55 protein-coding genes, 1 pseudogene and 1 riboswitch (1 of these 57 running past the window's edge) are annotated in these 57,671 nt (G+C 47.5%); of the genes and pseudogenes, 24 read left to right on the forward strand and 32 right to left on the reverse strand.

Annotated features, from left to right (window positions below):
• Nucleotides 1-214: IS200/IS605 family transposase (gene tnpA / locus LG368_RS10485; RefSeq protein ID WP_226754673.1), on the forward strand; the 214-nt coding region annotated here is incomplete at its 5' end.
• Between the two features lie 19 nt (nt 215-233).
• Here tnpA and LG368_RS10490 read toward each other — a convergent pair.
• Together LG368_RS10490 and LG368_RS10495 are read right to left on the reverse strand one after the other, a co-directional pair.
• Entirely contained in the window at nt 234-1,862 is a 1,629-nt protein-coding gene (locus LG368_RS10490; protein WP_226754674.1) for a GGDEF domain-containing protein, read from the reverse strand.
• A gap of 250 nt (nt 1,863-2,112) precedes the next feature.
• A complete protein-coding gene (locus LG368_RS10495) occupies nt 2,113-2,898 on the reverse strand; it encodes an AraC family transcriptional regulator (RefSeq protein ID WP_226754675.1) in 786 nt (261 codons plus the stop codon).
• 201 nt (nt 2,899-3,099) lie between these two features.
• Between LG368_RS10495 and lhpI the strand changes: the two genes are divergently transcribed.
• Both lhpI and LG368_RS10505 read left to right on the forward strand, forming a co-directional pair.
• Nucleotides 3,100-4,050: a bifunctional Delta(1)-pyrroline-2-carboxylate/Delta(1)-piperideine-2-carboxylate reductase gene (gene lhpI, locus LG368_RS10500; protein ID WP_226754676.1), complete on the forward strand. Its 951-nt coding sequence runs from the start codon at nt 3,100-3,102 to the stop codon at nt 4,048-4,050.
• A 2-nt stretch (nt 4,051-4,052) separates the two neighbouring features.
• A complete protein-coding gene (locus LG368_RS10505) occupies nt 4,053-5,345 on the forward strand; it encodes an NAD(P)/FAD-dependent oxidoreductase (protein ID WP_226754677.1) in 1,293 nt (430 codons plus the stop codon).
• Here LG368_RS10505 and LG368_RS10510 read toward each other — a convergent pair.
• Genes LG368_RS10510 through LG368_RS10520 form a run of 3 tightly spaced genes read right to left on the reverse strand, consistent with a single transcriptional unit; the run spans nt 5,342 to nt 9,361 of the window.
• The gene (locus LG368_RS10510) at nt 5,342-7,711 is read right to left on the reverse strand and encodes an ATP-binding protein (RefSeq protein ID WP_226754678.1); all 2,370 of its coding nucleotides are present in this window, start codon (nt 7,709-7,711) and stop codon (nt 5,342-5,344) included. The two genes, LG368_RS10505 and LG368_RS10510, sit on opposite strands and share 4 nt — an antisense overlap.
• A 4-nt stretch (nt 7,712-7,715) precedes the next feature.
• The gene (locus tag LG368_RS10515; protein ID WP_226754679.1) at nt 7,716-8,624 is read right to left on the reverse strand and encodes a substrate-binding periplasmic protein; all 909 of its coding nucleotides are present in this window, start codon (nt 8,622-8,624) and stop codon (nt 7,716-7,718) included.
• Nucleotides 8,609-9,361 (reverse strand): response regulator, encoded by a 753-nt coding sequence (locus tag LG368_RS10520; RefSeq protein WP_276573000.1) that lies wholly within the window; start codon nt 9,359-9,361, stop codon nt 8,609-8,611. The genes LG368_RS10515 and LG368_RS10520 overlap by 16 nt, the downstream gene beginning before the upstream one ends.
• Nucleotides 9,362-10,150: 789 nt before the next feature.
• Between LG368_RS10520 and nhaC the strand changes: the two genes are divergently transcribed.
• From nhaC to LG368_RS10540, 4 genes are all read left to right on the forward strand, one after another.
• Complete coding sequence (nhaC, locus tag LG368_RS10525; RefSeq protein ID WP_226754681.1) at nt 10,151-11,635, forward strand: Na+/H+ antiporter NhaC; 1,485 nt, start codon at nt 10,151-10,153, stop codon at nt 11,633-11,635.
• A 166-nt stretch (nt 11,636-11,801) separates the two neighbouring features.
• Nucleotides 11,802-13,043, forward strand: coding sequence for a DEAD/DEAH box helicase (locus LG368_RS10530; RefSeq protein ID WP_226754682.1), 1,242 nt, complete (start codon nt 11,802-11,804; stop codon nt 13,041-13,043).
• A 16-nt stretch (nt 13,044-13,059) separates the two neighbouring features.
• Nucleotides 13,060-13,917, forward strand: coding sequence for a PA4780 family RIO1-like protein kinase (locus LG368_RS10535; protein ID WP_226754683.1), 858 nt, complete (start codon nt 13,060-13,062; stop codon nt 13,915-13,917).
• Between the two features lie 134 nt (nt 13,918-14,051).
• Nucleotides 14,052-14,717: a 7-cyano-7-deazaguanine/7-aminomethyl-7-deazaguanine transporter gene (locus LG368_RS10540; RefSeq protein ID WP_226754684.1), complete on the forward strand. Its 666-nt coding sequence runs from the start codon at nt 14,052-14,054 to the stop codon at nt 14,715-14,717.
• A 90-nt stretch (nt 14,718-14,807) separates the two neighbouring features.
• Here LG368_RS10540 and LG368_RS10545 read toward each other — a convergent pair whose 3' ends face one another.
• The 6 genes from LG368_RS10545 to LG368_RS10570 all read right to left on the reverse strand — a co-directional run bounded on the left by LG368_RS10545 (nt 14,808) and on the right by LG368_RS10570 (nt 21,975).
• Nucleotides 14,808-15,329: a M48 metallopeptidase family protein gene (locus LG368_RS10545; RefSeq protein ID WP_226754685.1), complete on the reverse strand. Its 522-nt coding sequence runs from the start codon at nt 15,327-15,329 to the stop codon at nt 14,808-14,810.
• Nucleotides 15,329-16,723: a diguanylate cyclase gene (locus tag LG368_RS10550; protein WP_226754686.1), complete on the reverse strand. Its 1,395-nt coding sequence runs from the start codon at nt 16,721-16,723 to the stop codon at nt 15,329-15,331. Before LG368_RS10550 ends, LG368_RS10545 begins: the two co-directional genes overlap by 1 nt.
• 169 nt (nt 16,724-16,892) lie before the next feature.
• Nucleotides 16,893-17,618, reverse strand: coding sequence for a sulfite exporter TauE/SafE family protein (locus LG368_RS10555; RefSeq protein ID WP_226754687.1), 726 nt, complete (start codon nt 17,616-17,618; stop codon nt 16,893-16,895).
• 34 nt (nt 17,619-17,652) lie between these two features.
• Nucleotides 17,653-18,456, reverse strand: a complete 804-nt coding sequence (locus tag LG368_RS10560; protein ID WP_226754688.1) for a DUF547 domain-containing protein — start codon at nt 18,454-18,456, stop codon at nt 17,653-17,655.
• 4 nt (nt 18,457-18,460) lie between these two features.
• The gene (locus LG368_RS10565; protein ID WP_226754689.1) at nt 18,461-20,611 is read right to left on the reverse strand and encodes an FAD-dependent oxidoreductase; all 2,151 of its coding nucleotides are present in this window, start codon (nt 20,609-20,611) and stop codon (nt 18,461-18,463) included.
• 155 nt (nt 20,612-20,766) lie between these two features.
• Nucleotides 20,767-21,975, reverse strand: a complete 1,209-nt coding sequence (locus LG368_RS10570; RefSeq protein ID WP_226754690.1) for an MFS transporter — start codon at nt 21,973-21,975, stop codon at nt 20,767-20,769.
• A gap of 229 nt (nt 21,976-22,204) precedes the next feature.
• Between LG368_RS10570 and LG368_RS10575 the strand changes: the two genes are divergently transcribed.
• Nucleotides 22,205-22,525, forward strand: coding sequence for a type II toxin-antitoxin system RelE/ParE family toxin (locus LG368_RS10575; protein ID WP_226754691.1), 321 nt, complete (start codon nt 22,205-22,207; stop codon nt 22,523-22,525).
• Nucleotides 22,522-22,806, forward strand: a complete 285-nt coding sequence (locus LG368_RS10580) for a helix-turn-helix domain-containing protein (protein WP_226754692.1) — start codon at nt 22,522-22,524, stop codon at nt 22,804-22,806. The genes LG368_RS10575 and LG368_RS10580 overlap by 4 nt, the downstream gene beginning before the upstream one ends.
• A 38-nt stretch (nt 22,807-22,844) precedes the next feature.
• Here LG368_RS10580 and LG368_RS10585 read toward each other — a convergent pair whose 3' ends face one another.
• Entirely contained in the window at nt 22,845-23,774 is a 930-nt protein-coding gene (locus LG368_RS10585) for a DMT family transporter (RefSeq protein ID WP_226754693.1), read from the reverse strand.
• Between the two features lie 116 nt (nt 23,775-23,890).
• Nucleotides 23,891-24,070, reverse strand: a riboswitch (FMN riboswitch).
• A 160-nt stretch (nt 24,071-24,230) separates the two neighbouring features.
• Between LG368_RS10585 and rarD the strand changes: the two genes are divergently transcribed.
• Entirely contained in the window at nt 24,231-25,133 is a 903-nt protein-coding gene (gene rarD, locus LG368_RS10590; RefSeq protein WP_264194036.1) for an EamA family transporter RarD, read from the forward strand.
• 75 nt (nt 25,134-25,208) lie between these two features.
• Nucleotides 25,209-26,015 (forward strand): ATP-grasp domain-containing protein, encoded by an 807-nt coding sequence (locus tag LG368_RS10595; RefSeq protein ID WP_226754694.1) that lies wholly within the window; start codon nt 25,209-25,211, stop codon nt 26,013-26,015.
• 9 nt (nt 26,016-26,024) lie between these two features.
• Here the strand turns inward: LG368_RS10595 and LG368_RS10600 are convergent, their stop codons facing one another.
• From LG368_RS10600 to LG368_RS10630, 7 genes are all read right to left on the reverse strand, one after another.
• Nucleotides 26,025-26,495, reverse strand: a complete 471-nt coding sequence (locus tag LG368_RS10600; RefSeq protein WP_226754695.1) for a hypothetical protein — start codon at nt 26,493-26,495, stop codon at nt 26,025-26,027.
• Between the two features lie 172 nt (nt 26,496-26,667).
• On the reverse strand, nt 26,668-26,937 hold the full coding sequence (locus tag LG368_RS10605; RefSeq protein WP_226754696.1) for an amphi-Trp domain-containing protein: 270 nt from the start codon (nt 26,935-26,937) through the stop codon (nt 26,668-26,670).
• Between the two features lie 5 nt (nt 26,938-26,942).
• Nucleotides 26,943-28,268, reverse strand: a complete 1,326-nt coding sequence (locus tag LG368_RS10610) for a metallophosphoesterase family protein (protein ID WP_226754697.1) — start codon at nt 28,266-28,268, stop codon at nt 26,943-26,945.
• A gap of 53 nt (nt 28,269-28,321) precedes the next feature.
• Entirely contained in the window at nt 28,322-29,002 is a 681-nt protein-coding gene (locus LG368_RS10615; RefSeq protein WP_226754698.1) for a histidine phosphatase family protein, read from the reverse strand.
• The gene (locus LG368_RS10620; RefSeq protein ID WP_226754699.1) at nt 28,999-30,126 is read right to left on the reverse strand and encodes an HprK-related kinase B; all 1,128 of its coding nucleotides are present in this window, start codon (nt 30,124-30,126) and stop codon (nt 28,999-29,001) included. Before LG368_RS10620 ends, LG368_RS10615 begins: the two co-directional genes overlap by 4 nt.
• Nucleotides 30,123-31,031: a GAK system ATP-grasp enzyme gene (locus LG368_RS10625; RefSeq protein WP_420827965.1), complete on the reverse strand. Its 909-nt coding sequence runs from the start codon at nt 31,029-31,031 to the stop codon at nt 30,123-30,125. Before LG368_RS10625 ends, LG368_RS10620 begins: the two co-directional genes overlap by 4 nt.
• Nucleotides 31,024-32,667: an ecdysteroid 22-kinase family protein gene (locus LG368_RS10630; RefSeq protein WP_226754701.1), complete on the reverse strand. Its 1,644-nt coding sequence runs from the start codon at nt 32,665-32,667 to the stop codon at nt 31,024-31,026. Before LG368_RS10630 ends, LG368_RS10625 begins: the two co-directional genes overlap by 8 nt.
• Before the next feature lie 226 nt (nt 32,668-32,893).
• Here LG368_RS10630 and LG368_RS15620 point away from each other — a divergent pair.
• Together LG368_RS15620 and LG368_RS15625 are read left to right on the forward strand one after the other, a co-directional pair.
• Nucleotides 32,894-33,658 (forward strand): annotated as a pseudogene (locus tag LG368_RS15620) (PAS domain-containing protein); the annotation flags it as partial.
• Between the two features lie 21 nt (nt 33,659-33,679).
• Nucleotides 33,680-34,192: a methyl-accepting chemotaxis protein gene (locus tag LG368_RS15625; protein WP_420827966.1), complete on the forward strand. Its 513-nt coding sequence runs from the start codon at nt 33,680-33,682 to the stop codon at nt 34,190-34,192.
• Between the two features lie 92 nt (nt 34,193-34,284).
• Here the strand turns inward: LG368_RS15625 and LG368_RS10645 are convergent, their stop codons facing one another.
• Nucleotides 34,285-35,046, reverse strand: coding sequence for a sulfite exporter TauE/SafE family protein (locus LG368_RS10645; RefSeq protein ID WP_226754702.1), 762 nt, complete (start codon nt 35,044-35,046; stop codon nt 34,285-34,287).
• Nucleotides 35,047-35,263: 217 nt separating this feature from the next.
• Between LG368_RS10645 and LG368_RS10650 the strand changes: the two genes are divergently transcribed.
• The 9 genes from LG368_RS10650 (at nt 35,264) to LG368_RS10690 (ending at nt 45,844) form a co-directional block, all read left to right on the forward strand.
• Nucleotides 35,264-35,671: a gamma-glutamylcyclotransferase family protein gene (locus LG368_RS10650; RefSeq protein WP_226754703.1), complete on the forward strand. Its 408-nt coding sequence runs from the start codon at nt 35,264-35,266 to the stop codon at nt 35,669-35,671.
• A gap of 70 nt (nt 35,672-35,741) precedes the next feature.
• Nucleotides 35,742-36,626: an NAD(P)-dependent oxidoreductase gene (locus LG368_RS10655; RefSeq protein ID WP_226754704.1), complete on the forward strand. Its 885-nt coding sequence runs from the start codon at nt 35,742-35,744 to the stop codon at nt 36,624-36,626.
• 519 nt (nt 36,627-37,145) lie between these two features.
• Nucleotides 37,146-38,738, forward strand: coding sequence for an ABC transporter substrate-binding protein (locus tag LG368_RS10660; protein WP_226754705.1), 1,593 nt, complete (start codon nt 37,146-37,148; stop codon nt 38,736-38,738).
• Between the two features lie 122 nt (nt 38,739-38,860).
• Nucleotides 38,861-39,871 (forward strand): ABC transporter permease subunit, encoded by a 1,011-nt coding sequence (locus LG368_RS10665; protein WP_226754706.1) that lies wholly within the window; start codon nt 38,861-38,863, stop codon nt 39,869-39,871.
• 10 nt (nt 39,872-39,881) lie between these two features.
• Nucleotides 39,882-40,805: a dipeptide ABC transporter permease DppC gene (dppC, locus tag LG368_RS10670; RefSeq protein WP_226754707.1), complete on the forward strand. Its 924-nt coding sequence runs from the start codon at nt 39,882-39,884 to the stop codon at nt 40,803-40,805.
• 11 nt (nt 40,806-40,816) lie between these two features.
• Nucleotides 40,817-41,785 (forward strand): dipeptide ABC transporter ATP-binding protein, encoded by a 969-nt coding sequence (gene dppD / locus LG368_RS10675; RefSeq protein ID WP_226754708.1) that lies wholly within the window; start codon nt 40,817-40,819, stop codon nt 41,783-41,785.
• The gene (locus LG368_RS10680; protein WP_226754709.1) at nt 41,782-42,810 is read left to right on the forward strand and encodes a peptide ABC transporter ATP-binding protein; all 1,029 of its coding nucleotides are present in this window, start codon (nt 41,782-41,784) and stop codon (nt 42,808-42,810) included. The genes dppD and LG368_RS10680 overlap by 4 nt, the downstream gene beginning before the upstream one ends.
• A 195-nt stretch (nt 42,811-43,005) precedes the next feature.
• Complete coding sequence (locus LG368_RS10685) at nt 43,006-44,643, forward strand: sensor domain-containing diguanylate cyclase (protein WP_226754710.1); 1,638 nt, start codon at nt 43,006-43,008, stop codon at nt 44,641-44,643.
• A gap of 244 nt (nt 44,644-44,887) precedes the next feature.
• Nucleotides 44,888-45,844: an AraC family transcriptional regulator gene (locus tag LG368_RS10690; RefSeq protein WP_226754711.1), complete on the forward strand. Its 957-nt coding sequence runs from the start codon at nt 44,888-44,890 to the stop codon at nt 45,842-45,844.
• Between the two features lie 79 nt (nt 45,845-45,923).
• Here LG368_RS10690 and LG368_RS10695 read toward each other — a convergent pair whose 3' ends face one another.
• Nucleotides 45,924-46,976: a hypothetical protein gene (locus LG368_RS10695; RefSeq protein WP_226754712.1), complete on the reverse strand. Its 1,053-nt coding sequence runs from the start codon at nt 46,974-46,976 to the stop codon at nt 45,924-45,926.
• 174 nt (nt 46,977-47,150) lie between these two features.
• Nucleotides 47,151-47,615, reverse strand: a complete 465-nt coding sequence (locus LG368_RS10700) for a YehS family protein (protein ID WP_226754713.1) — start codon at nt 47,613-47,615, stop codon at nt 47,151-47,153.
• Nucleotides 47,616-47,910: 295 nt separating this feature from the next.
• Here LG368_RS10700 and LG368_RS10705 point away from each other — a divergent pair, with 295 nt between their 5' ends.
• Complete coding sequence (locus tag LG368_RS10705) at nt 47,911-49,320, forward strand: alanine/glycine:cation symporter family protein (RefSeq protein ID WP_226754714.1); 1,410 nt, start codon at nt 47,911-47,913, stop codon at nt 49,318-49,320.
• A gap of 114 nt (nt 49,321-49,434) precedes the next feature.
• Here the strand turns inward: LG368_RS10705 and LG368_RS10710 are convergent, their stop codons facing one another.
• The 3 genes from LG368_RS10710 to LG368_RS10720 form a co-directional block, all read right to left on the reverse strand.
• Nucleotides 49,435-50,496, reverse strand: coding sequence for a class I SAM-dependent methyltransferase (locus LG368_RS10710; protein ID WP_226754715.1), 1,062 nt, complete (start codon nt 50,494-50,496; stop codon nt 49,435-49,437).
• Nucleotides 50,486-51,094 carry a gamma-glutamylcyclotransferase family protein gene (locus tag LG368_RS10715; protein ID WP_226754716.1) on the reverse strand — a complete coding sequence of 203 codons (609 nt, stop codon included), beginning with the start codon at nt 51,092-51,094 and terminating at the stop codon, nt 50,486-50,488. Before LG368_RS10715 ends, LG368_RS10710 begins: the two co-directional genes overlap by 11 nt.
• A 177-nt stretch (nt 51,095-51,271) precedes the next feature.
• A complete protein-coding gene (locus LG368_RS10720; RefSeq protein WP_226754717.1) occupies nt 51,272-53,005 on the reverse strand; it encodes a tannase/feruloyl esterase family alpha/beta hydrolase in 1,734 nt (577 codons plus the stop codon).
• 143 nt (nt 53,006-53,148) lie between these two features.
• Between LG368_RS10720 and LG368_RS10725 the strand changes: the two genes are divergently transcribed.
• Nucleotides 53,149-53,625 (forward strand): TlpA family protein disulfide reductase, encoded by a 477-nt coding sequence (locus tag LG368_RS10725; RefSeq protein ID WP_226754718.1) that lies wholly within the window; start codon nt 53,149-53,151, stop codon nt 53,623-53,625.
• Between the two features lie 21 nt (nt 53,626-53,646).
• Here LG368_RS10725 and LG368_RS10730 read toward each other — a convergent pair whose 3' ends face one another.
• The 7 genes from LG368_RS10730 to LG368_RS10760 all read right to left on the reverse strand — a co-directional run.
• Entirely contained in the window at nt 53,647-54,075 is a 429-nt protein-coding gene (locus LG368_RS10730) for a copper chaperone PCu(A)C (protein ID WP_226754719.1), read from the reverse strand.
• Nucleotides 54,076-54,086: 11 nt separating this feature from the next.
• A complete protein-coding gene (locus LG368_RS10735; protein ID WP_226754720.1) occupies nt 54,087-54,596 on the reverse strand; it encodes a hypothetical protein in 510 nt (169 codons plus the stop codon).
• A gap of 61 nt (nt 54,597-54,657) precedes the next feature.
• Complete coding sequence (locus LG368_RS10740; RefSeq protein WP_226754721.1) at nt 54,658-55,266, reverse strand: SCO family protein; 609 nt, start codon at nt 55,264-55,266, stop codon at nt 54,658-54,660.
• A gap of 2 nt (nt 55,267-55,268) precedes the next feature.
• A complete protein-coding gene (cyoE, locus tag LG368_RS10745; RefSeq protein ID WP_264194038.1) occupies nt 55,269-56,171 on the reverse strand; it encodes a heme o synthase in 903 nt (300 codons plus the stop codon).
• A 16-nt stretch (nt 56,172-56,187) separates the two neighbouring features.
• Complete coding sequence (gene cyoD, locus LG368_RS10750; protein WP_226754722.1) at nt 56,188-56,523, reverse strand: cytochrome o ubiquinol oxidase subunit IV; 336 nt, start codon at nt 56,521-56,523, stop codon at nt 56,188-56,190.
• A complete protein-coding gene (cyoC, locus tag LG368_RS10755; protein WP_226754723.1) occupies nt 56,523-57,143 on the reverse strand; it encodes a cytochrome o ubiquinol oxidase subunit III in 621 nt (206 codons plus the stop codon). The genes cyoD and cyoC overlap by 1 nt, the downstream gene beginning before the upstream one ends.
• Before the next feature lie 93 nt (nt 57,144-57,236).
• Nucleotides 57,237-57,671, reverse strand: partial view of a cbb3-type cytochrome c oxidase subunit I gene (locus LG368_RS10760; RefSeq protein WP_420827964.1) — the 3' portion only. It continues 1,647 nt past the right edge of the window; 435 of the gene's 2,082 nt are visible here — the last part of the coding sequence; its start codon lies beyond the right edge, outside the window; it ends in the stop codon at nt 57,237-57,239.

The following is a 57,671-nucleotide window of genomic DNA, read 5'->3' on the forward strand; positions in this document are numbered from 1 at the left end:
GATAAATTACCCACCAAAAGTTCAGCTTACGAAGTTAGTGAACAGCTTAAAAGGTGTAAGCAGCAGAAAAATGAAGCAGTATCACCCAGAGCTTGAGCCACCCGCTTATTTGAAAAATGCACTCTGGGCGAGAAGTTACTTTGCTGGCAGTTGCGGAGGGGCAAGTATCGATATTTTAAAAGGTTACATCGCAGACCAAAATAGACCTGATTAGAAGCCTATCGGCTTCGCCCTTATATCCCCTGCCTAGAAGTCAGGGGGCTTACAGGCATAATGCTAAACTTCATGGCATACATGGCGCTGTCTGCTCGATGAAATACATCGTCTATGGTGTCGTTTTCTTGTATTAATGCACTGCCCACGCTGAAAGTTGCTTTGATATCATCGTCGCCTATGGTTAAAACAGGCGCGTCATCATGACAAGACAATTGTTGAGTCAGTTGCGCCACACTGTGATCTGTTGCGTGCTTTAAAAGGATCAGAAACTCGTCGCCACCCCAGCGCGCCACTTCACCTTGATCCCCCACTAAATTCAGCAAATGTGCGGCAACACTCTGTAAAACACGATCACCCGCCGCATGACCATAGTGATCATTAATGGCTTTAAAACGGTTTACATCCACGTTGATCAGACCAAATGATTGGCGTTTCTCGTGCCAGTTTTGCATATATTCCTCCATAAACAACTCAAACCCGCGGCGATTATACAGTTCTGTTAAGGGGTCTAATTTTGCTAAGCGATTGAGCGCCTCGGTACGCTCCTCGACCTTCGCTTCTAAAGAAGATTGATGCTCCAATAAAGACCGTGAAATCGTTTCGTATTGGTGTACCAATCGTTTAATTTCAGGTCCTGCGAAACAACTCAATAGCGGCGCTCGATAGCGCTTTTCTCCTAAAGACTGAATAGACAAACTCAGCTCTTCCAAAGGCTTGGTAACAATCAGCGTTAACAAGCCATAAAACACGATCAAAGCACACACCAAACTGACAAAGAAAATCAGTAATAAGCCAGAAAACTCTGTAAGAGGAAGGAAATTATCAATATCAATGAAATTTGTTTGAAACCAATCAATTTCTGGAATGTAGACCACACTGGCCAGCTGACGCACACCGTTGAGGTACACCGCTGTGGTTTTCACATGATTAGGGTGTGATTTGGCCAGCACAAAGGTGTTTTGCAGTCGCTCACGGGACTCAATATCGTCTAACAAAGAAAAGATGAGCTTTTTGTCTTGAGCTTGCTTGGTAATAGTAGCGTAATCAATCAGCTCTTGTTTTTTGTGCAACTGAATAGAGCCTTCGTAATTGGTAAACACAATGGCTGAGTAAATATCTTGTTTTTCCACCATTTGCGCTAAAAACACCGACAAATCCAAACCGGTTCCTACCACGCCTAATATGGCGTCGCCGTCACGAATCAACACATCGCTCCACAGTTTAATCACCCCAAGCTCAACGTCTGGATTCACATTGAGGTGCATGTCTAACTTGGCAGCCATGATCTGATAAAACCAGTCATCTGACGCTTTTGCACTGTCCAGCGTGTAACGATACAGGTCGCCACTAGGCGGCAAAACGCCGTCGCTGTAGTAATAATGATTGTTGCCTTTTAAGCCAATAAAATAAGAATCATCGGCAAAACGACCACGAAATGCTTCCGTATCAGCCAATGCTTTTTGCTTGAGCTGTACGTCGTCGGGCTGTTTCGCCCAGGCTTTGAGGGAATCTAAATTAGCAAATTCTTCTGAGAGATTGACCTGCTGGATTAAGGGCGACAAGGTGCGTTCTTTGTCGTACAGGACTTGTTTTTCAGCGTAACGCTCAATCCAGCTGACAATAATGTCTTCCGCGAGAACGCGCATAGACAGCCACGAAAAAAAACAAGTAAGAAGCAAAATAAGAGTGGTTGATAGCAGAAAACGAGACTTAATAGACATACTCAACACTCACCCTCCCTTTTGAGCTGAACCAGAATAGCCACACAATTTGACACCCAGAATGAGCAAAAAACACACCATAAGGCAATGCTTAAATAAAGCATATTTGGGTAGCGGGAAACAGCTTATATATGTAACGCATGGTTACAATCCAGTTTCATTTACTTACAGTTTATTACATTTTGACTTGCCTTGGCGAACAGCCCATGTGTTTCTTATAAGCACGGGAAAACGCCGAAGCACTGGAAAAGCCATAATGCTCTGCCACCAGCGCGATAGGTGTTGAGGTGGTTTGCAGGCGCTGTTGTGCCTGTTGGAGTTTGCGCTTTAACAGATAATGCTGTGGACTCATGCCAAATTGTTTCTGACACACCACATAAAAATGGCTTTCGCTCATGTTGAAATAATGCGCCAGCCAAGCGTTGTTAAAAGTACGCTCAGGGTGACCATCGACTAAGCCATGCAGCAGGTTAAGATCCAAACGTTGGTGAGCAACACCTTGCCACGCGGTGTTTTGTTCCGTCACAATATCGGTGATTTGCAGCAGTATCATCGGCAGCATTTGCGTGCTCACTCGTCGACGTACCTGCTCGGTTGCGCCTTGCAATTGTTGTGCGGTGTAGGCCAGACAGCCCATCAACTCCAGTGGAAATTGTGAAAAATGAGGCGACGATAACAAGGCATCTGTAGACACGCCGGCGCTTTCGGTAATGTAGTTCATCAAGGGGTCTTGGTGCTGAATATCCACCACCAGCAATTCACAATCGGTGGAATGACCGGTAAAGAGATGTGGCATGTCATTAGGCGCAAGCGCAAATTGACCGCGCGTTAGAATACGGCCAGACTGCGCTAACTCACAGGACATCCTACCCTGCCAGCCAATCAGTATTTGTGAATACGCATGCAAATGCTCACCCTGTTGGGTGGCAATAACATTTCGACGAATTCCACTTTGCATCATGCCACCGTTAATCAGACTCGATCACCATAAAATCACATACCCTGTTATAGCAGTTCATTCGCTTCCTTCCTATGCTAAAAAGCGAAACACAATGAAATAGCTTTGGCATATTGTGTCGTAGTTTGAGTCAACTCAACACAACACGGTTTTGCTAGGATAAAGACATTCGTTTTTCTCTGGCAAACCACAGGAGCCTTTACCATGCAGATTTCCGCAGATACGTTACGCGCCCGTTTAACTTGGCCAAAGATCGTCGCCGCCCTGCGCGACATTTTTGTCGCCGACGTTCATTCTCCCGTTCGTCATCATCACTTTATCGACGTCCCTAACGAGCCACAAGCCACCCTGCTATTGATGCCAGCATGGATCGAAGGGCAATACCTTGGCGTTAAGCAAGTCAGTGTGTTTCCAGGCAACAGCGCCCGTAACCTGCCCGGTTTGACCAGTCTTTATACGCTAAGCTGTGGCAAAACCGGTCAAACCTTAGCGCAAATGGACGGCAATGTGATCACCGCAATCCGTACCGCCGCCGCGTCGGCATTGGCCTCATCGTATTTGTCGCGTGCCGATTCCAGCAGCCTATTGATGATGGGAGCGGGTCGTATGGGACACCACTTGGTGCCTGCCCACTGCAGTGTTCGTCCTATCAAAACCATCTGGGTATGGGATCGAACCCCAGCCCATGCCGAAGCCTTTGTTGCCGAATTACGCGCGCAAGGACAAGACGCCCAAGTTTGCCGCACCGAGCAGTTGCCGGACATTGCTGGCGCTGTGGACATCATTAGTTGCGCCACTTTAGCCAACGAACCGATTCTACTGGGCGACTGGTTAAAGCCCGGCGTACACGTGGATTTAGTCGGCAGCTTCACCCCAACCATGCGCGAAGTGGATAACAAGGCCATGCAGACCACAGCGATTTTTGTTGATACCCGTGCTGGTGCATTGGCTGAGACGGGGGATTTGATTTTACCGATCAAACAAGGCGCCATCACCGAGCAAGACATTCATGCCGAATTGACCGAGCTGTGTGGCAATACTCATCAAGGTCGAAACGCATTAGCAGAACCAGCAAGCGCTATGACTCTGTTTAAATCCGTCGGCGACTCCCGTGAAGATCTCGCCGCCGCTATGTTGGCCTATCAGGAAGCGTAATCATGACCCAGTGTGCCGAGGTAACCGCTATAGAAACAGGAACGCGCTTTGCCGTAATCGGCGCCGGTGTGGTCGGCTTATGCGCCGCGCTACAGGCGCAACGCACTGGCTTCCACGTCACCCTGATCGATTCCAACGAACCGGGCAAATCCACTTCGTATGGCAATGCTGGCTACTTAGCCACCGAGGTGATCGACCCGCTTGGCACACCCGATGTGTTACGCGCCGCGCCCAAGCTGTGGCTTAACCCCAAAGGGCCAATCTGTACACCGCTCAAATACGCCACCAAAGCCGCACCTTGGTATTGGCGCTTTTTAAAAGCCTCTCAAGCCGAACCCGCACAGCGGGGGACGCAGATGATCCACCAGCTTAACCAAGCGGCTGTGGAAGCCTGGCGACGCACGTTAAGTGACATAGGGGCAGAACACTTACTGATCAAGGGCGGTCACCTCGTGGTCTGGGAAAACACAAAAGGTCTAGAGGAAGCGGATCGACTCATCGAGAAGATGCGAGGCTATAACATTGCTTGTGAACAGGTTACAGGTCACGCCCTTGAGCAATTGGAACCGGAACTGTCTGCGTCCCTTAGCCATGCGGTGTTCTTTCCTGACATTCATCGGTTATCAGACCCTTATCAAGTGTGTCATGCCTTATTCAACGCCTTTATACAGCGAGGCGGCGACTTTATTACCGCCCGGGTCACCGCGCTTAAACCCGAGCAAGATCAAGTGAATGTAGACCTAATGCGCAACGATGGCTTAACCTCGACCCTACGCTTTGATCAGGTCAGTGTGTGTGGTGGTGTGTGGAGCAAAAGTTTATTGCAACAGGTGGGGCTGGATGTGCCACTGGAAGCAGAACGAGGCTACCATGTGACCTTTCCCGACGATCAAACCCGCATTCATCACACGATTTTATCCGCTGATCGCAAGCTGGTGTTATCGCCTCTCGGTGCGGGACTGCGCGCAGTGGGTATGAGTGAAATAGGTGGCGTAGAGCTACCCCCTATTAAAAAACGCTTTCAAGTGTTACGCGAACACACCAAAGGCTTACTGCCTAAATTGTTCGAGAAACCCGATCTAAAATCGAGTGAATGGATGGGACATCGACCCTCATTGCCGGATTCACTTCCCGTGATTGACCAGCACCCAAGCTTTCCACGCTTGTCGTTTGCCTTCGGCCATCAGCATTTAGGCATTACTCAAGCCGCCATTACCGCGGAGCTCTTAATGGATAAGATCCAACAAAAACCCGAAACGATTCCGCTCGATGCCTTACGCGTTGATCGTTTTTAATGACGCTTTATAATGCGATTTAAGTGTGACAAGCTCTCGTCATACAGGGGCTTTAGTGCAGCAATCTCATCGTTGAGACTGCCTTGTTTGGCAATTTGACTGGTCATCTGGCCACTGGTCTGAATCGCAAGGTTACAACGCTTTTCAATGTCTCTAAGCGCCGTTGCCAAGGCTTGAGCGGCCACCGCATCGGCGTCACCCGCCAAACGATGGGTGATATCGGCCAACTCATACACATCCCCCTGCTCATTCATCTCATCCAACTCATCAAGGCCCTGTTCCATCGCCACCACAAATAAAGACACCAGCCTTTGCAGGCGTTGTTTCCCAAGCGCGGTTAAATGCGAGTGCACCAAACTCACATTTAAAATGCCCTGATCGCTTTGTTGATCAATCGCCACCTGAGTCTGTTGATTGAGTTGCTCACCCATCACTTGATACAGCAGTTCACGCTTAAACGGCTTAGGAATCACCGCACGAATCCCCACGTCGTGACACTGTTTCACATTGCCAGGTAAGACATTAGCGGTCAGCGCAACGATCGGTGTTGTGGCATTGATCGAATCACCATGGCGAATTTGATCGGCAACGTCTAAACCACTCAAGGCGGGCAAATGAATGTCCATTAAAATCAAATCAAAGGCGTCTTGCTTGGCTTTTTTGAGCGCCATCAAACCATCTTTTGCCAAGGTAATGGTATGGCCGTCTTGCTCTAGTAGCTCTGTGGTCATGGCCTGATTAATCGGCGTGTCTTCCACCAAGAGTATCGACATAGGCGCCATGCGAGTCTCCGTTACTGTCGGGGAGACAACCGGTAAAGACGCCTCATCCAACGCAATAAGCGGTAGATAAAACCAAAACACACTGCCACGGCCTTCCTCACTTTCTACGCCGATCTCCCCTTCGAGCAAACGCACCAATTGCGCGGTAATCGCCAGCCCTAACCCCGTTCCACCAAAGCGCCGTGTAACGCTGTCATCGGCTTGACTAAAACGTTCAAACATATTGGCCAGATAGCTGTCTGGCATACCAATCCCGGTGTCTTCTACTTCGATTAACACTCCGGAGGCTTGATCTAGGTGGGCATCACTCGTGGAAACAGACACCGTCACGGTGCCATGATGCGTAAATTTAATCGCGTTCGACACCAAGTTCGAGAGAATTTGCCGCAATGCACCGGCGGCTCCCTGATAGGTATCGGGCAATTCTTCGCTAAAATGCACCGTCAGCTGGGTGTCTTGTTGCTGCGCTTGCGCTGTGAATAAGAGGCTCGTCGACCGTACCAGCTCACGCACTGAAAAGGTTCGAATTTCGGGGCTATACATGCCCTCTTCTAGGCGGGCATAGTCCAGCAGCCCATTCAGGATTTCCAATAGCGCCTCACCAGATTGGTAAATCGCTGAGAGCTTTTCAGCATCTTGTGGTGGATGTGGCTGATGCTGCAAAAGCTCTACCATGCCTAAAATACCATTGAGCGGGGTTTTGATTTCATGGCTCATGGTGGCGAGAAACTGACTTTTCGCCAAATTGGCTTGTTCAGCGGCTTCCTTCGCGCCTTGCAAACGTCGAGTACGACGCCGCACTTGTTCTTGCAACTTGTCTCGATGAAAGCGCAGTTCGGTTTCAATGGCGTCTTTTTGCTTGATGTCAGACAAAATCGCTTCGCGCATGTCATTCATTGCATTGACCACCGAATCGATTTCATCTTCATCGCGACCAGTACGTTGCCGTTTATAGGGCAATATCAGCTTAGTGTGTAAGTTACCGGCACTGATGGTGCGTGTGTAGCGGGCCATGTATTCCAAATGCCGTGTCACCATAAAGTGCACGATAAGCAACAAAAACACCCCGTTGATCAATACCAGTAAACTTTGAAATAGCGCAATCTCAATGGCAGACCTCAAAAGCTTATCCTGAATAGCGGCGAGGTCATGGTACACCGTCAGTTCTCCCAGCAAACGCTCAGTTTCATCGCCTGCTCTGTTGGTGTAATAAATCGGTAGGTGCGTGCCTTGATCATTGCTCATCCTAGCGGTTTGTGCGCCCACCACAATATCTTCCTGCCAATCTTGCGAATGCAAGGTCACCATATTAACGTTGGAAAAGTTTAAAATCCCTTTAAGCTGTAACGTCAGTTGCTCACTGTCTAGATCCCACAAGCTCTTACGAATACCGGCCATGTAAGACGAGGTAATGTAGTCGGTTTGCTCTTGTATTGACGCGTGTTCACGGCGATATTCATTGAATACCTGAATACTGGTGGAAATCAGCGCCAATAATAAACTCAAGGACAAAAGGCGAATAAAGATACGATGGGCCAATGGGTGTGCTTGTTTATAGCCCAACAATTTAGACAATAATGGCATGAAGTTACGGTTCTCGTTGATGTCTGTCTTTGAGCCCTACGTCGCGCAAATACAGGGTATGATAACGCGACAACAACTCAGGTATGGTGTCTGGAGACGCTAACAAGGCACTCAAACGTTGATTTAAAAAAGGCACCCAAGGCAATAAGGGCGAACGATTTGAAATCGCCAAATACCAAAAATCCGTCACGTCCGTTTGTACGTGACCCGTTTTGCCTAGCAACCCCAAACGTTGTAGATCGAGTTGTCCTGATAATTTGCCCATGGGCACAGCATCAAGGCGACGGTTCGCCAGTTTGCGCAGGTTTTGCGCCTGTGTGGAAACGTATTCTAAGGTTGGGTAAGTTTCTAATGCGTCATCAATCGCATCGCCGAAGCTGTCTCCCATCAAAACACCGACACGCAACCCCGCAAGCGCGTCCCACCCTTTAAATGTCAGTGGTTGGTCGATGGGGTAGTACAAATAAATGTCTTCACGCACCAAGGGCTCGGTGAGAAACGTCATGGAGGCACGGCGTGACGCCGTATCAAAGCCAGACAACATATCAATATTGCCCAATTCCACTTCTTTTAAGCAGCGCCGCCAGTTGCTGTCTTGATAGGTGTCTACCGTGACCCCAAGCGGTTCTAGAAGCTGTTTAATCACCGCCACATTCACTCCGGTCGCCTGGCGCTCTGCGTTAACCCAAGACACGGGAGGATACGCACTGTTACCGCACACTCGCACCGTCATGGTGGACAAATCACCTAGAGAAAAAGCATCAGGAGAAAGAGCACCGGAAGAAAGAGCACCAGAAGAAGACACCGATGAAGGCGTTGACTCTTGTGCCAGTGCGAGTCCCAGCCCCGGTGCTAAAAAGGAGGTACCAAAAAAGATAACAACAACCGCTGCTCTTTTTAAAGAGACTCGCATACACCCTCTTCTGGGGCGCTGTTCTCCGCAACGGAACTGAGCAAATACCCCACGCCGTGGACGGTGACAATGACCTGAGGGCAGAGAGGGTCTTCGCTTAACTTGCGACGAATCCGGCCAATCAACACATCAATGGTACGATCAGTGGCGTTCCAAGTACGATTTTTAATGCGATCCATTAACTGATCACGGGTCAAAGCCGTGCCTTCGTGCGTTTTTAACGCCAACAATAATTGGCATTCGCCTTCTGTTAGCTGACTCTCACTGCGATCAGATTTGATTAACACACGACGTGCGGTGTCCAGTTGCCAAGTCCCAATGGCACGCAATACCGGCTCGTCTGCAGGTTTTTTCTCTAGTTCACGCTGTTTACGTACTCGACGAATCAAATTCTTGCCCCGCGCCAAGATTTCACGAGCATTAAAGGGTTTGCTGACGTATTCATCAGCCCCGCATTCTAAGCCTATAATACGGTCAATCTCATCCTGTTTGCCGGTGACCAAAATAATGCCAACTTCGGAGCGGGTACGCAGCTCTCGGGTGAGCGTCAGGCCATCTTTACCCGGCAAGCGGATGTCCAACAAAATAAGATCAAAAGTCTCTTCGCTTAAACGCAATTCGGCTTCTTCTGCGGTTTCAGCGCCGGATACCGTGTAACCTTCGGCGGCAAAATAGCTTTCGAGTGTTTCTCGCGTCACGATTGAATCGTCAACAACGAGGATTTTAATGTCTGACATTAACATGGCTAGATACTGCTAAAAGTAAAAAGGGAGTCATCCAGGGGATGAACGCGGTATTCTGATTATGTTCTGTTTAAAACTGAGCAATGTTCATTGCTGTTAGGCGTTGTTTTAACGAATAAAATGACTATAGCAATTCCTTTTCCAAAAGATAACCCAAGGCCTTGCTTGATATAACATCAACAAAATGTAAACAGACGCCCCAAGATATCAACGACGGTTGATGTTTTTTTCATTTCATTCTTGCGCTGTTGCTCTTTTTGACACAGGTAGGTCGGTGTATGCCTCCCCATTTTACCAATACGCCGTTTGAGCCTTTCCGCTGTGGTACATAATAAGTCACCCTTTATGATGACGTTCTGTCTTGGTGCAAGCCACGATCACGCAATGACAGTAACCTGCATAAAAGCCATTGCTTTTAAACCGAACGCTTAACCTCATCGCTGCCAATCTAGGATTCCGTCGCAAGGACGCACAAGAATAAAGCAAGTCGCTTTTCTAAACCGCGTCTTATGTCTGTCGCACCAGGCATCTCATAGGCTTTTTCCTCATAACCTCATACCAATAAGACGTTTGAACCCTTCATTCTAGAGCGGATTTTATGACGTTGGCTGAGCAATATAGGATCGATGGACGTTCACATTGTTGATACAAAGTATTACGACCTGTTTGTGAATTACGTTTTTTTTCTTGCTACAACTTTATGTAAGCAAAGTGTAAGACAAGCAATGTGTTTGCTGTTTACACCTGCGTACTCCCATAAAAAAGAACATTAAGGAACACAATATGACGGTCCATACAGACAAGAAAGAGGAACAAAAGCCCAGCTTAGCGCTGGCTTTAGTGCCTGTCGTACTCACGTTAGTTCTGCTCGGTATTCAAATTTTTTATTTTGGCGATTTTACCCCTCACATTCCATTGGCCATTGGTTTGGCGCTGACCGCACTGGTGGGCATCAAACAGGGTCTCAAATGGAAACAGATTGAAAAAGGGATCTTTCACGTTATTCACGTTTCTATGCCCTCCGTGTCGGTGTTGATTCTGGTGGGTATGTTGGTCGGTGTTTGGATCGCCAGTGGTACGGTACCCACCTTGATCTATTATGGCCTAACCCTGTTGTCACCACAGATTTTCTTGGCCGCCGCCATGTTGTTGTGTGCTGTGGTCTCCGTGTCTTTGGGGACATCTTGGGGCACAGTCGGTACGGTTGGTCTTGCTCTGATGGGGATTGGTGCCGGGTTTGAGATTCCCATGTATTGGACAGCGGGCGCGGTTGTCTCTGGTGCCTTTTTTGGCGACAAAATCTCACCTTTGTCCGACACCACTAACCTTGCGCCTGCCGTTACAGGCACAGATGTGTTTTCTCATATTAAAAACATGATGCCCACCACCATTCCTGCCATGTTGGTTGCCTTGGTAATTTATTTGGTCGCTGGGTTCAGCATGATCGACAGTAATAACAGCTCCTTCGAGCGTATTACCGCCATTACCCAGTCTTTGCAAAATAACTTTGAAATTTCCGCTTGGTTGTTAGCGCCAGCATTGGTGGTAATTGCACTTGCCGTACGCCGTATGCCACCGATCCCATCTTTGTTTGCGGGTGTGGTTGCCGGGGCGATTGTGGCGGTGTTTACCCAAGGTGCGGGCATTCATGACATCATTACATACGCCAACAGCGGTTATTCCATCACCACCAGTTCAGACGCGATTAATAGCTTGCTAAACCGTGGCGGCATTCAATCAATGATGTGGACCATCTCCTTGATTTTGATTGCCCTTGGTTTTGGTGGCGCACTGGAACGTACGGGCTGTCTTGAAGCCATCATCAGTGCCATCATGAGCAAGGTGTCGAGCTTTAAAGGTGTACAAACTTCGGCGACGTTAACCTCTGTCGCGACCAACCTAGTCGCAGGCGACCCCTACTTGTCGATTGCTCTACCGGGTCGTATGTATGCACCTGTGTACCGTGGCTTAAAATACTCCACGCTTAACCTGTCTCGCGCGATTGAAGAAGGCGGTACATTAGTGTCACCGTTGGTGCCTTGGAACGCTGGGGGGGCTTTTGTTATTGGCGCATTGGGGCTGAGTATCGGTGACGGTAACTTTGAAAACCTACTCTACATTCCGTTGGCGTTCGCTTGCTGGATCTCGCCGATACTCGGTTTGATCTACGCACAGCTTGGTTTATTTTCACCCAAAGCCACAGAAGAAGAGCAAACACGTTGGAAAAAACGCGATGAATTGGTCATGAAGTACGAAATGGCGCACTAACTTTTTCTCCAAACGTCCCCCTCTAAGTACTTCTCCATAAGTACGCCTACAAAAGCAGACCTTATCACAAGGTCTGCTTTTTCTTTCTTTCATGGTGTTTTCGGCTACACTAGCCGTTTACCTTGTATTGTGCATTACCGTATTTTACCCATTAAACAGGACCTCCATGAGCTTTGCGTCGTTAGGACTTCATTCACACCTTCTTGATCACCTCACCACCTTGGGCTATGCAACGCCCACGCCCATTCAGCAACAGGCGATCCCTGCGGTGTTAGCGGGCAAAGACCTCATGGCAGGCGCACAAACCGGTACGGGAAAAACCGCTGCCTTCGCCTTGCCCTTACTGCATCGCCTTTTTTTAGATAAGGACACACAGGCCATTCGAGTGTTGGTGCTCACACCCACGCGGGAGTTGGCTCAACAAGTCCACGCCAGTTTCGAAAGATACAGCGCGCCCTTATCCATTCGCTCTGTGGTGGCCTACGGTGGTACCAGTATTAATGTGCAATTGGACGCCCTCAGAAAAGGCTGTGACGTATTAGTCGCGACGCCCGGGCGTTTGCTGGAATTGCTGATGAAAGGCTTAATCGATTTGCGCCAACTGGACACCTTGGTGCTCGATGAAGCCGACCGTATGCTCGATATGGGGTTTATTATCGACATCCAGCGTATTCTTAAGAAGCTACCCGACTCACGCCAAACCCTATTCTTTTCAGCCACCTTCAATGACGATATTTTTGCGCTCAGCAAAACCTTGCTACGCGACCCACAACTCATCGAAGTTGATAACCGTAATACCACCGCCAGACAAGTGGAACAATCGGTGTATGCCGTTGATGCCGACCGCAAAAGCGCGCTTATTTCGTTTTTGATTGGCTCAAAAAACTGGCAGCAGGTACTCATTTTTACCCGTACCAAACAAGGTGCCGACGCGTTAGCCAAGGAGATGCTTAAAGACGGTATCGCCACTCAAGCCATCCATGGCGACAAATCCCAAGGCGCACGAGATCGTGCCCTAACCGATTTCAAAGCGGGTAAGGTTCGTGCGCTGGTGGCCACCGATGTGGCAGCACGAGGCATCGATATTGAGCAGTTACACTATGTTATTAATCACGAATTGCCTTACCATGCCGAAGATTATATTCACCGGATCGGTCGAACTGGCCGCGCCGGTGCAACCGGCCTCGCTGTGAGTTTGATCACCGAAAAAGAGCGCTATCTGCTGACAGACATTGAAAAACTCATTGGCACCCCTTTTGTGGTGCAGTGGTTACCGGGCTTTGAACCGGATTTAGACAAAGTCATTCGTTCGCCCAAACAGCGTGAACCGTCCAAAAAGACACTCCGCGCCCAAGCGCTTGGACAAACGAGCCCAAAAAGCAAAAAATCGCCAAGACGACGCCGATAATAGGATAACGAGCCGTATGAAGATTCCAAAAAGACTACAACCCCTTATCGAAGATGGCCTCATTGACGATGTGTTACGCCAGCTTATGAGTGGCAAAGAAGCCACCGTTTTTGTCGTGCGTTGTGGCGATGACATTCGCTGTGCCAAGGTCTATAAAGACGCCGGAAAACGCAGTTTCAAACAGGCCGTGCAATATCGTGAAGGCCGCAAAGTTCGTAACAGCCGTCGCTCGCGCGCGATGGAAAAAGGCTCTAAATTTGGTCGTGACGAACAAGAAACACTCTGGCAAAGCGCTGAAGTAGACGCGCTGTACAAGCTCGCAGACGCCGGTGTCCGTGTGCCAACGCCCTATGGTTGTATTGATGGCGTGTTATTGATGGAACTAATCACCGACGACAACGGTGAAGTGGCCCCTCGCCTTAACGACGTGGTATTGACAGAAGAACAAGCCAGACGCGATCACGACACCATTATCAAAGACATAGTGCGTATGTTATGCGCCGGGTTAATTCATGGTGATTTGTCTGAATTTAACGTGCTGGTGGATTCCCATGGTCCGGTCATTATCGACCTGCCTCAAGCGGTTGATGCGGCCGCCAACAACAACGCCGAATGGATGCTTGAGCGGGATGTGAACAACATGCGTAACTATTACGGCATGTCTGCACCCGATCTTTTAGACACCCAATACGCCAAAGAAATATGGGCGCTGTTTGAAGCCGGGAAGTTAACCCCCACCACAGAGCTGACCGGGCTTTTTGAAGAGCCCACCGAGGCGGCGGATGTGGATTCTGTGCTGCAGGAAATACAAGAAGCCTTTGAAGAAGAACAAGAGAGACTGGCGCGCATCAACAGCACAGACGACGATGACTAAAGCAGAACGCTTTTCTCATCGTGCATTTACTGTATAATCTTGCACCGCATTTGGCATTTGCGCTCAAGCGGTGCCAATATCATTACAGACACAGTTGGGTTCCCTCACCCCAATCAAACGAAAAAGGTCACATTATGAGTACGTTCACACCGGCACAACAGGGTAAAGCCCTTGGCTACCTTGCGTTTTTTCACTTATTAGTCATTGCATCCAGCAATTATCTGGTACAAATCCCTTTTACGGTTTTCGACCTTCACACCACCTGGGGCGCGTTTACCTTTCCCTTTATATTTTTAGCCACCGATCTCACGGTACGTATTTTCGGTGCCGCGCTGGCGCGTAAAATCATCTTTTTGGTGATGATTCCTTCTTTGTTTGTTTCTTATGTGTTGTCGGTGATTTTTGCCCAAGGGGCGTTTCAAGGCTTCGCGGAACTCACCACCTACAATAGCTTTGTTGGCCGTATCGCCATTGCCAGCTTGTTAGCTTACTTGCTGGGTCAAGTGTTGGACATTCAAGTATTCAACCGTTTGCGCCAGCTCAAAGCTTGGTGGGTTGCCCCTGCGGCGTCGACCTTGTTGGGTAACGGCTTAGACACGTTGGCCTTTTTCGGTATCGCTTTTTATCAGAGCGTCGATCCTTTCATGGCGCAGCATTGGCAGGAAATTGCACTGGCGGATTTTGCTTTTAAATTGATCATCAGTATGGGGCTGTTTATTCCTCTGTACGGTATGCTGTTGGCGTACTTGACCAAGAAAATCACCGCCATTAAACCCGATTTCTCCCTCGCCAACGCCTAGTAAAACGCGTTGTACTCATCCCACAAAAAAGGCCGATTTCGTAGGGAAAATCGGCCTTTTTTGTGTCTTTTTTTCTGTTTTTGTTTCTGTTCACCATAGATCGCCAAATCGATCTCGGTGACTCAAATACAAGCGCAAATCAAATTCTAGCTGATGATAATCCGGCTCCATGTAACAACACAGCTTGTAAAACGCCTTGTTGTGATCCTTTTCTTTGAGATGGGCAAGTTCGTGTACCAAAATCATTTTCAGTAATGGCTCAGGCAATCGTCGAAACAAGGAGGCGACGCGGATCTCATGCTTCGCTTTCAACTTATTGCCCTGCGTGCGCGATACAAAGGTGTGTAAACCAAGCGCATTATGAATGATGTGAATTTTATCGTCGTAGATTACCTTGCTGATCGGTGGGGAGCTGCGCATAAAGTCATTTTTCAACGCCATGGTGTAATCGTATAACGCACGTGGTGCATTCAAGCGGTGGGCACTTGGGTATTTTTTTAGCAACCAGTCACCAGAGGCATGTTTATCAAGTAACTGCTGGGCCTGTTGTTGCACCTGTGGTGAATAAGCCCCTAGGTAATTTTTCGTCTTACTGTGTTCACGCGATGACATTATGACGGATCCAACGAGGCGACCTGATTCTTCCCATCGGCTTTTGCTTGATAAAGGGCTTTGTCGGCTCGACTGAGTAGTTTATCGGTCAAACAGCCGCCACTCGACCGACACGTCACCCCAAGGGAAGCGGTAAAGGGTATTAACTGATGATGGCGGTCAACCACGGTGTCTTTTTCTATCGCCACCCTGACGCGCTCGGCAATGATTAAGGCTTCCTCTTTGTCGGTTTCAGGCAATAAAATAGCAAACTCTTCGCCACCGATGCGTGCCATTAAATCCTTGCGCCGCAATACCGCTAAACAGGCTTTTGCCAAGCTTTGTAATACCAGATCACCAATTTCGTGGCCATGTTGATCATTAATGCGCTTAAAGTTGTCTATATCCATCATAATCACAGACATGGGCGTCTTCTTATCAAGCGCGTCTTTCAGAATGATGTCGCACTTATTGAAAAAAGCGCCGCGATTCGCAAGCCCCGTCAGGTGATCAGAATACGCCATGTGTTCCAGCGCTTCTTGGGTACGAAAATGCTCAATCGCAATACTCGCCAAATTACTGGCAAACTGAATCAGTTCGAAATCTCCCTCCGTTGGCCGAGCTGGTTGCATTTTATAAATCGCAAAGGTTCCTAATAGCTCGCCTTTTGAAGAACGAATCGGGTCCGACCAACAGGCCGCTAACCCAGCTTGTGCGGCCAATGCTTTGTAATCTTGCCAATAGGGGTGAGCCGCAATATCGTCCACCACAACACGTTCATTCAGATATGCGGAGGTGCCACAAGACCCAACATTCATGCCTATCTTGACACCATCAATCGCTTGGTTATAAAAGTCGGGTAAATCCGGTGCCGCCCCTAAGCGTAAGCGGTCTTCTGATTTATCAAACAAGAGCACACTGCACACGGTTTGCGGGCTTTCTTTTTGAATTTGCAACACGATCACGTTCAATATGTCGGACAATGCGGAACTTTTCGCCACCATTTCCAACATCACACCGCGTACTTTTAACCGCTCTTCGACCACCCAATGATCGGTTGTATCGCGCAGATACCAAATCTTAGTGTCACCTAATAGGGTAAAGCGTATGCTCACGCGTTTTTGCCTTCTATGTTTACACAGTAAGGTCGTATCGAGTGTGGCTGAAGAGCGCGTACCAGTGTGTTGTGACATCCACGGTTTTACACGCTGAAAAAATTCATATGGCTCAATCAGAACCTGGCCAAACCACTCCTCCATTGTGGTCATATCATCAAACACAAAGCCAAAATGCTCACAAAAACTCGGGTTCACATGGGTCACTTTTCCCGTTTCGGTATCAGAACATATCGCAGAAATCGGCAAGGTATCCAAGATATCTTCTAAGTTGGCCTTCGGAGTTTGATGACATCTCATAGTTAGTCCATTAATTCTATCGCTCACACGATGCTTTATTTTGATGATACGCAATTTTACAACGTAACCATGGCATCCGAAAAGTACAGGGCACACTATTTGCCTATTATTTGTATAACTTTTGTACGCAACGGTTGTTACCCACCAACAGTGGATGGCACAAACACTTTTAGGCTTCCCAAAATAATTTTAATGCGGCAATGGCGGACATGATTCTCACAAACCATTTGAATTGCACCGGGTTAATCTTTTTTAGAAAGTGATAACCCACAAACGCACCGATAAACAGCCCTGGCAAGGCGTACAGACTGGCTTTGGTGCTTTCCACTGTGAGTAAACCTAGGCTTAAATAAAAAGGCAGTTTGATCATATTGATAATAAAGAAGCCCCACGCTCGAGTGCTCACATAGGTCTCTTTCTTGAGTTTTTGTTCTAATAAAAACAGGCTAAACAGCGGCCCTGCCGCATTGGCCATCATGGTGACAATGCCACCTAGAAACCCCATTGAATACGCGGCAAGCGGCTTACGCATGAAAGGAGTGGGTCGATAGTCTAGGTACAAACCCAGCAATATCATCGCAATAATCATAACACCCAAAAAGCGCACGAACTGGTCTTGATCAATGTTCGCCAAAAAGTGACTCGCTAGATACATGCCCAAAAAAGCCAAGGGTAAAAAACGCGCCAATACCGACCAAGCAATTTTCGCTTTGTAACTGAAGACCGCCATGATATCGGTGACAATATAAAGCGGCAAAATCACTGCCAACGCTGCAGGACCGGGAAACACCACCATCACAATGGGTAAGATCAGCAGCCCCATTCCACCCACGGAGAATTTTGAAAACCCCGTGATCAAACCGGCGAGACTTAACACCACCCATGCACTGTCCAATGCTTTCTCCTTGTTATTTACGATGCATCAGAGGCTATTTTACGCGATTTAACGACCAATCATACTCAAGAAATTCAATGTCGAGGGCGTCTTTTTCGAGTGACTCAACAGTTGCCGTATCCAGTGATAATGCGTTGGCATAGTCGCTCAAAAATGCTTCTAAAGAATCATACCCTTTCCAACCTTTCTCAAAGTCTTCACGGTACCATTTAAAAATAGAGGAAAGCTCTAATGTGTCGCCATTCAAACGGTTACGGCTGCGATCCGCTAAGAAAAGCTCTGTTTGTGTTTCGAGCAAACGGTCTAGGTTATCGCCTTGAAAGGCTTGATTCGCCAAGGCAGGACAACCAATACTGGCGCAATTCACCGCAAAGTGAATACGTGGATCGTTGTAACGGTCGGAGCCACGAATCAGTTCGTGCTCAACCTCATCTAACGAACGCTCTTCACCCAACAAAGAAACAACGTCCTTGCTCCATGGGGAGCGAAACAGGCTGCCCAGGTCTTTGATCGACTCAATATTTGGCCATTCTGTCAGAATAAGCGCAACCGTTGCGGCGTTGTAAGTATTGATTAGAAATGCCAGCTGGTCGTTTTTAGGCCAGCTGTCGAATTCCGTCTGGCTCACTTGAGCCAAACGGTCTAAATAACGTTTCAGCGATGCCTTGTTATCCGCAAAACCTTGATAATCGACTTGGCTGGCTTTGCCGCCATCAATCAAATACACATTCTGCTGCAATAAAGCATTCCAAGCAGAATGATCAAACGCGTTTGCCGCGCTGACCAAGCCACTTTGTAACCCAAGCAACACCACTAAAGTCATCAACCAGTTTTTCATGGCATTAACCTCGACGCCAAGTGTGGTATTTTTCAATCCACGCCAATACACGCTCTGGCGTATGTGCGCGTTTCCACTCGCCTGCTGCGTATTTATTGGATTCCGCCCACGTTGGATAAGTGTGAATCGTACCCAAGATTTTGTTTAAACCTAGGCCGTGTTTCATCGCCAGTACAAATTCCGCCAATAATTCACCAGAATGCTCACCCACAATGGTGACACCTAAGATTTTATCTTTACCCGGCACGGTTAACACTTTCACAAAGCCCTTGTCGGCGCTTTCGGCGATGGCTCGATCAAGGTCATCTAAACCGTAACGCACCATTTCATAGGCAATGCCTTGCTCTTTGGCTTCTTGCTCGCTCAAGCCTACCCGCGCCACTTCTGGATCAACGAACGTCGCCCAAGGAATCACCCGATAATCTGCACGGAATTTTTTCACGGTACCAAACAAGGCGTTGACCGCGGCAAACCAGGCTTGGTGCGCCGCCACGTGAGTAAACTGATAAGGCCCCGCCACATCGCCGACGGCAAAGATATTCGGGAACAAGGTTTCAAGGTAATCATTGGTCACTATGGTGCGTTTGGTTTCCACACCAATGTTTTCCAAGCCATAGCCTTCAAGACGCGCTTGACGGCCCACCGCACACAATAAAGCATCAAACTCAATCACACTTTCCGCGCCATCTTTTTCAACAATCAGACGCTTCACATCACCGTCTTTTTCACAACGAATGGCATTGTGAGAGGTTAAAATCGTCACGCCATCGGCGGTCATACTGTCTTGTACCAGAGCCGAGACTTCTGCGTCCTCTCGCACCATAATGCGCTCAGAACGCTCCACTTGCGTGACGTTCGAACCCAATCGAGCAAAGCTCTGTGCCAATTCAGAACCAATCGGGCCACCGCCCAATACCACAAGACGTTTTGGCGGCGCATCCAACTTGGCAAACTCTTCCCACAGCGTGTCACTGGTGTAATAGCCCACGTCGTTTAAGCCTGGTAAATCCGGCACAAACGGACGTGCACCTGTCGCCAATACGATACTGCGCGCGGTAAGACGCTGAGTGCCGCCGTCGTTTAGCTTAATCTCTACCGTCCAAGGGTCGACGATGGTCGCGTAGCCTTGCACCACATCCACACCCAACTTGGTGTAGCGCTCAACGCTGTCATGAGGCTCAATTTTGCTGATGACCTCATGCACTCGCGCCATGACTTTTTTGAAGGAAAATGTCGGCTCTGCACTGTTTAGGCCGTAGCGCTCAGCATGACGCATTTGCTGCGCCACTTTCGCACTCTTGATTAAGGCTTTGCTGGGAATACAACCATAGTTTAAGCAGTCGCCGCCCATTTTATTGGCTTCCACTAACGTCACCTTGGCTTTGACCGCCGCGGCAATATAAGCGCTCACTAGACCACCGGCACCGCCACCGATCACAATCAGGTTACGGTCAAAAGTTTTTGGCTTGTTGAAGCCTTTGTAAACGCGACGCGCCTTGATGACATTCAGCAGTTTTTTCGCTAATAAAGGGAATACTCCGAGCAACACAAAGGAGAAAAGCAAAGACGGCGACAAAATGCCCGACAGGCTCTCAAGTTGCCCAAGTTGCGTACCGGCGTTAACAAATACCAAGGTGCCCGCCAACATGCCCAGCTGGCTTGCCCAGTAGAAGGTCACCGCACGAATCGTGGTTAACCCCATCAATAGGTTAATCAAGAAGAAAGGAAACAAGGGCACCAATCGCAAGGTAAACAGATAAAAAGCGCCTTCTTTTTCCACACCGTCATTGAGGGCTTTTAAACGATCACCAAACCGCTTTTGTACCGTTTCCTGTAACAAGTAACGCGCCACTAAAAACGCCAAGGTCGCACCGATGGTGCTGGCAAACGACACAATCAACAAGCCCCAACCTAAGCCAAACAAAGCGCCTGCGGCCAGCGTCATAATCGCCGCCCCTGGCAAAGACAACGCTGTGACAATGACGTACAGGAGCAAAAACGCCCCACCCACTAATAAGGGGCTCTCAGCGCGCCAAGCTTCAAACTGCGTCAGGCCCGACTTCAACCCTTCTAACGTTAACAACTGGTGCAGATCAAAGTAGAAAAAACCTACTATGAGCGCCGCAATGACGATTAACAAACCCGACTTTTTCATTACTAACACTCCCGCAGAGCTTTTCAACTCAAGACTAATAAACTCATTTATTCACTGTATAAGGGTTAGACTCAACAGAGGCCAAGATTCTTACACTCATAAAATATTTTTTATTGCTCACCAATAAAGCGCAGATAAAAAGAGAGAGGGCCATATTAAGAAGCGGTCTGAATTCGACCTGACAACACACTAAAAGACACGCCGCATACACACACGCACAAGACAAGCACCACTAAGCCAGATAAACCGTATGTGGCAATGGCCGTCGCAAACGCAGGAGGCCCAATCGTTCCCCCTAGATTGCCAAATTGCGCCAACAAACCATAGCTCTGTGCTTGCTCATTGGGGCTGCGTGCCAAGATTGGAATCATCGCCAGCGACGAGCCAGACACCATGCCTAAGCACAACACCACGACGCCAATCGCCATAAAAAATATCCACGCCGTGCCACTCATCACAAACGCACAACTGATGCCTACCGCCACCCCTGAATACGCCAGCAGGGCAACCCGCTGAGGCTTCATGACATATTGCGCGATGGCGCCTGCCAAGAAGGTTCCACAGGTGCTGACCAGCGGCAGGACAATCAACATCCAAGCGGTCAGCGAGGCATTGCCCACCAGACTCGGGACATAGGTCAACACAGAGACCAATGTGAAGGTGTAAAACAGAAATACGCAGCTTGGTAACAGGGAACGAGGATTGCGATACACTTGCAGCATTTGCGTCAAAAAGCCTGCCTGAGTGCCGGTGACAGGCAATAAATTCAATACAGGGTGTTTTCTTAACATGAAAAACAGCACGATGCCCATGGTGAAAATCAACAGGCTGTGACCTAAAAACACCGCCTGCAACCCCAAGTTATCCAGTAAACCTTTACCAATCCAACCACTCACCGCGAACGCGACACCAAAAAACGTCCCCCATAGACCCATGGTTAAGGATCTGTGCTGGGGAGCACTGAGTTTGGCGATGAGTGTTGGCGCGGTCACCACCACACCCAACTGAGAAAAACCTTCCAACAGACGGGTTATCAATAAAAAATCAAAAGAGGGCAATCTCGACTGGATCAATGACAAGGTGCCCCCGAGTAACAAGGCACCCACCAGCACTTTTAAATAACCGACACGGCTGGCGATCATACCGGCAGATACGCCGAAAATGAGCCCCGCCAACCCAACAGCTGACAATGCCGCACCGGTGGACGTAGCGCCCATGTCGTAATGGGACAACAGAGTATCGAACGAGATCGAAAACTTAGCAAACTGCATCGCCGCAGACACCCCTGCGATCCACAGCAGAATCACTTCTAACCACTGGGTTTTAGGCTCAGCAACCGATGAAAAAGACGAAGAACGAGGCATCAGGCTTCCTTAATACACAAGCCATCAACATTATGAAGAGGCGATTAACATTGACCTTACGGACAAAAAATAACCATTCTAAAGCAAACGCCGCTTAACAAAAGCGGCCATTTGCGGAACAAAAAAAGAAGTTTATGGGAAGACAAAGACGAATGATTTTATCGATTAAATATTAGACAGCCACAACAAGCAAGGTTATCATAGATGATAACTTCACAAAGGGATACCTATGGACTGGGAAATAAACTTTTATGAGGGTGTTGAAGATCAAATCCTTAATATGCCGCCTAAGGTTCAGGCACGGATGATTAAACTACTCGAATTAATGGAAAAGTATGGCGCCAACTTAGGCCCACCACACACGCAAGCCATGGGTGACGGTCTATTTGAGATAAGAGCCAAGGCCAAGGAAGGGATTGGACGAGGTTTATTTTGCTACCTCAAAGGCAACCGTATTCATGTATTGCATGTATTTATTAAAAAGTCTCAAAAAACACCAAAAAACGAGCTCAAACTTGCTCGTGAACGACAAAAAGAGGTTCAACAATGAGTCTTCAAGCCCTGAAACAACGAGCTCTCAAAAATCCTGACGTGAAATCTGAATATGAGAAGCTCGAAAACGAATTTCACTTCATTGATCAACTGATTGGCATGCGTATTAAAGCTGGCTTGACGCAACAACAAGTAGCAGAAAAAATGCATACTCAAAAAAGTAACATCAGTCGATTAGAGAGAGGCAACGCAAACCCTAACTGGTCCACGCTATCAAAATACGCCCAGGCCTGTGGTTTTGAGTTAACGCTTACGGTACAAAGAAGCTCGTCAACCTAGTGCGTTTTTGTGCGCTATAGACCATTTCGATCGCCTTTTTACTGCGTTACTGGGTTTAAGTCTGTTCTTCTCAGTTCTTTCATGCGCAATCCAATGTTACCGAGTATCAGCATCATGCCACCGATAATTTGATAGCTGGTCAGGCTCATGTCTAAGAAAACCCAGTTGATGACGGCGGCGAAGACGGGAAAGGACAGCTCGGCCAACGTGGCCAGTTGCGCAGGAACGGTTTTCAATCCCTGGTAATAAAACCACATGCCGATAAAACCACTGAGTAAGGCCATAACAACAACAAGACTCAGGTCTACTGAAGTCATGATGGACAAACTGTCTGACTGCGCCAACGCCATGGGCAGAAGCACCAATAATCCAGCGACAAATCGACCGGACATAATGGCATTCGCTGGCATATGTTGGTGCGATAAGTATTTACCACACACGGTGGCCGCGCCCCATGCGGTTACGGCAATCAAAGTATAACCATAGCCCTTTAGCAAGCTCACCGTGTCACTCGAATAGTGCCATTGAGCGTCGCCCAATACACGCAAGTCTGGCCACATCATGACAAAACTGCCCAACAAAATCACGGCAGCCCACTGAACAAAGTGCCCTTCAATACGCTCTTTTAACAACCAATACGCCAGCAAAATGGCCACAATGGGTTGGAGTTTTTGCAATAAAATCACCACGGTAGGGTTTAAGTATTGAAAAGCTTCCGTGAAAGCCAAGGTACCCATGGCCGAGCCAATGCCACCGATAAAAAACAAACTTGAAAAGCCGCTAATCGACATATGGCGATACACATGACGGTAACGCCACAGCATAGGACTGACAAACAACACGAGGGTAAGGTGTTCGATAAGAACGATTTGCAAAGTAGAATAGCCAGCGCCCAGTAAGGGGTAGCGTATTAAGGTATCAAGCGCCCACGTAAAGCACGCGATCATGATAAAGAATGTTCCTGCCATCTTGGTTTTCTCCAATGAATAAGATGCACAGGGGTGATGAGAACGAATAGTACCAAGCACTGCGCTTTCAAAAAGCACACATGAACACCCCCATTGCTAGGCGCGTTAAAAGCTTGGTCGATCTTCTATCATCCGGACTGTAACCGTCGGCTCTGGCTTCTCACCAGATCTGCTGACCCTTGTTGTTTCAATATCATAAGAAACATCACAAGGCGCTCGCGGGCTGTTTAACTGGATGAGGTCATCCGAGAAAAAATACCGCCGGTGGGGAATTTCACCCCGCCCCGAAGTTCGATTAATGTAAATTTACGTAACTAACTCTAAACCCATCCCCTTACTGAGGCAATAATAAATCGACTTTTGAACACCCTAAAAAGTACAAAAATCTGACCGTTTACCCAGTATTAAGCTACACTCTGCAATCAATACAAATCTTGACCAGCTAGGATAGATATCATGCAAACCTCTTCTAAGAGTGGTGTTCTTTATGCCCTAACGGCCTTTACTTTATGGGCCATTGCGCCTATTTATTTTAAAGAAATGTCGTTTGTGCCCGCTCAAGAAATTCTGGCTCATCGTGTTATCTGGTCGTTTTTATTGGTATTAGCGCTTATTTTCATTCTGCGCTACAGCAAGGCGCTGGTCACCGTCTTAAAATCCCCTAAAATTTTGGCCGCTATGCTGGTGTCCACTTCCCTGATTGGCTTCAACTGGGGCACCTTTATTTGGGCGGTGCAAAATAACCAAATGCTCAGCGCCAGTTTGGGTTATTACATTAACCCGCTGATCAGTATTTTATTGGGGGTGATTTTCTTTAAGGAAAAGCTCGATACCATTCGTAAAGCCGCGGTATTGCTGTGCTTTTGTGCCGTGGTGTTTGAGATCATACAATTTGGTTCGCTCCCTTGGATCGCCTTGGCACTCTCCATGACCTTCGCCTTTTATGGCCTGATACGTAAGAAAATAGCGGTTGATAGCTTTACCGGCATGGCGATTGAAACGGCCATCATGTTGCCATTTGCCCTGATGTATTTGACTCTCAGCCCGTCTCCAACCTCGAATATTTTTGACAACAGCGCCAGCGTTAACTGGTTATTGTTTGCCGCTGGGCCAGTGACCATGGCGCCACTTATGTGTTTCGCGGCGGCGGCCAACCGGGTCAGCATGGTGACTCTCGGTTTCTTTCAATACATAGGCCCAACGGGGATGTTTTTCTTGGCGGTTTTTCTTTACGACGAGCCTCTCAGTTCAGAAAAGCTTACTACTTTTGTGTTGATTTGGTCGGCCTTAGCCATACTGATTTTCGACTCGATTCGACGCCTGCGCAAAGTGCCAGATGCTTACAAAAATAGTCCGTAAAACCCACAAAAAAGAGTTTCTTTTTTGTGCAACAGGCCGCACAATCGCGGCCTGTTTAGCAACTGATAACACGCCATGAAAATCATCTCTTTTGACGCCCTAAGAACGCTCCACTTACCTCACGTTCGTTACATAAAACCCGAAGCGATGTACGACCATTTAGAGGAAATTAAAGCGGCAGATTGGTTACTGTTCCCACAATATTGGCAACTGACAGCCCTCACCTGTGGCCTCAAAAAACGTATTTTTCCCAGTATGGCGTCTTACCTAATTGGCCATGACAAAATTGAGATGACACGTACTTTTAACACCGTCGCACATCAACAACACCCGTACACCTTGATCGCAGCCAATACGCCCTATGAAGCCGAGCGAATTTGGGACGAAATGCACACGCCCTTTGTGGCCAAAATCCCGCGCAGCAGCATGGGCAATGGGGTATTTTTGATCGACACCATTGGCCAATGGCGTGATTACGTAGAAAAAACCGACGTGCTGTACGCACAAGAATATTTACCAATTGATCGTGATATGCGCGTTATTTGGGTGGGCAATAAAATTGTCAGTGGCTACTGGCGTTTGCAGTCAGATAATGGCTTTCATAACAACATCAGCCAAGGTGGTCAGGTGGAAGTCGCCTTGATCCCCAAAGAAGCCCAGGATCTCGTGACCTTCCTCGCCGAATCGTTGGACATCAACCATGCCGGATTCGACATCGCCATGGTCGGCTCTGTGCCTTACGTGATTGAAATCAATCGAATTTTTGGCAACCAAGGACTGCCCAATATTCAACATGACGTGAATACAGAACTGCTGAATTACTTGAACGAGCAGCACCTGTTATCGACTGCCGATCTCATCGATCAGCCAAGTGGGTTTTAACCGCCCCTATTAGGCTAGAGGACGAGTGCTTATCATGCGCTTAATCGTATCAAGTGCACGACCCAGTGCTTCTGTCGCCTCGGTTCGAACGGGGTTACGAATCTGACACTGATTGATACTATCCGCGTACTCAGTGAACAGTTTTTGTTCGGTATAGCGCTCATTAAGATGGAGCAAAAAGGTTTTGCGTTGTCGATCGAAGAGTTTTTGCATCAGCCTCGCTTGGGTTTTATTGCCGCCATACATGTGCACAAGTTTTGGCGTAATCACCTCATCTTGTAAGAAACGGCTGTACATAAATAGGCCTTTGTGAACGACAGCAATGTCTTGCGGGTCGTAATTCGGGCTAAACTCAGACAACTTGATGTCAACAAAATCGACCAGCGCCAAGCAAGAATTCAATTCATTAATAGACGACCCTGCAGAATAAGACACGGACGAGCATAACAAACCAATGATCAATAATAGTCGTTTGTACATGGTGACCTCCGTGTTTTGCGTTTATGTCGATTCGATACCCTTTTAAAATAGAGCAATGGCGAGAGATTCGTCAATTGCTTGGGGGTCGGTGTTAACATATTAAAACAGGAAAAGTTCAGAACGACACAAAAGTGTATCAGTATTTATCTTCTACTGACTGACCGTATAAATACTATGATCGAATGCTCGGCGCCGTTTTATTCAGGCGTTTAGGGCGTTTTTCCCAACGTACTTTGATGTCAAACTGTTGGCTGTCTTCGTCTTCCGACGCCGTCACTTTTAGTCGCATCAACCCCTTAGGATCTAACTGAAGCGTCCCTTCTTTTTCATCACTGAACGCCAGCTTACCTTTGCCTAGACCTTTCGAAAGGGCTTTTAACACATCTTGAATATCGTTGGTGTCTAGTAACGCTTCGTATTTGAATTCGGTTTTTGATTTCATACCATTTACTCGTAAATGCCTTTTAATTCGTTCGCACTCATCACTTTGGCCGTTGGATAATCACAGCTCAATCCGACAATGCCAGTGGTTTTGTCAATTAAGGTTGCACCAATACCATAGCTGTCTAACCCTTCGACTTTACGAGAATGAGAGTCCAACGTAATGTCGGCTTCCACGTGTACCAAGCCTTTTTTGATCGCCACACGTTGTCCTTGCTGACGGTTAATATGGCCTTGTACCACCACATGAATCCCAGCTTTATGAATCGCATCGACGCCACGCGCTGTCAAAGGCAAGTCTGCGTCGCGGTACTTGGTACGAAAGGTATTGGCAATGGAACTGTAGTAAAAGCTGAACAAATCACGGCGCTTTAAATTACGGTGAAACGCTTTATTGGCGTATTGGGTACCATTTTTGAGCAGCATTTGCGCCATACTGTCGTCAAGCCCAGCGTGCAAGAACAAAAAAGACCCGCGCTTTGCCACCAGCGCCATTTTGCGGAAGAACCAGTTGAACTCGCCTTTTTTGTGTAAAAATAACTGCTGGCATTTCAACGAAGTAGCGTACACCTGACGCAAACTCAACCCCGCTGCCAAGCAGTGTTTTTCAAAGCTGTGATTTTTCGATGCCATTTTGCGCACTTCACGATCGATACCCTCTACGGTTAAAAAGCCCGCCGCATGAAAAGGAAACTCTTTGAACCAATCATCGCCAGGAAACAGCAACGTACGGCAGGTATCTTCGTCGGGAATTTTTTTGTCCCACTTAGTATCTGCTAGATACTCGTCAAACACTTCTCGAAACAAGGGCACGACCTTTTTGCCCATGCGGACAAAAAAGTGCTGGTTGCCTATGTCTTTTTTCCGCGCCAGCGCCAACAAACCCATCAACAAACGCAAGTCATGATTGCCCGCCAGTAAGGTCACGCGAGCTTTGAGTTTGTACAACTGCTTCACGCTGCGCAGTAAGGTGAGATTACTGGGTCCCTTATCGAGGCAATCACCACCAACTATGATGTCGGTGCGACGCCCTTTTTTGGTTAACGTCAGCTGACCTAAAGCGGCTTTTTTCTTACGCTCGGCCACACCCGCTGCAATGAGAGACGCTTCGAATGCCTCAGCATCGGCATGGGGATCAGAAATAAACACGACGGGGCGCTTTGGCCAGCGTAGCTTGTTCTTTTTAAACCGCGATGGCGTTTTACTCGTGGACAACACATGATGATTGACCGAGCTGTCGTCCCGCGGCCACGGTGCCCACTCACTCGGTAATCGAGTCGTAATGTCCGCGTGATTAGGGTGATCGAAAACACAAGGGAGAGGACTTTTCATCGGTTAATTACCTTTGTAATGTGGGCGTGCAAATCACGTGTTGTGTAAAAATATCAGTCAGGGACATCATGAATTTGACGCTGCTTCCAGTCACCAAAACAGTTCACTGTGGGTTTCCCTTCTATAAACTCAAACACAATAGGATGACCATAAAACATGCTAAGCCGTTTAATATCGCAAAATTCTATGACATTTAAATGACAAGCCGCGTGTCGTATTGACGCGCCATGGCCAACAAACAGCTTAATACGGCCGTTATCACCAGCGTGCTGTTGCCAGCCCCGTACGTGGCTGGCCACCCGTTCGCCCGCTTGCCATAAGGACTCCGCGCCATCAAATGGCAGGCAATAATGACTGTCAGACTTCCAATGAGCGGGAGGAGCATCAAATCTTGGATCGAGCGCTAAAATGCGCTCTATTTCATCAATCGACAAGTTGGCCACCGCGCCCACGCTGCGCTCGCACAATGCAGGAAAAGACGCGATCATAGGCGCGTCGTCAAAAAACTCGCTCAACTCTTCCACATAGAGGCTTGCTGTTTGCCATGCACGCAACAAAGTCGAGGCATCCACTTGAGCCTCTAAACGCAAGCCTTGCTCCGCTAGCCACGCCCCAAACGCCCTCGCTTGGCGCCGCACTTCCTGTTCCCCTTCAGGCGTCAACGGAAAGGGTTGTAGGGCGCTCGGTACCTTCTTTAATTGCTCGTATGCTCCGTGGCGGATAAAAGCAATCATGCTGGATCCAAAGCAGCGATCAGTTCATACGCGCGATCAAAGTCGATTTTGCCCGTCAACCGATACACGGTTACGTTCGCCAGTTCATCAGCGTAATGAGCGACTGAATCTATGGCGTTCAAATCTGCAAATACGCCTTCGTTGTCTTGGTAAAAAGGCCCTGGACGCTTGCGTAATCCTTCGATCACATCGGGCTGTGTGGCCAGATCAACTCGTTCCAAACACGTTGGTTCAGGGCTGTTTAACGACCAATCCAACATAACCAAGCGCGATAAATGCCCCGTCAAACACACGCGATCTGCGCCGTATTCGTCTTCAATTTGCACGTCGTATTTTTCTTCTAATGACCAAAGCTCGCTTTGTGGCATCTCGCGTAATGCGGCTTGGCGCGCTTCGGGCAAAATATGACGCAAGCGATCCGCGTGCAACAAGGTACCAGGGTTCACTCTGGGTAACTTAGCCAGCCCCATGGTGGCGGTACCCTGAGCCGTTTTTTTGATTAAAATCCGGTCATTGGTTAAAAAATTTCGCTCTGGGTTTTCCAAACAACGCAGCATCAGCGTCGATTTACCACCACCAGAGCCCGCCGCTATGGCGGTCACTTCGCCTTTTACACTGAAGCCCGATGCATGACCTAAAGAGAATCCTTGGCGCAAATAGTGGTTCAAAAATTGGTTGTTAATAAAATTGATGATTTGTGCCACATTGGCTGAACAAGGTCCCACTGCAACGACCTGATCAGGGCGTTGCAAAAACACCATACCGGTTTTGAATTTCTTAATCCAGCGACCGCCTTCCACATCAAGGTAGCCTTCTTTTCGTCCCTGCTTACCGGCTTCACGCGGCACGTCGAGCCAATTAAGTTCCTCACCCACCGCGTCTTGCTCTATGGCAAACACCTGCAGTGCCGTGGTGGGGGCGGTGGTTTGCTTTAACGTGGCGGGTAGCTTTAACGTGGTGGGTAACTTTAAATAGCTACGGTAATAATCAGCGATCCCTGCAAGCAACATGGTTTCATTAGAATGAACTGTGATACTCAAATCCGCAAACGCCAGCTGAATCGTGTTAGTACAGCGACTCAGAGCGTCGTCCACATGAGGTAAATTTAATAAGGCTTTGATCATGGTTGTGTTCCCTCCGACAAGCCACATGACTGTAAAACATAGGTGGCGTAAGCACTGGCGGCGTCGATGTTGCATCCTTCTAGGGCGCCTTTAAAGCCACCAAACGCAGACACTTCAAACACCACAGGGCCTTGGTTTGTCAGGGCGATGTCGACCGTGGTGAAGCTGAGATCGTAGCAAGATTGAGCGCGTCGCCCCAGTTCGATCAAATCCGCATCGGGCTCGAACAATTCGTATTTGCCGCCACTGTTGATGGTGGTGTTCCAAGCGTCTTTATTGCCAACACGGGCATAAGTACACAGATACTCACCACCAATGAAGACCATGCCGAGATCTCGACCATCGAGCTCCACCGTTTGTTGAATATAGTAAATACTTTGGGTATGGCGGTATTTTTCTAAGGCGTCTCGTACCACCTCGTCACTGTCGGCGGGAGTTAATATGATCATGCCACGCGCTTTTGTTGAATACAGGGGCTTTAAAATCGCCGAACCAAATTCCCGTACCGTTGCAAACGCCTGCTCAGCACTTTCAGTAATGCGTGTTTTCGGCATAGGGATGTTGCCTTGTTGCAAAGCGAGGGTGCCGCTTAGGCGATTGACCAAGTTACCGACACTGTGGGTCGGGCTGAACAGTTTGACGCCGGCACGCTCTGCGTAAGACAGCAAATGAATGCGATCTTCTGTGGCGGGGGAATAGGTCTCACTGATTTTCTTGATGATCAAGCCGTCGAGGGTCATCAGATCCAACCCTTGATACATAAGTTGTTGAGTATCGAGGCGCAGTTCCACTTGGCTCATGTCGATCACCGCACGAAAGCCAGTGCGCTCTTCTAAGCGATCCGCCAAGACTTCTGTCGACCATTTTCCTGGAATACCAATGACCCCAATTCGTGGCTTATTCAACATACAGTTCCTTTAATGGTAGGGTAAATGTCTGGGCCTGTTCGGGCGTTAAGCTGGACAATCTGTGCAGCAAATAACGCGCTCGCAAATGCATACGAGAGGCCAGTTTTTTATCAAATATAAAACGCGTCGAGGTCGCAAACGAGCGCGCCAACCCCGCGGCTAAGCGCAGTTCAAACCGGTCGTCTTGCTGGCGTTTAGCAAAGCGCTGACCAAATCGATACACGGCTTTGGCGCTGTCCATCATTTGCGTTCGCGTGTCGCCGCTCAATACTTGTAAGCGATAAATCGACACCATGAGCACCGACAAATCTTGCACATAATCAAAGTAAGCAGCGCGGTGCAAATCGATAAAATACACGCGCTTTTCCGCGTCGTCGTAAATCACATTATCGACATTAAAATCCCCATGCGTGAGCACGGAAAAGGGCGCGCGCCATAGGGTTTCTTGCTTGGCAACGTCTTGTACTAATTCGTCGAATCCGCGACTCACGTAACCGCAAATACGCTCCTCTTCTTTGAAAAATTCAGGGTGTACTTTGCGACTGTCACCGATGCGCTTTTGCAGTTGCTTCATGAAATTGGCGTTGCACGTTTCTAGGGTAAAACTGGCTTTCCAAGTTTGATTTAACGTCTTAAACAACGCCTTTAATGCGGCCTGAGTGCCGTCTTGGTCGCCATTAAGTAAGAGAGCTTCTAAGGTTTTCCCAGGGATATGCTCGATCAGTAACGACGCCTGTTCATCGGAATCGCCCTGTTGTGACAGCACACTCGGTGCCAGTTTAGGATCGATATTGCGCCAATGGTTGACGCCAGCTACTTCTTCATCGATCTTAGCACGGTCGCCCTCTTTATAGACTGCTAACACATTTTTGCCCGATTGATCCTTGTGAGTAATCGCGGCAATGGCACTGCCTGAACGGGTTAATGCCAAACGCCGGACTTTTAAATCTCGTAAGTGGTAGTTCAAATTGTTCGCGCTGTCTAACAGATGTGGGTAATTATCAAGGTTAGCGACCTGACCCAAATCGGTCTTGATTAAGGCATCGCCCACAACACTCAGTTGCTCAATAAGACGCTTCACACCAAGATTACTGAGTACGGCGGCTTGCAGCTGATCGTCGCTTAAGATTGCTTTCGCCTGTAAGGTTTTGCTTTGTAAATCGTTATAACTGGCGAGCAGTTTGTGAGTGCGACGTCCTAACTTGATCCCTGTACGACGGCGATTGTCGGCCAAACCGGCTTTTACTAAGCGCAATGCTCGACGAACACGTTTGACCAGTTTGCCTGCTTCCTCTTTCGCTGGATGCTCAAAACTTGCACTCAAGGTGCCTTCTCTGACACAGTCGAAACAGTGCTTGGTCATCATTTCCAGCGCTAACGCCAACGCATGCATACCGGTGACTTGAGCATGGTAACGACTGTTGTTTTTGCGTTGTGCTAATAACCGCGTGACTTCCAAGTCGGCTTTTTCACGTAATGTTTGTACATAACCACGTCGACCACGCAAGCTAGGCAGCAAGGTAATCGAGCTGGAGCTGAAAAAGAGCGCCACCAGATGGCAGTGTGTTTCCACTTCGTTCAGAAGAAAAGACACCGGCTCCTGAAGTGTCAACACCACTGGGATTGAGGACATAACATTTCCCTACTATCGTTACCTTAGACTGTACATAAAGTAAAAAGCATAAAGATGACAGTGACATTACAGAGAGGGACAAATCTATTTAGGGCGCTTTTTCACGTCGCTAACCTATGCGTTACACCACACTTTAATCACACCAGGTGGCATCTCTTAGTTCTAATGCTTCGCATAATGAACTACTATCTAGGCACACTACAAACCGTTACAAAAGGCGGCCAACATGTTTTTTAAACGAAAATCCGAAGAAACCAAGAAAGAAAATGCCCAAGAAACGGGACAGAATCAATGCAGTGCAGAACTTGCCGCCATCAAACAAAATACTGCCTGTATCAGCTTTAATACTGACGGTATCATTTTAGACGCCAATACACTTTTTCTAGACATTGTCGGATACCGCGCTGAAGAAGTCATTGGCCAACATCACCGCATGTTCTGTGACCATGAATACGCCAATTCAGCCGAATACAAAGATTTTTGGCGCGCTTTAAAAGCGGGCGAGGCCAAAAACGGTACTTTCCTGCGTTTCACCAAAAGCAAACAACCCATTCACCTAGAAGCCAGTTACTTCCCTGTTGCCGATCATGATGGTCGTATCACCAAGATTTTGAAGATTGCCAACGACATTACAGACATTCAATCTTCGCTAGAAAGTAAAAATGCCGTTCTAAAAGCATTAAATCGCTCTATGGCGATGATTGAGTTTGATCCAACAGGTAAAATTCTTTACGCCAACACCAACTTCCTAACGCTTATGAAGTACGACCTTGAAGAAATTCAAGGGAAGGAACATAAAATCTTCTGTGATGATAAGTTCTATCGTGAAAACCCTCATTTCTGGGCGGATCTGTCCCGTGGCCAGCATTCCTTTGGGCGCTTTCAACGTTTTGACAAAGACGGCAAGGTCGTCTGGTTAGAGGCCACCTACAACCCCATTTTTGATGACAAAGGCCGTGTTACAAAAGTCATTAAATTTGCTGCAGACATTACGACACGCATCAATAATTCCATGCTGGCGATTGAGCTTGCTGCGGCCACATCCGAAGAAACCAGTCAGGTTTCCTCAAACGCGGTGGAAATATTAGACGCTTCAGTTCGCACTTCTGCAGAAATTGCAGAAAAAGTCCGAGTCGCTGCGGAAACGGGTGAACAGCTTCAAGCACAGTCTAAGAATATTGCCGATATTGTTGTGACGATTCGTTCTATTGCGGATCAAACGAACTTACTGGCTCTGAATGCGGCGATTGAGGCGGCACGCGCTGGGGAAGCAGGGCGGGGGTTCTCTGTCGTTGCCGACGAAGTTCGTAAGCTGGCCAGCTCTACCGCTGCCGCCACAGCCGAAATCACTGAAGTCGTCGACAACAACCACCGTTTGATCAATGACATGGACGGCATCTTACGTTCCGTTAATGGCATTGCATTGCATGGTCAGGAGAGTATCAACGAAGTGTCCCATGGCCTCACAGAGATATCCTCTGGGGTAGCAAGGTTCGTCGAAATGGTTGATAAAATGAAAGAATAGCGCAGAAAGTTTAGACTTAAAGCCACGGTATTGGCTCCCAACGCCGTGGTCTACTTTCTGCTTTGATGTCTTATCCTTATGACTATTTTTGCTTAGTCTGTTAGCAAAGCCGCGGCACTGCCGCATACTGTCATAACAAACAAAAACCATTTTAAATGACTAGGGTTGGCTTTAATCGCCATCTTTACGGCTAAATACGAGCCAAATATAGTACCCGACGCCAAGATCAGTCCCGGTACCCAAAGGATCTGGTCATTCCAAATAAACACACCCAGTGCCAATGCCGTAAAGCCTAATGTACAAACCATTTTAAGTGCATTGGTACGCACCAAATCATAACGTAATGTGCCTGCTAGTGCGGCAATAAGAATGAAGCCCACGCCAGCTTGCACAAATCCCCCATACACACCGGCAATGAATAATGCGACCCACGCGCTGGGCTTCTCAGTCACTTTGAAAGGGATAGTGCCTTCTGGTGGCGCAATCAAAGTAGGGCGCACAATCATAATCACCGTCATACCGATCATGGCGCTCAATAGCAGTGGTTTGAGCCAGGTCTCTGGCGCGTAACTTGCCGCAAAAGCACCGACCACACCGCCTAATAGAGAGGGAATCATCACCGGTAAAATGTCCGCATTATCCAGTTTTTTTGCCTTACGAAACCCTACCGTAGCGGATACATTTTGTAAGAAAACCCCGACACGGTTCGTTGCATTGGCAATATCTGCGGGCATGCCCATCACCATCAGAGCTGGCAAAGTAAGATTCGACCCTCCACCGGCTAACGTATTAATAATCCCGGCAATAAATCCCGTACCAATCAGTAAACTCACGGTAAATAGACTGTAGTCCATTCTCTGTCCTTAAAAAATGCGTTGAAAAAGAGCACGCATCTTAGTAAGGCTTAACGACTTTGACAAAGGTTTCTTTTCGTTACTTGGCGAACCGGAGGCTGCAGGTGTGAAGATAGTCTCAAGGTTTTGTCATCAAGGCGTAATGTACGATGGCGTTGCTTGAAATGACGCCGTCATCAAGGCATCGTACAATTTTCAACCTCATTAACAGAGAGTTATGATGGCCAATTACCAAATTGTTGCCGTGTATGGCACCTTACGAGAAGGACTCAACGACCACACCTTGCTGTCGACAGGCAGGCGCATCGGGATGGGGTGGTTAACTGGATTCAGCATGCACGACTTAGGCGGTTCACCGGCCATCGTGCCAGCCCACGAGAACACTGAACGTATTCGAGTAGAGTGGTATAAAATTCCAGACACCACATTGGAAGAACTGGATCGTTTAGAGGGTTATGATCCTAACAATGCGGAAACGTCCGTTTTTCTACGCAAGCGGGTTTTTTCGCCTTATGGCAAAGGGTGGATTTACGTTTATAATCAACCACTAAAGCACGCCCCTTACATGGAAGCGGGTGACTGGGTGCGTTTTTCACAACTCTCTACCTTAATTCCAGCGCATTAATTTCCTTGCTTTTTTGCTGCCTCCCATTAGGGTGTAAGGTCACTTTATTCTCAGCAAAAGGGCACACACAATGAAAGTTAGTTTCATCGGATTAGGCACCATGGGTTACCCAATGGCAGGGCATGTCAGTAAAGCTGGACACTCTGTTGTGGTTTATAATCGTTCAGCAGAAAAAGCTCAAAATTGGTGTAAAGAGTACGCGGGCTCATCGGCTCCGACGCCCGCTCTTGCTGCAAAAGACGGTGATATTGTGCTCACCTGTGTCGGTAACGATGACGACTTACGTGCTGTGTACTTAGGCGAAGAAGGTGCTTTTCAACAGGCTAAAGCGGGCACCTTATTTATTGATCACACCACAGCGTCCGCTGAAGTGGCAAAAGAACTCCATCAAGTCGCACAAGAGCGTGGTTTTCTCTTTATGGACGCACCGGTATCCGGTGGTCAAGCTGGCGCCGTTAACGGCGTGTTAACCGTGATGATTGGCGGTGAACAAAGTGATCTAGACAAAGCGAAACCGATACTTGACTGCTACGCTCAAGCCACTCGCTTAATGGGCCCCGTGGGTAACGGCCAACTGACAAAAATGGTCAACCAAATTCTGATCGGCGGAGTTTTATCAGGCTTATCCGAAGGCATACGTTTCGCACAAACTGCGGGCTTAGACATTGCAAAATTGGTCGATACATTAAAATATGGAGCGGCCGGTTCTTGGCAACTGGAAAATCGTGGCGAAACCATGGCGAAAGACGAATTTGACTTTGGCTTTGCCATTGAGTGGATGCATAAAGACTTAGGAATATGCCTAGCCCAAGCAAAAGAAATGGGGCTAGCATTACCCTTAACCCAATCCGTTGATCAAAGTTACCAAGACCTCATGGCAGAAGGCCATGGCCGCCAAGACACCTCGGTACTGATCAAGGCTTTTGATAAAAAAGACGTTGATCAAACAGCCTAACAACGACTTTTTACACCTCCCTTATTGTTATAAAAAGAGGGAGGTGTACACCATGAAACCGCTCGCCATAAATACTCTAAATATCGTTGTTCACCGATTTAACCACTTCTATTTTTTACTGATATAAAAATTCTACGCACTTTTTCTACACATTCTTTACGCGTCGATTTTCCTGTAAGCCTTTATTAGCAGGCCTTACGCTGGGTTATGCGTATTCTGTATTCATTCCACGTATAGGCTGTGTCGTTATTTCGATTGGTGATTTCAATGGCCTTGAGTACTCTTCAAGAAGGTTGTTTTTTGAGGGTCTGTTGACCAGGTTGTCAAAATACAACTAAGGGGGCTCACGGATGAGACAAGGTCGCCTTGTTCAGATGGCTATCTGGGCAAGGCGGTTTTAAACCGTAGGGCTGAACCGACTTCCCGCCTCCCTCAAAAAAATCACAAAAGAAACGAACACCTTGATTCAACTTCCCACGTGTTTGACACGAAATATAATGACGTTAATGGAGAGTTACAATGAAAAAAGGGCTAGCAAAACTAACGCTTGCACTCATGGCAGCCGGCGCAATCGGCACTTCCGCTCACGCCGCATCCACACTGGTTTATTGTTCTGAAGGGAGCCCTGAAGGCTTCAACCCTTCGTTTTACACTTCTGGCACCACCTTTGATGCCACTTCAAAAAATATGTTCAACCGTTTGGTGGAATTTAAGTTAGGCACCACAGAAACCGAAGCGGGCTTGGCTGAAAGCTACGAAGTATCAAGCGATGGCCTTGAATACACTTTCCATTTACGCAAAGGCGTGAAGTTTCATTCCACCAAAGACTTCAAACCAACACGCGACTTTAATGCCGACGATGTGATTTTCACCTTCGATCGTCAAGGCAACAAAGAACACCCGTATCACACCGTCTCTGGTGGCTCTTATGAGTACTACACCGGCATGGGCATGGACACACTGGTTAAAGATATCGTGCGCATTGATGACTACACGGTGAAGTTCGTGTTGAACCAGCCAGAAGCACCGTTTATTGCCAACTTGGCGATGGATTTCGCGTCCATTTTCTCGAAAGAACAAGCCGACATGCTGATGAAAGCAGGCAAACCAGAACAGCTTGATATCAATCCTGTCGGAACGGGCCCTTTCCAAAAAGTCCAATACCAAAAAGATTCTTTGATTCGCTATGTGGCCTTTGAAGATTACTGGAAAGGCCGTGCAAAAGTGGATCGCTTGGTGTTCTCTATCACACCAGATGCCTCAGTGCGTTACGCCAAGCTAAAAGCGGGCGAATGTGATGTGATGCCGTACCCAAATCCTGCCGATCTTAAGCAGATGGAATCCGATCCAAACATCAATTTGATGAGCCAAGAAGGCTTGAACGTCGGTTACTTGGCATTTAACACGCAAAAAGAACCTTTCACGGATGTGCGTGTTCGCCAAGCCTTGAGCCTAGCAACCGATAAGAGCGCCATTATCGATGCGGTGTTCCAAGGTGCCGGTAAAGCCGCGAAAAACCCGATTCCACCGACTATGTGGTCGTACAACAAAGACATCGTCGATTACCCATACGACCCCGTCAAAGCGAAAAAATTATTGGCCGAAGCCGGTTACCCAGACGGTTTCGATACCAACATTTGGGCGATGCCAGTACAGCGTCCGTACAACCCAAATGCCCGTCGTATGGCGGAAATCATGCAAGAAGATTGGTCTAAAGTGGGCGTGAAAGCTGAGATCGTGTCTTACGAGTGGGGTGAATACCTAAACCGCTCGAAAAAAGGCGAGCACGACACCGTGTTGCTTGGTTGGACCGGCGATAATGGTGACCCAGATAACTTCCTCTATGTTTTGCTAGGTTGTGATGGTGTTGGCGGATCAAACCGTGCCCAGTGGTGTAATGACGAGTTTAACGACCTGTTGTTGGCCGCGAAACAAACCTCTGACAAAGGCGAACGTACTAAACTGTACGAAGAGTCTCAAGCCGTCTTCAAACGAGAAGCGCCTTGGGTCACGTTGGCACACTCAATCGTGTATGAGCCTGTTCGTAAAGAAGTCAAAGGCTACAAAATTGACCCACTTGGCGGTCACTACTTCTACAACGTCAGCAAATAATCGACGTTAGGAAGTCAGCCCTTCGGGCGACACAAAACACCTGCTTGCTGGGACGTGAGCAGGCGTTTTGCTGACCGAGCCGCTGGCTCGTTCACACCACATTTCAAGAGAGCCTGTCCTTTATGTTCCAATTTATTTTTCGTCGCTTAAGTCTGGTGATTCCGACCTTTATTGGCATCACTCTACTGACCTTTACCCTTATCCGTTTGATTCCCGGCGACCCGATCGAAGTCATGGCCGGTGAACGCGGTGTCAGTGCCGAACGTCACGCTGAATTAAGCGCTCAACTCGGCTTTGATCAGCCCCTATACGTACAATATTTCAATTATGTCAGTGGCGTATTACAAGGGGATCTAGGCAATTCCTTGATCACGCGCGAACCTGTGATGAGTGAATTTTTAACCCTATTTCCTGCCACCATTGAACTGGCTACCTGTGCGGCTATTTTTGCTATTTTTATTGGTTTGCCTGCGGGGATTTTTGCCGCCGTCAAACGCGGGACGATTGTCGATCATTCCGTGATGACCTTCTCCCTCACCGGGTATTCCATGCCCATTTTCTGGTGGGCACTGCTGTTGATGCTGGTGTTTTCCGTCAACCTCGGCTGGACACCCGTCTCGGGGCGGATCGACGTAGTGTATTGGATCGACGACGTCACCGGTTTTATGTTAATCGACTCGCTCTTATCGGGTGAAGAAGGCGCTTTTGGCTCCGCGGTTTCCCACCTTATTTTGCCCAGTATCGTCCTCGGTACCATTCCTATGGCGGTGATTGCTCGCATGACACGCTCTTCCATGTTGGAAGTATTAAGCGAAGACTACATTCGTACCGCCCGCGCCAAAGGCATCGCACCATGGCGAGTGATCGTTATTCACGCGCTGCGCAATGCCTTGATTCCGGTGATTACGGTGATCGGCTTGCAAGTCGGTATCTTGCTGTCTGGTGCGATTCTGACCGAAACCGTGTTTGCTTGGCCGGGCATAGGGAAATGGTTGATTGAGTCCATCGGTCGCCGAGATTACCCCGTTGTACAAGGCGGTATTTTGATCGTCGCTTGTATCATTATTGTCGTGAATCTTTTGGTAGACATTACCTACGGCATTGTAAATCCACGTATTCGACACAGCCGATAAGGAGGCGTTTATGACTACTTCAACCAAAACGTCCACGACACAAACCGCTGATGCCATCCACACAGCACCGGTTCCCATGACGCCATTGCAAGAATTCTGGCACTATTTTAGTAGCAATAAAGGCGCGGTGGCTGGCTTGGTCGTCATTGTGATTATTTGCTTTATGGCGATGTTTGCGAACGTTGTTGCGCCTCATTCGCCATCCGACCAATACCGTGATGCCTTGTTACTACCACCAGCTTGGTTGGAAGGTGGCAACTGGTCGTTTGTATTAGGAACCGATGACGTAGGCCGCGATATTTTGTCGCGTCTAATATACGGTTCTCGTTTGTCTATTGCCGTGGGCTTGGTGGCGGTTTCAGCGTCCTTGATTATGGGGATTTTGCTTGGTCTGATCGCCGGTTATTTCAAAGGCATGATCGACACCGCCATTATGCGTATCGTCGACATCATGTTGGCCATGCCGAGCTTGTTGCTGGCGATTGCCATCGTGGCGATTTTAGGGCCGAGCATTGTCAACGCGGCCTTGGCGATTTCCATTGTCTCTTTACCTCATTATGTGCGTTTGACCCGTGCTGCCACCATGGCGGAAATGTCTCGCGATTACGTTACCTCGTCGAAAGTCATTGGCGCCGGTCCACTGCGCTTAATGTTTGTCTGCATTTTACCTAACTGCCTCGCGCCTTTGATCGTACAAGCCACACTAGGCTTTTCCAGCGCGATTTTGGACATGGCTGCATTGGGCTTTTTGGGACTCGGCGCACAGCCACCCACGCCAGAGTGGGGCTCCATGCTGGCCGATGCTTTGCAATTCGTACAACGCGCTTGGTGGGTGGTGACCTTCCCCGGTTTGATGATTTTGATCACCGTATTGGCGTTTAACCTCATGGGCGATGGCTTACGTGATGCCCTTGATCCCAAGTTGAAACAGTAAGAGAGGTTGTTATGTCACTGTTACAGTTGGACAATTTAAGCGTTACCTTCGGCAATTTTCGCGCCGTGGATAACATCAGTTACAAAGTAGAAGAAGGCGAAGTGCTGGGCATTGTCGGTGAATCCGGCTCGGGCAAAAGTGTCAGCTCTTTATCCATCATGGGCTTAATCGACTTTCCCGGTAAGGTCAGTGCCGATCAGTTGACGTTTGAGAATCAAGATTTGCAGGCCATGCCGGAAGCACAGCGTCGTAAGCTCACCGGCTCCGACATCGCAATGATTTTCCAAGACCCGATGACCAGTTTGAACCCGTGTTTTACCGTGGGTTATCAGATTATGGAAGCGTTGAAAACGCATCAGGGCGGCAGCAAAAAAGAGCTCAAAGCACGCGCCATTGAACTGCTCACCCAAGTGGGCATTCCCGCACCAGAGTCGCGCTTGAGCAATTACCCACACCAGTTATCCGGCGGTATGAGCCAGCGGGTGATGATCGCCATGTCGATTGCCTGTGATCCGCGTTTGCTCATTGCCGATGAGCCGACCACCGCGCTGGATGTGACGATTCAGGCACAAATTATTGATTTGCTGATTGATTTACAACGTAAAAAACAAATGGGCTTGGTGCTGATTACGCACGACCTTGCCTTAGTGGCTGAAGTGGCTCACCGCGTTATCGTGATGTATGCGGGTCAAATTGTTGAATCAGGCCCCGCTTCCGAGGTGTTTAGCACACCGAAACACCCGTACACCCAAGCTTTGTTGGCTTCGTTGCCCGAATCCGCGGCCGGTAAAGCACGACTGGATGCCTTACCGGGTGTCGTGCCAGGACAATATGATCGACCTGTCGGTTGCTTGCTGAGCCCTCGTTGTCCATACGCTACTGACCATTGCCGTAACGTGGCGCCAATCAATCAGGGCGACCTTGACCGTCAAGTAAAATGCCACACGCCTTTGGATAAAGAAGGGAGACCCGCCGCATGAGTCACAACGATAACCAGTTAATTTTAAAAGCGGAAAACCTTAAACAGCATTATCAGGTCAAGCAAGGATTATTTAAACCCGACGCTGTGGTAAAGGCCGTTGATGGCATCAGCTTTCACCTTGAAAAGGGCAAAACCTTAGCCGTTGTAGGGGAATCAGGATGTGGTAAATCGACGCTTGGACGTATGCTTACCATGATCGAAACGCCCACCGAAGGCCGTTTGGCACACCTTGGTGAAGACTTACTGACGTTAAGCAAAGAAGCGCAGGCAAAACTGCGTCAGAAGATTCAAATCATCTTTCAAAACCCGTATGGATCACTGAACCCTCGCAAAAAGATCGGCGCGATTTTAGAAGAACCTCTGGTGATTAACACCAAGCTATCAAAAGCAGACCGTAAAGCCAAAGCCTTGGAAATCATGGCGAAAGTCGGCTTAAAAACGGAACATTATGATCGCTACCCGCACATGTTTTCCGGGGGGCAACGTCAGCGAATTGCCATTGCACGAGGCTTAATGCTCGATCCGAACGTGATTGTTGCTGACGAACCCGTATCGGCACTGGATGTGTCGGTTCAGGCGCAAGTATTGAACTTGATGATGGATTTGCAGCAAGAATTTGGCCTTAGCTATGTATTCATTTCTCATGATTTGTCTGTGGTGGAACACATCGCCGACGATGTGATGGTGATGTATCTGGGTAAGGTGGTCGAGCAGGGCACACGGGAGCAGTTATTTAATAACCCTCAGCACCCTTATACGCTGGCCTTGTTGTCCAGTACGCCGCAACTCTCGCCAGAAAAACGCCGAGTGCGCATCAAACTGGAGGGCGAACTGCCATCGCCGCTGAACCCACCGTCCGGCTGTGCCTTCCATGGTCGCTGCCGTTATGCCAATGATCGCTGTCGCAGCGAAGCGCCTGTTTTGCGTTTAAACCACGCTAACGAGCAGGAAAAAGATCACTTGATTGCCTGTCACGCCGTAGAAGAAAATCGCATAGGAGCACTCAGCGCACAGACAGTTTAAAAGCGAAATTCCCCTTCTACTTCAAACGGTAAAACCGAGAACATAAACGTCTCAATATGGCGTTTATGTTCTCTGTAAACATGCGTTACATTCGCGTACTTGCTTGCTATGATCACCAGCGCAACATTTTGTTACAAAATACTTTCCTATTTCTAAGTGTCACTTAATAAGCAAAGGCAACGCCTCTATTCTCACATGATAAAAAAGCATCGACCCATAGAAAAACACAGAAATAGATCCGTTCTCTATATCAGTGCCATTATCTTATGCATTGATCTGCTTTTTGTTGCCATTAACTATTACACCTCCCACAAGACTCTACAAAATACCTTATTACAACAAGCTGAAAATCACCGTAATGAGTTTGATCTGACGCTCAATATGACCTATCGAAACATGTTGCAACTGTCGACTTTTATCAGTAATAACGACGAATTGAATCAACTGTTTCTCGCCGGTAAAAAAGCCGTTGAAAAAGAAGGCATGCACAGCGACAAAGTAAGTCAACTGCGAAAAGCCCTTCTCGATAAGGTTAAGGTGCCCTGGGATCTCACGGTACAAAAATTCAATGTTAGACAATTACACTATCAGCTCGGACCAGGCAGTCTGAGCTATCTGCGTGTCCATGAACCCAACCGCTTTGGTGATCGCATGGACAATACACGCTTTACTATCATTGATACCAATGCGGAAAAAACAGCTCACGTGGGGTTTGAAACAGGTCGTGTGTACAGTGGCTTAAGAGGCGTCTCCCCCGTATGGACCACCGACCCAGCAACCAACGAGCGAACCTATGTCGGTGCCGTCGAAGTGGGTACATCCTTTAAGCAGATACTGCCCTTGTTTGCTCATACCTTTAATGTTGAGAACGCTGTCTTGCTGTCAAAAGAGCACGTCAAAAAAAACATGTGGCAAAGCTATGTAAGCAATTACTTCAGAGAAAATACGGATATTGACTATTATCTTGAAGCTTCATCGTCTGATGATGTCAAAGCTGTACTCGCAAAAACAACCATTAATCAGGGATTTATCGAAAATAACACCACGGTTTTTGAAGAAGATGGACGCTATTTTTCTTCTTATTATTTTCCACTGTTTGATTACCAAGGGACCAAAGACAACACATTACCTCCTGTAGGCTTTGTCTTAATTTGGGAAGATGTTACGCCCTTAATAGTGGATTTTAATCGGTCATTCTGGGTAAATATTCTGTTCTCAATTATGGCGTTTATCTTATTGGAAATCTTTCTTTTATGGATATTGCGTAAAGAGAAGAAGCTCTCTGCCGCTAAGCGAGAAGCCCTTATTGATGGCTTAACAGGATTGTACAATCGCCGGTTCTTTGACGCATTACTCAAAAAAGAATCCGCAAACGCACTAAAAGCCAATACGCCTCTATCAATGATCATTTGCGATATTGATTTTTTTAAGCGTTTTAATGACACCTACGGCCATCCACAAGGCGACGAAGGTTTAAAGCAGGTGGCACACACGATTCAGCGCATCGTCGACAGCCATGGTGGCGTAGCCTGTCGGTTTGGTGGCGAGGAGTTTGTCGTTGTCCTACCCTATACCAACCTAAAGGACGCGATTAACTTGGCCGAAAGTATCCGAAAAAGTGTGAGCTCTCTTGGCATTCCCCATGAAAGTTCGCTGATACGATCCCACCTCACCTTGTCTTTAGGGGTGTCTTGCACTCATGACTCGCCATCAAGTAAAAGTCTGCTGGATGCCGCTGATGCACGCCTATACCAAGCCAAAGAAAAGGGTCGCAACAGAGTAGAGCCTTGTTTTGCCTCTGCTCATGGTCATTCAAGTGATTTGTCACAATAACAAATCGCTCGCGCCACAAAATGAATGATTCAAAACACCTCTTGGGCTTTACACTCTCACCAAAGTTTAAAAAAGATGATCCAACATCGGAAAAGTATTACACTAATATTATATATTAAATAATTTATGTAACGCTTTATGGTTTATTTGCCTGATTTTCTGTGTACTCAACATGCTTTGGACACGTGAAAATCAAGCCAAAAACAACGGATTTATAACAATAATTCACTTTCGGTGTACCAATATGACGTTTAACTTCTCTTCGTGTGATGTGCAAATCATTGATGTCTCGGAAAAAATAGTGACGGATTTTTTCTTAAAAAAACACATTGGTGAGTATCGCTTTTTAGAAAACACGCCACAAAATAAACTTGCCCTGTTACGCTTCAAAGTCTTTGGTGATTTGTCTTTTCTGGAATATCAAACCGGTGCGAAAGAATCCATCAACACGTTTAAAGCATCAGACGCCTACTGCTTACAAATCGTCCTTGCTGGGCAAAGCCGTGAACAAAGCGCTGTTGGGCAAATACTGAACGCAGGAGACTGCATTTTCATGTCTCCCGGCAGTCAATTTGTATCAGACGACTCCCCAAACTGTAGAAAATTGATGGTCAATATTCCTAATGATTTTTTGCAATATACGGCACGAGAATTTGGCTACTTTTTATCTTCCGACCTACCGCGCTCGGTATCAGAAGTAAAACGGTTTCCTATGGCTGGGCCTGTCTTTAATTTACTAAACGATATCTTACAGCAAAACCCAACACAGCTTGGGGAGCGTGCACGCACTTACTATGGCAAATTATTAAACAGCGCCATCTTGGCTTTATTTGCGCCTTCCTCTAGGCAAAACACAATCACAAATCAGCCAATACATCGCCAAGTACAACGTATCCATGACTATATTCTGAGTCATATCACCACCGACATTACCATCGATGAGCTGATTAACGTGTGCCAGATAAGTCGGAAATCACTTTATAACATTCTCGAACGAGAGTTGGGCTTAACCCCCTCGGCCTACATTCGTCAGTTAAAGTTAGAGCATGCACATTCTGAATTACGCACAAACCACAGTGTCAAAAACGTTACTCAGGTGGCGTTGAAATACGGCTTTACGAATCTTGGGCGATTTTCAGCACAATACCGTAAGCAGATTGGGGAATTGCCGTCACAAACATTACGGATGGGTGCGAATTAATTGTTTGTTTAGAAAGGAAAAGACACACTGAGCAAAAGGGGTAAGCACAGTGTGTCTTATTGTTGCTCTTTAGAATGTATTAGAACTTGTACATGGCCATCACTTCGACTTGCTGGCCAGCTGGGCGGTAGGAGATTTGGTTATTTGCTCCGCCAGTGCTTTTAGCATTTTGGTCACGCCATTCAATACCAAGATCAACACTTGGCAGATAAGCGTACATGGCGTTCACCGTGGTCAGCTTCATGGTATCGTCTGCTAAACTTGACTCGTCTGTTGAAACTTGACCGTAACGCAAGTTCACCTTTAATTTCTCGCTCAGCTGTTGGGTAATACCTGCTGAGAAACCGGTAGTTGTGATGAGATCATTGGTACTGGTATCAACATCAGCGAGGGAGTTGGCACCCGCTGCACCGCTATAACCCCAACCTGCATAAACTGCTACACCTTCACCGGAGAAGCCGCTAAGCGTTAGGCTGGTATCGCCAAACTTCAGTTTCGCCGCTAACGACAAGGCCGCACCAAACTCAGACTCATTACCTGTTGTACCCACTTCACGGCCGGTGACAGCAACATTGAAGGCATGACCCGCCTCTGTTTTCATTGTGTAAGCCGCCACTAAATCAGGCACACTGGCTTCTGTATAAACAGGGTCTTGTAAGCTTAAACGCAGACCATCTTTGGCGTAATGCACGACTAAGTCTGGGCGTACAACCGCACCGTTACCACCGATGGTACCAAAACCTGGGCCATAGAAGTTGATCATAGGCGTGTCTAATGGGGCAGTCGCAAGGAACTGAGCGTTCCAAGTTTGACCTACGGTCACATTGTCTACCGTGATGGCCGCGTGGCGTAAGCGGAACTCATCACCAGCACCTCTAAAATCACCTTCTACCAAGCCTTTGATCTTGTGTTCACCTTCGGTGCGAGTGGTAGTCAGGTTGACGCGTGATTGGCTGGCACTGCCTTTTATAACATTTTCACCATCATCGGGATTGCTCATAACGGCTTCGGCTTTTAAGTAACCACCGATGCTCACATTCGTACCGTTATATTCGCCTAAATCTAGGGCAAAAGCTTGAGTAGATAAGCCAGCAGCAAGAACTGCAAGCGCTACTTTATTTTTTATAAGCATAAGGATATTGACCTGTTTTCTAAAATTTATAGTTATTTTGAACAGTCAATATGGCAAGGCAGGCACGAATAAAATAGCCAAATAGTGCAATCTTTGTACATTATGTGTCGTTAATATACAAAAAAGCCGCCAGATTTGGGTCTGGCGGCTCGCTGTTTTCTTTCACGCTTCACACTAAGCCTTCGGGCGATAATGCTTTTGTAGGCCCATTAAGAAGTTACGTAGGATCTGATCCTTGCATTCGCAGTAGTGGCGGTTGTCCGGTTTACGAAAAAAAGAGCTCAATTCGTGTTTGCTCAGGTTAAATTCCGCTAGAGACATGATGTCTAAGATGTCTTCGGCTTGCAGGTTCAAAGCAATGCGTAACTTCATAAAAATCGCGTTATTGGTGAGACGCTTTTCTGGCACGGGTTGTGGGCCTTCACGTTTCCCCCGCTTGCTGTTGATGAAACCGTTCAAAAAGGTGGCTAACTCAATGTCGATCATTTCAACGTAGCCTGCATCGTCTTCTTTTTTTAACCAAGCGGTAATTTGTTCTTGCGTTGCGACGCCATCAGCCGATGCAAAAATGTCCACAATTGCAAGTTCTTTTAGGTCAAAGGTATAGCGAAGGCGGCGTAGTACATCGTTGTTGTTCACAGTCAATTCCTAAAGGTAAGTAAGCAATAGACCACCCAAGTGGCCTCGTTTTCAAAGTGCGACACCTTAACAGAATCCATGGTAGATCCCTATGGCTGTTTGTGTGTCTTGATTGATATTTAACCATAAAACACGCTGTAGCACGCGGCAATAGAAAGAGACGAGACAATCTGTGTACGCCATTCTTCTCAATTGGTGCATTCTTCGTGCAACTTGATGCCCGCGCCTGTGATTCCCTGATGAAAAGCTTTAGGCTAGCGCAAAATTTGTCACTCCACCTCTTAGGAAACACCGTATGGATTCCATCATTAATTTTCTCAACACTATTTTCTGGGGCTATATCCTGATTTATGGGTTATTGGCTGCGGGGTTGTATTTCACTGTGCGTTTGGGGTTTTTGCAGATTCGACATTTGCCTGAATTTTTCCGCTCGGTTTTGAAGGCTCGTCAGCGCGGTCATGGTGGCATTTCGCCTTTCCAAGCGCTCTGTACCAGTTTGGCATCGCGTATTGGTACAGGCAACCTCGCTGGTGTTGCTGTTGCCTTAACGCTCGGTGGACCCGGGGCGATCTTTTGGATGTGGATGGTGGCGTTTGTTGGTATGGCCACAGCGTATGCAGAAAGCAGCTTGGCGCAACTGTTTAAAACCCGTGACGAGAATGGTCAATTGCGTGGTGGTCCAGCATTTTATATGTCAAAAGGGCTTAACGCGCCTTGGGCCGGTGCCATTTTTGCGGTGTCCTTAATCATTGCGTTCGGGTTGGTGTTCAATGCAGTACAAGCCAACTCCATTGCCGGTGCCATGGAAGGGGCCTTTGACTTACCACCACTTTACGTCGGTGTCTTCCTAGCGGTACTGGCAGGGGTGGTGATCTTTGGCGGTATTCGTACCGTGGCGAAAGTGTCAGAGTTGGTTGTACCGATAATGGCAGGCATTTATTTGTTGGTGGCGGTGTACGTTATTCTCACTAACTTATCTGACGTTCCTGCGATATTGGCTCTGATTGTGAAAAGTGCGTTTGGCTTTGAAGAGGCTGTCGGTGGTGTCGCAGGTGCCATGCTTAATGGTATTAAGCGCGGGTTATTCTCAAACGAAGCCGGCATGGGGTCTGCACCCAATATTGCAGCCGCCGCAACGCCTAACCCTCATCACCCTGCTTCACAGGGTTTGGTGCAAGGTCTTGGGGTCTTTATTGACACGATTTTGGTGTGTACGGCGACCGCTATCATGATCATGCTCTCGGGTGTAATTGATGCGGGCTCCACCTTAACCGGTGTGCCATTGACGCAAGAGGCCATGGGGGTACACATAGGCGCAGTGGGGACTTACTTTATCGCCATTGCCATCTTCTTCTTTGCTTTTACCTCTATCATTGGTAATTATTCTTATGCCGAAAATGCGGTGATCTTTTTAAAAGGAGGCAAGATCGGGGTGTTGGTCTTACGCGTCGTTGCGCTTATGATGGTGGTTTGGGGCGCTTACGAAAGCGTTGCCACTGTCTTTAATTTGGCGGATGCCGCCATGGGTCTTATGGCCACTATTAACCTTGTGGCCATCTTGTTGCTGTCTGGCTTGGTTGTGAAGATGACCAAGGACTACTTCAAACAACGTAAAACCACAGATTCACCGCTTTTTGATCCAAAAGACTACCCGGAAGTTGCTGGTAAAATTGATCTTGAAATCTGGGATAAAAGCAAAAAATAGCTTGGCTTTCAGTGAAGAAGACACGCCATTGATTTGACGTGTCGCACCTAAAAAAAATGGCCCCTGTTGCTTCAACAATGTTGCTGCAACAAGGGCCATTTTTTATACGAGTACTTAACGCTTCTTCGGCTGTCGCCCATGGTAAATGGCGAAGCCTTTATCACGATAAAGGCGAGTATGGGAGCCCAAAGCGGCATCGAGCAACGGTGGGTAACGTAAGAAATCGTTCGCCACCACAAACAACTCACCGTTTAAGGTTAGATGCTGTTTTACATTCATAAAGAAGCTTTCTGCAATACTGTAGTCAGTGTTCACTCCGGTATGGAACGGCGGGTTCGTCACTACGTAATTGAAGCGACCTTTCACATCGGCTAAACCATTAGACGCGACCACAGTCACTGCATGGCTCACTTGGTTAGCCGCAAAGGTAAGCTCAGTCGCAGTGAGCGCTAACACACTGTCGTCTAAAGCCGTTATATTTGCCCCCGTTTTGTTGTGCAGCCACAAGGCAATAATGCCATCACCACAGCCAAAATCGAGTAAACGTGCATGGGCAACGTCGCTCATAAAACGATGCTGATCAAGCTGGGTTAAAAAAAGCTCTGTGCCCTTGTCCAATTTACCATGACCAAAGACGCCCGGCAGGCTGCACAGTGTCAGACTTTGCCCTGCGACGTCTTGTTGCCATGTCACAATCCAATCCTCAAACACAAAAGGTTTGGCGTCACGGCGTTTGTAGCCGGTATAAAGCAGACAATGCTTAGCGCCATCGTGCTTACCGACTTCGTCTAAACCTTGTTCCAAACGCTTCATTGACGATTTCACGCCACTTTTGTTGTCACCCACTAACCAAACCTGCCCTCCGAGTTTCAACACCGGCAAAACCGCGGCTAACAAGTAATCGAGTAGCTCTTTGGCTTTGGGTTGATAGATCACAACATGATCAAAATCTTGTCCATTCTCAGGGAGCCATTGCGCCGATAAAACGCGCTTTTCTTCTGAGAATCCAACACGTGCTAAGGCATCATAAAGGGTTTTTGATTGACACCATGCAAACACTTCTGCAGTTTGGCTCACATCAAGCGGATAAGTATCTTCCGGGTTGGCGAACAGGATTTTACCGACCAGCGCATCGTCGCTGCGCGCCAGTAATTGACTCGTGGCATTAAGGTTCATAAGTAACAGATAGCTCTTGTATAGAAAGGGTGGTCACAGGCGCAAGCAATCGATTCAAACGCTCTGTAGGGACATCAGGTTGTGCTCTTGGGTAACGTGGGGCAGGGCGGTCATTGAGCAAAGGGGAAGACCAGCCTTGTGTTAGGGTTAAAAAATCTTCTGTGAACGCGTCACCGCGCTCTAAACACCCCGATAAGATGACATCTAGATAACTTAGGGCAATGGGGCTTCCTGGATGAGGAGCAACAACTTCATCGGTGTGATACACCCAATAAGTGCCAGCCGGTAAGGATCCTTGCTGATAACCACTCAATTGGCTCGGTGTGACCTCAGTCCGCTGATAGCCGACTTCTCGCTCATCAAAGAAAGGAAACTGATCCTGTGGCACTTCTACCAGTACACCGTTACAGGCTCTGCCTGGTGCAGCCACAACGGCCACAGAACTCATGCCAAACTCACACGACATTTCTGACCAATGGCGCTCAAAATCGTGTAATTTTACGGGCCAAACGTCACCTGTTTCTCCGGTTTTTGCACGGCTCTCGCCATTGATTAAGCTGCCGTAGCCCAAGATAAAGTGCCGATCTTCTGTACGCATATTGCCTCCAAACATACCCTTTTGTCATAGGGTAGCACCTAAACATAATCAGTCGTTGGCATAATAACGTGTGTGTTTAAACAGTACTAGGAAAGGATGAAAAACACCGCCTTAGCCACAAAGCTTATGGAAAGCGATACCAAACTCGCTGAAGCTCAGAGCTCTGAAAGGATCACACTACTCTGCCACCCTAACACATTGAAAGGAAGACGCTTCTCTCGGATTACCACTGCGGTAACGGGCATAACTTGGGTAGGGACACAGAGGACGTGTAATACCTTTCATACTGTCAGTCACATCGGGGTTATCTGAACGTGTCGCAGCCACAATCGACTGAGGGGCTTTTTGCTGTTCGACCCAAGCCATAAGAGGCGACAGTAGATTGAATTGATCGGCAGCGGGACCGCCTTGGCCATGTACCATGCCGGGGATACGATAAAAACGTACTAGTTCATGGGCGCGACCTTCTAACGCAAAATCCAGAAAATCATACCAACGCATGGTGTCTTTTACAGAGAACACCGGATCACTGTTGCCATGGAAAACCAGCATTTTTCCACCTTGCTGTTTAAAAGCAGTCAGAGTTGGTTTTGCCACATTGGGAGGCGTCATCAAGGTCATGGCGGAATCTGTAAAATACTCAGTGGTGGCACTGATCGCGGGGGCATCTCGGTCGAAATCAAAAGCCTGTAAATAGGACTCTAAGGCATATATATCGGGCTTTACGGCAATCGGTGGCGTGCTATAAAGTTGTGCCAACGCCGTGGCTCCAAGGGCAACACTCATCGGCTTGCCATCCCATGCGGATACAGTACTGTTCACACGCCATTGTCGCCAATGGTCAGAGCGAATGCCCGCATCGAACAACCAATCCGTGTACAAGGCTTGGTTTTTATTGTTGTGTGGCCCTCTGTGCATGCGAGCAAGCGCACCGACTTTTTCCAGCGCCAAACAGTCACGATCAAAATCACTTTTGCAGACTAACGCGTTCGGGTTAAAGACATTTTGACAAGCATCGATTGCAAAAATCATATCGTCGTACGCCCCATCCAATCCGTCACACCGAGCAAGCAATTGATGGGCAAAAAAATCTAAGTCTCTTGCAGACAATGACTGGCGAATATCGTTACTGACTCGGCTCAACATCTGAACGTCCCATGGGTGCTGTAAAGCGGCTTTTGGCGCATTTAAACCAGGATAGCCCACCAATAAACCATCAAACATTGTAGGAAATCGGGTCGCGGCTACCATGGCCACACGTCCACCGTCCGCTTGCCCCATGCCATACGCAAACTTAATCGGTGACTGATAAAAATACTCGGTTAATTGTCGCGCTACCGGGTTAACACCTTGTACCGCTGCATACGCCAAATCCTTACGAGCTTGTGGATCAAGCAATAAAGGATGGCTGGATGGCTGAATCGGTAAACCACTGTTACTGGACACCACGGCAAACCCTTGGTTAATGGCGTACTCTGAGGCACGCATCCCTGTCACGGTGCCAAAAGCGGGGTTGGCCTGATACAGGCTGTCGTTAAACTGATAAGCAAACCGAGATTGCCAGCGAGACGGTAAACGCAATTCAAACCGTGTCTCGTAACGCTCTCCGTTGGGTCCTAAACGTTTCGACATGACACCAGACACTAAGCAGTGGGACGTAGTAATGCGTTTACTGGGAGGGTGAAACTGCGCGCTTACAATAAGATCATTCGGCTGATTGTCGAGCCACTTAGGGTGTTTTTCTGTCTCAATCGCCTGACAACGCTGCATAAGCGGCACACCACTTTCAGAGGAAGGCGCAACACTTGGGACGTTGACGGGTATCAGCGCAGCATGAGCATGGCTAGAAAAGCAGAGGGGAAAACTCAGTAAAAACGCCATGGAAACCCAACTTACTCGCCGCACATTCATTTGTATCCCCTTTGGTTATAATACTCGGCATCACCTTGCCCGAGTGAGTGCCTATGGTTATCATGACATTAGGTTTTGATACCACATAGACCCCTTAAAAATCAAAACATCCTATCTTTTCATTCACGCTACTTGAGCTTTTTATGTTGACTAAAAATACCTCTTTTGCCCTAAAAATGCTGGGATGCGCGCTCATTCCTATCATCACGTTAATCATTGTCATGAATTTACGCAGCACACCGTCTTTTGATGCCGTATCCGGCCAGTCTTATCCGTGGAAGAGTGATAAATGGACGCTGGTCAACTATTTTGCGGAGTGGTGTAAGCCTTGCTTAGAAGAATTACCTGAACTCAACACCATTGCAACAACCGGTGACTTACGTGTGTTTGGTGTCAGTTATGATCGTTTAGAAAATGAAGATATTAAGGGCTTGATTGCTCGTCACGGTATTGAATTCCCCGTGTTAAAAACCGCGTCTTTGGAAGGGTTGCCGTTCTCATTACCCGCCGTATTGCCTACAACCTATTTATTATCCCCTGAGGGTGACGTCGTAGACGCTTTATATGGCAAGGTAACGAGAGAAGGCATTGATGCGCTACTGGACAAACATAAGCCTTAAGCGCATCGACAAAAGCAGGGCTTACCCTGCTTTTCTTGGATCAATGACATTAAATTGGAAAGCTTGTGACGTACCATCATTGTATTTTAGCGTGATGGTCTCTTGCTCACCGTGCTTCATGCGTTTTTCTAGATTAATCAGCATAATATGGTAGCCATGTGGTCCAAAACGTACTGTTTGGCCCGCATCAACATCAATGTATTTCTCATGACGCATGATCATACGATCACCGTCCATAGTATGGCTATGAAGTTCCGTAAACTCAGAGGCGGTGGATTCTGCGCCAATGATACGAACATCTTCATCGGTTGGGTTCTCTGCCACCATGTAGGCAAGCGTGTTATCACTGCCTGGTGTGTTCGCTTTTAAGTATGTTTTGCTGATTTCTAGCTGAGCAGAAAAAGCCAATGGGCTGGCTGCTATCAGTAACGATGCTATTGTTTTTTTCATAATGATCCCTCTTAAATACCGCTATGACGTCGAGTGACTAAACACTCTGTGCCAGACTTGATACTCGTTAATGTCGCGTTCTTCGTCAAACGCTCCTTATGTTGCAAGAAAAAACTGTCGTCGCTTAAACGACCAATATACTTCCACTTTTTAAAGACTTGCTCACGCACCACTAGGCAACTTTCTGTTAGCGCAAAGGCCTCTTGATAAGACACTTCACACTCACCGTTTACCATAGGTGCTGCAATAAACTGAACTTGAGCATCACTGTCATTGTAAGAAATAACACCCACAACAGTGATAGGGTACTTATCCGCATGCTGTTTCGGCTGATCCACATGCAACCGGTGCTCTTTCTTCCCAATGACTTCATCGGCCATAGAAAGTAATGGCAACTTGCATTGCTGAATGCCATGTTCTTCTATGACAACCGACATCTTGGTGTCAGCTTGCACACCCAACGACCATAACAAGGTAGAAGCAAGAGCAGTAAGGGATAAAAAACGACGCGCACTGTTCATAATATGTCCTTTAGTGTCGGCGCCTAACAGTCCTATATGGCGCCAAGGCTTGAGAATGATCTTACATGTTTTGCAGTTGCTGAATACGTGCAGCCAACTCACTAGGCGTGGTACTGTGACTCATGGTTGTAAACAGCTTACCTTGCTTATCAATCATGTAAAAACGCGAGGAGTGATCGACTGTGTAACCTAATGCCGAACCTTCTAGATCCTTAAGTTCAAAAAACACACCGTAGTCCGTAGAGACTTTATCAATTTGTTCTTGAGTACCTGTCAGCGCCAGCAAATCATTATCGTAGTAATCACCAAAGTCATACAGATCGTCTAAAGAATCTCGATCTGGGTCAACACTGATGAACAAGAACTGAACGTTGGCGCGCTCTTCTGCGGTTAACTGTTTGTATGCAGCCTGAACCACACCAATCGATGCCGGACACGCTTCAGTACAGCTTAAAAAACCAAAATAGACCACACCCACTTTTCCTTCAATGTCAGAAAGTGAGAAGGGTCCATCTTTTGTCTGCAAAGTAAAAGGCCCGCCAAGATCACTGAGCTGTTTATACTTTTCACCAATCGGTCGCGTCGTGGTTGTTGCGTACAAAACAACGATCAGAATGGAAAAAACAACAGCCAGTACAATGGAAATTTTTAATACTTTGGATTGGTTCATGATTATGTCGCCATTAAAGAGTGAGAAATAAAGGCCGATGCCATCTGTCCATGATCTACATAGTCGACCGAAATCAACACACTAAATACCATCACCATCAGGATAGAAAAAACAAATAACTTACGACCCCATGCTTTTTCATTTTCTACGCTGTACCCAGCTTTTACGAGGTAAATCCAATACAGGCTCATTAAGCTGATCACTAGGGCATAAACATTTCCTACATAGCCTTGCTGCACCAAAAGTAAAGCAGACACAGCAAAACCGAAGATATAAACGTACATGTGTAATCTTGCGGTTTGAATACCATATTTCACTGGCAACACCGGTATGCCTGCCGCCTTGTAATCGTCGAATCGACAGATAGCAATCGCATAGGAATGGGGGATTTGCCAAAAGCAAAAGGTTAATAACAGAATGGCCGCGCCCGCGTCGAAACCATTCGTCACGCTCACATACCCCATAACAGGAGGACAAGCGCCAGACAAGCTGCCCACAAGGGTACCGTAAACAGAATTACGCTTAAACTTTAGTGTGTAAAGCCCAACGTAAACAAGCAGGCCAATCGCACCAAACAGCACAGCGTACACCGTCGTGTAGTAATGCAACAAAGCAAAACCAATGACACCAAGAACCAGTGCCAACAGAAAAGCCGACGCCACACTAACACGACCCTGTGCAAGCGCGCGGTCTTTTGTTCGCGCCATTTTTAGGTCAATATCGCGATCCACATAGTTGTTAATGATGCAACCCGTTGCAACGATACAAGACGTTCCAACGAGTACAGCCAACAACACAGACCAATCAATATTGCCTTTCGCAGCAAGGAAAAAGCCGCTTGCAGCGGCTATGAGATTTCCGAAGATAATGCCTGGCTTGGTCAGCGAAACATAGTCTTTAAACATAATTATCTCGACTAGGTTAGTGACCCATTAGCATATTGTGGTTTAGGTGCTCGAATATCCATAATGAACCGACAACAACGAACAATACGATAAACACGGAATAAATAGCAGACGCCGTTAACCAAGTTTGTTCGGAAGATCCGTTCATGTGTAGGAAAAACACCATTTGAACCATAATCTGAGCAATCGCTGCAACAACAATGGTAATCACCACAAATGCATCGCTGCCAGTGCCAGTCATAACCAAGTAAAAAGGTATTACTGTTAGCACGATAGAAAGAATAAGACCTGTTACGTATTCTTTTACTGAACCGTGTGCTTGTCCGCCTGGACCTGTTTCAGATGAAGACATTACATTGCTCCTCTTAAGTAAACAAAGCTAAAGACACAAATCCAAATGATATCTAGGAAGTGCCAGAACAAACTTAGGCAAGCCAAACGAATTTTGTTTGCATTGGTAAACCCGTCACGATTGAAGTGAATGAATAGGAAAAACATCCAAATCAAACCGGCTGTTACGTGCAGACCGTGTGTTGCCACTAGGCTATAAAAAGATGTCCAGTAACCACTGGTTTGAGGCGTTGCCCCTTCATGGCTAAAATGAACAAACTCGTAAATTTCCATACCAAGGAAACTTAAGCCAAGCAAAGCCGTGACAATCAGCCAGAACTTCATCTTCGCCATATTTTCAGCATTGGCACCTAACATTGCCATACCAAAGGTAAAACTACTCAACAGTAGGAGTGCCGTTTCAACCGCCACAAAACCCAAATCAAAGAGTTCGTAAGGGGTGATCTCATTGTTGAAGTTTTGTCCCATAACCGCGTAAGTTGCAAACAAAGTAGCAAACAACAAACAGTCACTGATGATGTATAGCCAAAAGCCAAACATGTAGCGATCAGCGGCTTCTGCTTCATGATGGTGATGATCGTCATGGTCATGAAGATCATGATCGTTAGTTAATGCAGTCATAAATATCTTCCAAAATTTAAATTCTGATTACAGCGCCACCAAACGGCGGCGCTGTAATGACGGCTCATTGATTATTTCGCAATAACCGCGCTGTTATTTCTGATCTGACGGTTTCCACTTTTTATAGTGTTTTGCGTGCTGCTCAAAGTAATAATGACGACCTTCATTACTCTTCAAGAACTGACCTTCGATCTCTTCGACTTCTGGCACTTCAACGTAATAATCTTTATCACGCTCGAAGTTCAGCTTGACCCAAGCCGCGAAGATAGCCGCAACCGATACATAGACCATCCACCAGATGTGCCATACAAAGCCGAAGCCTAGTGGTAGAGTCAACAGACCAATCACTGGACCAGCCCAAGAATTTTTCGGCATGTGAATGCGCTCATATTTCTCAGGACGTTTGTACGCCGTACCTTTTTGCTTCATATCAAGCAAAGGATCACGATCGTTGATGTATGGAACGTCGCCAAAGTTGTAGAACTGTGGTGGTGATGTTGTGTACCACTCAAGTGTGTGGCCATCCCA

The organism is Marinomonas algarum (assembly GCF_020532605.1).
Classification (GTDB): Bacteria; Pseudomonadota; Gammaproteobacteria; order Pseudomonadales; family Marinomonadaceae; genus Marinomonas; species Marinomonas algarum.

Bases quoted from the DNA above. Each gene is read 5' to 3' on its own strand.
- LG368_RS10490 (WP_226754674.1), bottom strand. From the start codon at position 1,862: ATGCGCGTTCTCGCGGAAGACATTATTGTCAGCTGGATTGAGCGTTAC.
- LG368_RS10495 (WP_226754675.1), bottom strand. From the start codon at position 2,898: ATGATGCAAAGTGGAATTCGTCGAAATGTTATTGCCACCCAACAGGGT.
- lhpI (WP_226754676.1), top strand. From the start codon at position 3,100: ATGCAGATTTCCGCAGATACGTTACGCGCCCGTTTAACTTGGCCAAAG.
- LG368_RS10505 (WP_226754677.1), top strand. From the start codon at position 4,053: ATGACCCAGTGTGCCGAGGTAACCGCTATAGAAACAGGAACGCGCTTT.
- LG368_RS10510 (WP_226754678.1), bottom strand. From the start codon at position 7,711: ATGCCATTATTGTCTAAATTGTTGGGCTATAAACAAGCACACCCATTG.
- LG368_RS10515 (WP_226754679.1), bottom strand. From the start codon at position 8,624: ATGCGAGTCTCTTTAAAAAGAGCAGCGGTTGTTGTTATCTTTTTTGGT.
- LG368_RS10520 (WP_276573000.1), bottom strand. From the start codon at position 9,361: ATGTCAGACATTAAAATCCTCGTTGTTGACGATTCAATCGTGACGCGA.
- nhaC (WP_226754681.1), top strand. From the start codon at position 10,151: ATGACGGTCCATACAGACAAGAAAGAGGAACAAAAGCCCAGCTTAGCG.
- LG368_RS10530 (WP_226754682.1), top strand. From the start codon at position 11,802: ATGAGCTTTGCGTCGTTAGGACTTCATTCACACCTTCTTGATCACCTC.
- LG368_RS10535 (WP_226754683.1), top strand. From the start codon at position 13,060: ATGAAGATTCCAAAAAGACTACAACCCCTTATCGAAGATGGCCTCATT.
- LG368_RS10540 (WP_226754684.1), top strand. From the start codon at position 14,052: ATGAGTACGTTCACACCGGCACAACAGGGTAAAGCCCTTGGCTACCTT.
- LG368_RS10545 (WP_226754685.1), bottom strand. From the start codon at position 15,329: ATGTCATCGCGTGAACACAGTAAGACGAAAAATTACCTAGGGGCTTAT.
- LG368_RS10550 (WP_226754686.1), bottom strand. From the start codon at position 16,723: ATGAGATGTCATCAAACTCCGAAGGCCAACTTAGAAGATATCTTGGAT.
- LG368_RS10560 (WP_226754688.1), bottom strand. From the start codon at position 18,456: ATGAAAAACTGGTTGATGACTTTAGTGGTGTTGCTTGGGTTACAAAGT.
- LG368_RS10565 (WP_226754689.1), bottom strand. From the start codon at position 20,611: ATGAAAAAGTCGGGTTTGTTAATCGTCATTGCGGCGCTCATAGTAGGT.
- LG368_RS10570 (WP_226754690.1), bottom strand. From the start codon at position 21,975: ATGCCTCGTTCTTCGTCTTTTTCATCGGTTGCTGAGCCTAAAACCCAG.
- LG368_RS10575 (WP_226754691.1), top strand. From the start codon at position 22,205: ATGGACTGGGAAATAAACTTTTATGAGGGTGTTGAAGATCAAATCCTT.
- LG368_RS10580 (WP_226754692.1), top strand. From the start codon at position 22,522: ATGAGTCTTCAAGCCCTGAAACAACGAGCTCTCAAAAATCCTGACGTG.
- LG368_RS10585 (WP_226754693.1), bottom strand. From the start codon at position 23,774: ATGGCAGGAACATTCTTTATCATGATCGCGTGCTTTACGTGGGCGCTT.
- rarD (WP_264194036.1), top strand. From the start codon at position 24,231: ATGCAAACCTCTTCTAAGAGTGGTGTTCTTTATGCCCTAACGGCCTTT.
- LG368_RS10595 (WP_226754694.1), top strand. From the start codon at position 25,209: ATGAAAATCATCTCTTTTGACGCCCTAAGAACGCTCCACTTACCTCAC.
- LG368_RS10600 (WP_226754695.1), bottom strand. From the start codon at position 26,495: ATGTACAAACGACTATTATTGATCATTGGTTTGTTATGCTCGTCCGTG.
- LG368_RS10605 (WP_226754696.1), bottom strand. From the start codon at position 26,937: ATGAAATCAAAAACCGAATTCAAATACGAAGCGTTACTAGACACCAAC.
- LG368_RS10610 (WP_226754697.1), bottom strand. From the start codon at position 28,268: ATGAAAAGTCCTCTCCCTTGTGTTTTCGATCACCCTAATCACGCGGAC.
- LG368_RS10615 (WP_226754698.1), bottom strand. From the start codon at position 29,002: ATGATTGCTTTTATCCGCCACGGAGCATACGAGCAATTAAAGAAGGTA.
- LG368_RS10620 (WP_226754699.1), bottom strand. From the start codon at position 30,126: ATGATCAAAGCCTTATTAAATTTACCTCATGTGGACGACGCTCTGAGT.
- LG368_RS10630 (WP_226754701.1), bottom strand. From the start codon at position 32,667: ATGTCCTCAATCCCAGTGGTGTTGACACTTCAGGAGCCGGTGTCTTTT.
- LG368_RS15625 (WP_420827966.1), top strand. From the start codon at position 33,680: ATGCTGGCGATTGAGCTTGCTGCGGCCACATCCGAAGAAACCAGTCAG.
- LG368_RS10645 (WP_226754702.1), bottom strand. From the start codon at position 35,046: ATGGACTACAGTCTATTTACCGTGAGTTTACTGATTGGTACGGGATTT.
- LG368_RS10650 (WP_226754703.1), top strand. From the start codon at position 35,264: ATGATGGCCAATTACCAAATTGTTGCCGTGTATGGCACCTTACGAGAA.
- LG368_RS10655 (WP_226754704.1), top strand. From the start codon at position 35,742: ATGAAAGTTAGTTTCATCGGATTAGGCACCATGGGTTACCCAATGGCA.
- LG368_RS10660 (WP_226754705.1), top strand. From the start codon at position 37,146: ATGAAAAAAGGGCTAGCAAAACTAACGCTTGCACTCATGGCAGCCGGC.
- LG368_RS10665 (WP_226754706.1), top strand. From the start codon at position 38,861: ATGTTCCAATTTATTTTTCGTCGCTTAAGTCTGGTGATTCCGACCTTT.
- dppC (WP_226754707.1), top strand. From the start codon at position 39,882: ATGACTACTTCAACCAAAACGTCCACGACACAAACCGCTGATGCCATC.
- dppD (WP_226754708.1), top strand. From the start codon at position 40,817: ATGTCACTGTTACAGTTGGACAATTTAAGCGTTACCTTCGGCAATTTT.
- LG368_RS10680 (WP_226754709.1), top strand. From the start codon at position 41,782: ATGAGTCACAACGATAACCAGTTAATTTTAAAAGCGGAAAACCTTAAA.
- LG368_RS10685 (WP_226754710.1), top strand. From the start codon at position 43,006: ATGATAAAAAAGCATCGACCCATAGAAAAACACAGAAATAGATCCGTT.
- LG368_RS10690 (WP_226754711.1), top strand. From the start codon at position 44,888: ATGACGTTTAACTTCTCTTCGTGTGATGTGCAAATCATTGATGTCTCG.
- LG368_RS10695 (WP_226754712.1), bottom strand. From the start codon at position 46,976: ATGCTTATAAAAAATAAAGTAGCGCTTGCAGTTCTTGCTGCTGGCTTA.
- LG368_RS10705 (WP_226754714.1), top strand. From the start codon at position 47,911: ATGGATTCCATCATTAATTTTCTCAACACTATTTTCTGGGGCTATATC.
- LG368_RS10710 (WP_226754715.1), bottom strand. From the start codon at position 50,496: ATGAACCTTAATGCCACGAGTCAATTACTGGCGCGCAGCGACGATGCG.
- LG368_RS10715 (WP_226754716.1), bottom strand. From the start codon at position 51,094: ATGCGTACAGAAGATCGGCACTTTATCTTGGGCTACGGCAGCTTAATC.
- LG368_RS10720 (WP_226754717.1), bottom strand. From the start codon at position 53,005: ATGAATGTGCGGCGAGTAAGTTGGGTTTCCATGGCGTTTTTACTGAGT.
- LG368_RS10725 (WP_226754718.1), top strand. From the start codon at position 53,149: ATGTTGACTAAAAATACCTCTTTTGCCCTAAAAATGCTGGGATGCGCG.
- LG368_RS10730 (WP_226754719.1), bottom strand. From the start codon at position 54,075: ATGAAAAAAACAATAGCATCGTTACTGATAGCAGCCAGCCCATTGGCT.
- LG368_RS10735 (WP_226754720.1), bottom strand. From the start codon at position 54,596: ATGAACAGTGCGCGTCGTTTTTTATCCCTTACTGCTCTTGCTTCTACC.
- LG368_RS10740 (WP_226754721.1), bottom strand. From the start codon at position 55,266: ATGAACCAATCCAAAGTATTAAAAATTTCCATTGTACTGGCTGTTGTT.
- cyoE (WP_264194038.1), bottom strand. From the start codon at position 56,171: ATGTTTAAAGACTATGTTTCGCTGACCAAGCCAGGCATTATCTTCGGA.
- cyoD (WP_226754722.1), bottom strand. From the start codon at position 56,523: ATGTCTTCATCTGAAACAGGTCCAGGCGGACAAGCACACGGTTCAGTA.
- cyoC (WP_226754723.1), bottom strand. From the start codon at position 57,143: ATGACTGCATTAACTAACGATCATGATCTTCATGACCATGACGATCAT.